At 67.0% G+C, this 55,838-nt stretch carries 53 protein-coding genes and 3 pseudogenes (2 of these 56 cut by a window edge); 20 read left to right on the forward strand and 36 right to left on the reverse strand.

Translation table 11 applies throughout. The annotated features are described in order from the left end of the window. Positions 1-930 carry the 5' portion of a VOC family protein gene (locus HWX39_RS23625; protein WP_175970225.1) on the reverse strand. It extends 141 nt beyond the left edge of the window, so 930 of the gene's 1,071 nt are visible here — the first part of the coding sequence; it begins with the start codon at positions 928-930; the stop codon falls past the left edge of the window. Positions 931-942: 12 nt separating this feature from the next. Continuing rightward, positions 943-1,263: a hypothetical protein gene (locus tag HWX39_RS23630; protein ID WP_244135079.1), complete on the reverse strand. Its 321-nt coding sequence runs from the start codon at positions 1,261-1,263 to the stop codon at positions 943-945. 137 nt (positions 1,264-1,400) lie between these two features. Here HWX39_RS23630 and HWX39_RS23635 point away from each other — a divergent pair, with 137 nt between their 5' ends. Beyond that, positions 1,401-2,150 (forward strand): TetR/AcrR family transcriptional regulator, encoded by a 750-nt coding sequence (locus tag HWX39_RS23635; RefSeq protein WP_175970226.1) that lies wholly within the window; start codon positions 1,401-1,403, stop codon positions 2,148-2,150. Positions 2,151-2,208: 58 nt separating this feature from the next. On the opposite strand, the pseudogene HWX39_RS23640 reads toward HWX39_RS23635, so the two are convergent. From HWX39_RS23640 to HWX39_RS23655, 4 genes and pseudogenes are all read right to left on the reverse strand, one after another. Continuing rightward, positions 2,209-2,514 (reverse strand): annotated as a pseudogene (locus tag HWX39_RS23640) (ABC-type transport auxiliary lipoprotein family protein); the annotation flags it as partial. A 366-nt stretch (positions 2,515-2,880) separates the two neighbouring features. Further along, positions 2,881-4,347: an efflux transporter outer membrane subunit gene (locus HWX39_RS23645; RefSeq protein ID WP_175970228.1), complete on the reverse strand. Its 1,467-nt coding sequence runs from the start codon at positions 4,345-4,347 to the stop codon at positions 2,881-2,883. Next, positions 4,347-7,517: an efflux RND transporter permease subunit gene (locus HWX39_RS23650; RefSeq protein WP_175970229.1), complete on the reverse strand. Its 3,171-nt coding sequence runs from the start codon at positions 7,515-7,517 to the stop codon at positions 4,347-4,349. Before HWX39_RS23650 ends, HWX39_RS23645 begins: the two co-directional genes overlap by 1 nt. Next, positions 7,514-8,677, reverse strand: coding sequence for an efflux RND transporter periplasmic adaptor subunit (locus tag HWX39_RS23655; RefSeq protein WP_175970230.1), 1,164 nt, complete (start codon positions 8,675-8,677; stop codon positions 7,514-7,516). Before HWX39_RS23655 ends, HWX39_RS23650 begins: the two co-directional genes overlap by 4 nt. A gap of 489 nt (positions 8,678-9,166) precedes the next feature. On the opposite strand from HWX39_RS23655, the gene HWX39_RS23660 reads away from it, so the two are divergent. Both HWX39_RS23660 and HWX39_RS23665 read left to right on the forward strand, forming a co-directional pair. Then, positions 9,167-9,892, forward strand: coding sequence for a TetR/AcrR family transcriptional regulator (locus HWX39_RS23660; protein ID WP_175970231.1), 726 nt, complete (start codon positions 9,167-9,169; stop codon positions 9,890-9,892). A 119-nt stretch (positions 9,893-10,011) separates the two neighbouring features. Continuing rightward, positions 10,012-10,463, forward strand: a pseudogene (locus tag HWX39_RS23665) (transposase); the annotation flags it as partial. 12 nt (positions 10,464-10,475) lie between these two features. On the opposite strand, the gene HWX39_RS23670 reads toward HWX39_RS23665, so the two are convergent. Both HWX39_RS23670 and HWX39_RS23675 read right to left on the reverse strand, forming a co-directional pair. Further along, positions 10,476-11,177 carry a hypothetical protein gene (locus tag HWX39_RS23670; RefSeq protein ID WP_175970232.1) on the reverse strand — a complete coding sequence of 234 codons (702 nt, stop codon included), beginning with the start codon at positions 11,175-11,177 and terminating at the stop codon, positions 10,476-10,478. Continuing rightward, positions 11,165-11,854, reverse strand: a complete 690-nt coding sequence (locus HWX39_RS23675) for a hypothetical protein (protein ID WP_175970233.1) — start codon at positions 11,852-11,854, stop codon at positions 11,165-11,167. The genes HWX39_RS23670 and HWX39_RS23675 overlap by 13 nt, the downstream gene beginning before the upstream one ends. 265 nt (positions 11,855-12,119) lie before the next feature. Here HWX39_RS23675 and HWX39_RS23680 point away from each other — a divergent pair, with 265 nt between their 5' ends. Continuing rightward, positions 12,120-12,704 (forward strand): fasciclin domain-containing protein, encoded by a 585-nt coding sequence (locus HWX39_RS23680; RefSeq protein ID WP_175970400.1) that lies wholly within the window; start codon positions 12,120-12,122, stop codon positions 12,702-12,704. A gap of 204 nt (positions 12,705-12,908) precedes the next feature. Here the strand turns inward: HWX39_RS23680 and HWX39_RS23685 are convergent, their stop codons facing one another. Both HWX39_RS23685 and HWX39_RS23690 read right to left on the reverse strand, forming a co-directional pair. After that, complete coding sequence (locus HWX39_RS23685; RefSeq protein WP_175970401.1) at positions 12,909-14,429, reverse strand: deoxyribodipyrimidine photo-lyase; 1,521 nt, start codon at positions 14,427-14,429, stop codon at positions 12,909-12,911. 91 nt (positions 14,430-14,520) lie between these two features. Next, a complete protein-coding gene (locus HWX39_RS23690) occupies positions 14,521-15,105 on the reverse strand; it encodes a DUF2878 domain-containing protein (protein WP_244135080.1) in 585 nt (194 codons plus the stop codon). A gap of 666 nt (positions 15,106-15,771) precedes the next feature. On the opposite strand from HWX39_RS23690, the gene HWX39_RS23695 reads away from it, so the two are divergent. After that, complete coding sequence (locus HWX39_RS23695) at positions 15,772-16,731, forward strand: alpha/beta hydrolase (RefSeq protein ID WP_175970235.1); 960 nt, start codon at positions 15,772-15,774, stop codon at positions 16,729-16,731. Between the two features lie 224 nt (positions 16,732-16,955). On the opposite strand, the gene HWX39_RS23700 is transcribed toward HWX39_RS23695, so the two are convergent. After that, positions 16,956-17,927, reverse strand: a complete 972-nt coding sequence (locus HWX39_RS23700; protein ID WP_175970236.1) for a MerR family transcriptional regulator — start codon at positions 17,925-17,927, stop codon at positions 16,956-16,958. 460 nt (positions 17,928-18,387) lie between these two features. On the opposite strand from HWX39_RS23700, the gene HWX39_RS23705 reads away from it, so the two are divergent. Then, positions 18,388-19,917, forward strand: coding sequence for a cryptochrome/photolyase family protein (locus HWX39_RS23705; protein ID WP_175970402.1), 1,530 nt, complete (start codon positions 18,388-18,390; stop codon positions 19,915-19,917). Positions 19,918-19,942: 25 nt separating this feature from the next. On the opposite strand, the gene HWX39_RS23710 is transcribed toward HWX39_RS23705, so the two are convergent. Continuing rightward, positions 19,943-20,155, reverse strand: a complete 213-nt coding sequence (locus tag HWX39_RS23710; protein WP_244135082.1) for a hypothetical protein — start codon at positions 20,153-20,155, stop codon at positions 19,943-19,945. A gap of 46 nt (positions 20,156-20,201) precedes the next feature. On the opposite strand from HWX39_RS23710, the pseudogene HWX39_RS23715 reads away from it, so the two are divergent. Continuing rightward, positions 20,202-20,339, forward strand: a pseudogene (locus HWX39_RS23715) (succinate dehydrogenase, cytochrome b556 subunit); the annotation flags it as partial. 221 nt (positions 20,340-20,560) lie between these two features. Here the strand turns inward: HWX39_RS23715 and HWX39_RS23720 are convergent. The 13 genes from HWX39_RS23720 to HWX39_RS23780 form a co-directional block, all read right to left on the reverse strand. After that, a complete protein-coding gene (locus HWX39_RS23720; RefSeq protein ID WP_175970237.1) occupies positions 20,561-21,265 on the reverse strand; it encodes a sigma-70 family RNA polymerase sigma factor in 705 nt (234 codons plus the stop codon). Positions 21,266-21,381: 116 nt separating this feature from the next. Continuing rightward, positions 21,382-22,113, reverse strand: a complete 732-nt coding sequence (locus HWX39_RS23725) for a GTP cyclohydrolase I (protein WP_175970238.1) — start codon at positions 22,111-22,113, stop codon at positions 21,382-21,384. Positions 22,114-22,248: 135 nt separating this feature from the next. Next, positions 22,249-23,196 carry a hypothetical protein gene (locus HWX39_RS23730; protein ID WP_244135083.1) on the reverse strand — a complete coding sequence of 316 codons (948 nt, stop codon included), beginning with the start codon at positions 23,194-23,196 and terminating at the stop codon, positions 22,249-22,251. Between the two features lie 441 nt (positions 23,197-23,637). Beyond that, the gene (locus HWX39_RS23735; RefSeq protein WP_175970239.1) at positions 23,638-23,808 is read right to left on the reverse strand and encodes a DUF2256 domain-containing protein; all 171 of its coding nucleotides are present in this window, start codon (positions 23,806-23,808) and stop codon (positions 23,638-23,640) included. A gap of 99 nt (positions 23,809-23,907) precedes the next feature. Continuing rightward, a complete protein-coding gene (locus HWX39_RS23740) occupies positions 23,908-24,435 on the reverse strand; it encodes a chalcone isomerase family protein (protein ID WP_175970240.1) in 528 nt (175 codons plus the stop codon). Position 24,436: 1 nt separating this feature from the next. Then, positions 24,437-25,654: a cyclopropane-fatty-acyl-phospholipid synthase family protein gene (locus HWX39_RS23745; RefSeq protein WP_175970241.1), complete on the reverse strand. Its 1,218-nt coding sequence runs from the start codon at positions 25,652-25,654 to the stop codon at positions 24,437-24,439. Continuing rightward, complete coding sequence (locus HWX39_RS23750; protein WP_175970242.1) at positions 25,651-26,505, reverse strand: DUF1365 domain-containing protein; 855 nt, start codon at positions 26,503-26,505, stop codon at positions 25,651-25,653. Before HWX39_RS23750 ends, HWX39_RS23745 begins: the two co-directional genes overlap by 4 nt. Next, positions 26,502-27,806 (reverse strand): FAD-dependent oxidoreductase, encoded by a 1,305-nt coding sequence (locus HWX39_RS23755; RefSeq protein ID WP_175970243.1) that lies wholly within the window; start codon positions 27,804-27,806, stop codon positions 26,502-26,504. Before HWX39_RS23755 ends, HWX39_RS23750 begins: the two co-directional genes overlap by 4 nt. Before the next feature lie 92 nt (positions 27,807-27,898). Further along, complete coding sequence (locus HWX39_RS23760; RefSeq protein WP_175970244.1) at positions 27,899-28,519, reverse strand: lipocalin family protein; 621 nt, start codon at positions 28,517-28,519, stop codon at positions 27,899-27,901. Next, positions 28,516-29,616 carry a cyclopropane-fatty-acyl-phospholipid synthase family protein gene (locus HWX39_RS23765; RefSeq protein ID WP_175970245.1) on the reverse strand — a complete coding sequence of 367 codons (1,101 nt, stop codon included), beginning with the start codon at positions 29,614-29,616 and terminating at the stop codon, positions 28,516-28,518. Before HWX39_RS23765 ends, HWX39_RS23760 begins: the two co-directional genes overlap by 4 nt. Further along, a complete protein-coding gene (locus HWX39_RS23770) occupies positions 29,613-30,446 on the reverse strand; it encodes a DUF1295 domain-containing protein (RefSeq protein WP_175970246.1) in 834 nt (277 codons plus the stop codon). The genes HWX39_RS23765 and HWX39_RS23770 overlap by 4 nt, the downstream gene beginning before the upstream one ends. Before the next feature lie 151 nt (positions 30,447-30,597). Continuing rightward, positions 30,598-31,329, reverse strand: a complete 732-nt coding sequence (locus tag HWX39_RS23775) for an anti-sigma factor (RefSeq protein ID WP_175970247.1) — start codon at positions 31,327-31,329, stop codon at positions 30,598-30,600. After that, positions 31,326-31,937 carry a sigma-70 family RNA polymerase sigma factor gene (locus HWX39_RS23780; protein ID WP_175970404.1) on the reverse strand — a complete coding sequence of 204 codons (612 nt, stop codon included), beginning with the start codon at positions 31,935-31,937 and terminating at the stop codon, positions 31,326-31,328. The genes HWX39_RS23775 and HWX39_RS23780 overlap by 4 nt, the downstream gene beginning before the upstream one ends. A 224-nt stretch (positions 31,938-32,161) precedes the next feature. On the opposite strand from HWX39_RS23780, the gene HWX39_RS23785 reads away from it, so the two are divergent. Beyond that, complete coding sequence (locus HWX39_RS23785; protein ID WP_175970248.1) at positions 32,162-32,731, forward strand: lipocalin family protein; 570 nt, start codon at positions 32,162-32,164, stop codon at positions 32,729-32,731. Between the two features lie 291 nt (positions 32,732-33,022). On the opposite strand, the gene HWX39_RS23790 is transcribed toward HWX39_RS23785, so the two are convergent. The 5 genes from HWX39_RS23790 to HWX39_RS23810 form a co-directional block, all read right to left on the reverse strand. Further along, positions 33,023-33,682, reverse strand: coding sequence for a carbonic anhydrase (locus tag HWX39_RS23790; protein WP_175970249.1), 660 nt, complete (start codon positions 33,680-33,682; stop codon positions 33,023-33,025). A 326-nt stretch (positions 33,683-34,008) separates the two neighbouring features. After that, on the reverse strand, positions 34,009-34,434 hold the full coding sequence (locus HWX39_RS23795) for a hypothetical protein (RefSeq protein WP_175970250.1): 426 nt from the start codon (positions 34,432-34,434) through the stop codon (positions 34,009-34,011). A 12-nt stretch (positions 34,435-34,446) separates the two neighbouring features. Beyond that, on the reverse strand, positions 34,447-34,701 hold the full coding sequence (locus HWX39_RS23800; protein ID WP_175970251.1) for a hypothetical protein: 255 nt from the start codon (positions 34,699-34,701) through the stop codon (positions 34,447-34,449). A 109-nt stretch (positions 34,702-34,810) separates the two neighbouring features. Beyond that, positions 34,811-36,433 carry a chaperonin GroEL gene (gene groL, locus HWX39_RS23805; RefSeq protein WP_175970252.1) on the reverse strand — a complete coding sequence of 541 codons (1,623 nt, stop codon included), beginning with the start codon at positions 36,431-36,433 and terminating at the stop codon, positions 34,811-34,813. A gap of 77 nt (positions 36,434-36,510) precedes the next feature. Continuing rightward, complete coding sequence (locus tag HWX39_RS23810; RefSeq protein WP_175970253.1) at positions 36,511-36,828, reverse strand: co-chaperone GroES; 318 nt, start codon at positions 36,826-36,828, stop codon at positions 36,511-36,513. Between the two features lie 510 nt (positions 36,829-37,338). On the opposite strand from HWX39_RS23810, the gene HWX39_RS23815 reads away from it, so the two are divergent. The 3 genes from HWX39_RS23815 to HWX39_RS23825 all read left to right on the forward strand — a co-directional run bounded on the left by HWX39_RS23815 (position 37,339) and on the right by HWX39_RS23825 (position 38,667). Then, positions 37,339-37,779 carry an Hsp20/alpha crystallin family protein gene (locus HWX39_RS23815; protein WP_113194430.1) on the forward strand — a complete coding sequence of 147 codons (441 nt, stop codon included), beginning with the start codon at positions 37,339-37,341 and terminating at the stop codon, positions 37,777-37,779. Positions 37,780-37,814: 35 nt separating this feature from the next. Then, positions 37,815-38,228: an Hsp20/alpha crystallin family protein gene (locus tag HWX39_RS23820; protein WP_175951843.1), complete on the forward strand. Its 414-nt coding sequence runs from the start codon at positions 37,815-37,817 to the stop codon at positions 38,226-38,228. Positions 38,229-38,406: 178 nt separating this feature from the next. Then, positions 38,407-38,667, forward strand: coding sequence for a hypothetical protein (locus HWX39_RS23825; protein ID WP_175970254.1), 261 nt, complete (start codon positions 38,407-38,409; stop codon positions 38,665-38,667). A 92-nt stretch (positions 38,668-38,759) separates the two neighbouring features. Here the strand turns inward: HWX39_RS23825 and HWX39_RS23830 are convergent, their stop codons facing one another. Together HWX39_RS23830 and HWX39_RS23835 are read right to left on the reverse strand one after the other, a co-directional pair. Continuing rightward, positions 38,760-39,848 carry an aldose epimerase family protein gene (locus HWX39_RS23830; RefSeq protein ID WP_175970255.1) on the reverse strand — a complete coding sequence of 363 codons (1,089 nt, stop codon included), beginning with the start codon at positions 39,846-39,848 and terminating at the stop codon, positions 38,760-38,762. Positions 39,849-39,874: 26 nt separating this feature from the next. Beyond that, positions 39,875-41,068 carry a DNA-binding transcriptional regulator gene (locus HWX39_RS23835; RefSeq protein WP_175970256.1) on the reverse strand — a complete coding sequence of 398 codons (1,194 nt, stop codon included), beginning with the start codon at positions 41,066-41,068 and terminating at the stop codon, positions 39,875-39,877. Between the two features lie 267 nt (positions 41,069-41,335). On the opposite strand from HWX39_RS23835, the gene xylA reads away from it, so the two are divergent. The 6 genes from xylA to HWX39_RS23865 all read left to right on the forward strand — a co-directional run bounded on the left by xylA (position 41,336) and on the right by HWX39_RS23865 (position 48,475). Further along, a complete protein-coding gene (xylA, locus tag HWX39_RS23840; protein ID WP_175970257.1) occupies positions 41,336-42,658 on the forward strand; it encodes a xylose isomerase in 1,323 nt (440 codons plus the stop codon). A gap of 4 nt (positions 42,659-42,662) precedes the next feature. Then, entirely contained in the window at positions 42,663-44,141 is a 1,479-nt protein-coding gene (xylB, locus tag HWX39_RS23845) for a xylulokinase (RefSeq protein WP_175970258.1), read from the forward strand. 123 nt (positions 44,142-44,264) lie between these two features. After that, positions 44,265-45,293: a D-xylose ABC transporter substrate-binding protein gene (xylF, locus tag HWX39_RS23850; protein WP_175970259.1), complete on the forward strand. Its 1,029-nt coding sequence runs from the start codon at positions 44,265-44,267 to the stop codon at positions 45,291-45,293. Positions 45,294-45,353: 60 nt separating this feature from the next. Then, entirely contained in the window at positions 45,354-46,913 is a 1,560-nt protein-coding gene (gene xylG / locus HWX39_RS23855; protein ID WP_175970260.1) for a D-xylose ABC transporter ATP-binding protein, read from the forward strand. Continuing rightward, positions 46,910-48,121 (forward strand): sugar ABC transporter permease, encoded by a 1,212-nt coding sequence (locus HWX39_RS23860; protein WP_175970261.1) that lies wholly within the window; start codon positions 46,910-46,912, stop codon positions 48,119-48,121. Before xylG ends, HWX39_RS23860 begins: the two co-directional genes overlap by 4 nt. Before the next feature lie 36 nt (positions 48,122-48,157). Beyond that, positions 48,158-48,475: a hypothetical protein gene (locus HWX39_RS23865; protein ID WP_175970262.1), complete on the forward strand. Its 318-nt coding sequence runs from the start codon at positions 48,158-48,160 to the stop codon at positions 48,473-48,475. Positions 48,476-48,711: 236 nt separating this feature from the next. Here the strand turns inward: HWX39_RS23865 and HWX39_RS23870 are convergent, their stop codons facing one another. The 4 genes from HWX39_RS23870 to HWX39_RS23885 form a co-directional block, all read right to left on the reverse strand. After that, the gene (locus HWX39_RS23870; RefSeq protein WP_175970263.1) at positions 48,712-50,670 is read right to left on the reverse strand and encodes a phosphatase PAP2 family protein; all 1,959 of its coding nucleotides are present in this window, start codon (positions 50,668-50,670) and stop codon (positions 48,712-48,714) included. A 186-nt stretch (positions 50,671-50,856) separates the two neighbouring features. After that, positions 50,857-52,443: a methyl-accepting chemotaxis protein gene (locus tag HWX39_RS23875; protein ID WP_175970264.1), complete on the reverse strand. Its 1,587-nt coding sequence runs from the start codon at positions 52,441-52,443 to the stop codon at positions 50,857-50,859. 138 nt (positions 52,444-52,581) lie between these two features. Further along, entirely contained in the window at positions 52,582-54,102 is a 1,521-nt protein-coding gene (locus HWX39_RS23880; RefSeq protein ID WP_175970265.1) for a GGDEF domain-containing protein, read from the reverse strand. A gap of 201 nt (positions 54,103-54,303) precedes the next feature. Continuing rightward, complete coding sequence (locus HWX39_RS23885) at positions 54,304-54,816, reverse strand: hypothetical protein (protein WP_175970266.1); 513 nt, start codon at positions 54,814-54,816, stop codon at positions 54,304-54,306. Here HWX39_RS23885 and HWX39_RS23890 point away from each other — a divergent pair. The 3 genes from HWX39_RS23890 to HWX39_RS23900 form a co-directional block, all read left to right on the forward strand. Then, positions 54,797-55,228, forward strand: coding sequence for an STM2901 family protein (locus HWX39_RS23890; protein WP_175970267.1), 432 nt, complete (start codon positions 54,797-54,799; stop codon positions 55,226-55,228). The genes HWX39_RS23885 and HWX39_RS23890 overlap by 20 nt on opposite strands. Before the next feature lie 3 nt (positions 55,229-55,231). Then, positions 55,232-55,597 carry a DUF1493 family protein gene (locus HWX39_RS23895; RefSeq protein WP_175970268.1) on the forward strand — a complete coding sequence of 122 codons (366 nt, stop codon included), beginning with the start codon at positions 55,232-55,234 and terminating at the stop codon, positions 55,595-55,597. Between the two features lie 235 nt (positions 55,598-55,832). Then, a protein-coding gene (locus HWX39_RS23900; protein WP_175970269.1) for an MFS transporter crosses the window boundary here: on the forward strand, positions 55,833-55,838 show its beginning. It continues 1,290 nt past the right edge of the window; 6 of the gene's 1,296 nt are visible here — the first part of the coding sequence; the start codon lies at positions 55,833-55,835; its stop codon lies beyond the right edge, outside the window.

Raw genomic sequence — 55,838 nt, forward strand, 5'->3', positions numbered from 1 at the left:
CGCCATCGCTTCGCGGCTGACCGCGTGCACGCCCGTCGGCTCGTCGGCCGTGAACAGGTCGCCGTCGCAATAGTGTTCGTGCTTGTCGCCCCACGGGTCCTGCCAGTAGTCGAAGATCTGGCTGCCGAGAATGTGCCGGCCGATGCCCCACGCATGGGTCCACCCGCTGTCGCGAAGCATGCGCTGGCCCATGCCGACGGCATCGGCGTCGACCAGTTCGTACGCGCTATGGCTATAAGTCGGCACGAATCCCTGGGCGAGCGCGAGCGTATGGTGATCGGCCGGCCTGTCGCCCAGATCGAGCCGCAGGAATGCGACCGCAGGGGAGCCGTCCGGCAGCACCTGGACATCGCTCGGGATGAACCCGAAATGCTGCGTGTACCACGCGCAGGTTTCCTGGTAGTCGGCGAGCTCGAGCACGACGTGCCCGAGCCGGATGACCTCGGGTGCGCTCGCCGGCGGCCGCTGCGTCTCGTTGATCCGCACGGGCGCGTCGACCGAGTTGAACCGGAGCGCGGCGCGATGCGGCAGCAAGCCGGCCGATGTCTGGCCCGCGATCGCGTCGACCCGAAAGCCGGACGGATCGGTGAGGCGCACCCGGTGGCCGCCACCGGGCCAGTCCGATGCCTCGACTTTCGACGCGCCCGGGATGCTGGCGAGGGCTTCCAGATCGGCCCGGCTGTCGACCCGCAATCCGAAGCCGACGAAGCGGGCCTGCCGCGCGTGGCGAACCACATAACAGAAGGGTGCGGCGCCCGTGCCGCGCAGCAACAACTGCGTGTCGTCCCGCAGCACGGTTCGCAGACCGAAGTCGTTGAGAAAGTGCTCGGCCTCGTCGAGGTCCGGACGATCGAAGATCAGATAGGCGAGCGCCGATGCCTTCGTTGTGGGGCGAGGGTGTCGCGCCGGCTGTGGGGTAGTCAGTTTCATCGCGGATGACGGTCAGGCAGGTCGAATGGCAATCACGAAGGCAGGCGCCGTCGCATCGAGGGGCTTCGCGCGCGACCGCCGACATGCAATCGCACCGTCGCGCGGCACGACTCGCTGGCCCATGAATATCGCGCGGTCGATCGGCGATTTCGCATGGGGGCGGCGCGCTTCGTCGTGAGTACCGCGACTGGCCGGCAAATGACCCGTTGCGGCGCCGGCCGGCCCGGATCCCGGGATCGGTACGCCGAGCGCCGAACGCAATCCGCGCTCGGGCGACAAGGGCAGGTTGCCGTGAATGGGCGCGCTGGCGCCCGTGTGCAGATGTGTCTCCACCGTTTCTCCATTCGTCTTTCGATGGGTTCTAGAGGCCTCGTATCGCTGCCTTTAGTGACATTAAAGTCATAGATGATGACTTTGTCAATGTAGACATTTGAATCTATACTTGGGCACGAACAAGAATCGGAAACGTCATGCCGAACACACCGAATCGCCGGACCCCAAAGCGCTCCGCGCCGGAAGCGCCCGCGCCCGCAGCCGCCGAAGAGCGCGAGCCGCGCGGCGCGCGCCGCAAGCGGGAGACCCGCGCCCGCCTGCTGGACGCCGCGCTCAGGCTGATGGCCGAGAAGGGGATGGAAGGGGTCGCCATCAACGAAATTACCGAGGCCGCCGACGTCGGCTTCGGCTCGTTCTACAACCACTTCGAATCGAAGGAGGCGATCTACGCCACCCTCGTGGAATCGGTATTCGAGGAATTCGCGGATTCGCTCGATCGTCTGGCCAGCGGCTTGTCCGACCCGGCGGAAATCATCTCCGTGTCGGTGCGGCATACGCTGATGCGTGCACGGCGCGAGCCGGTATGGGGGCACTTCCTGATCCGCGAGGGTTTTTCGGCACGGGTCCTGACGTTCGGCCTCGGCCAGCGCCTGCTGCGGGACATCGAGCGCGGTATCGCCGAGAAACGCTTCGTGGTCGCCGATCCGTTCATCGGCTTCCTGTCGGTCGGCGGTACGGTGCTGACCGCCATTGCCGCCGAGCTCAACTTCGTCGCGCCGGGCGCGCCGGCCGCCGGTGTGCTGAAGGAACTGGGCTTCAGCGGGGAGCATTTTCCGGAACGCACGGCGGCAACGCTGCTGCATACGCTGGGACTCAAGCGCGCGGAAGCCGAGAAGATCGCGAGCCGGCCGCTGCCGGTCGTGGAGGCGGCCGAGACGGCACAGTGACGCAACGGGGGTGACGCAGGCGCTGGCCAGGTCACCCCGAGCGCTCGTGCGGCACGTGTCAGCTGACTGGATCGATGAGCCTCGCGTGCACCGTCCGGCCCGCGCCTGTCGAAGCGGGACAGCGCACGGTCGATGCGGGCGTCATGTCGGGCGCAGCCCACGCGGACATCGCGCGAAAAGCCGGCTTCGCCGCTACCGTGCGAATACCGACGTCGATCTTCGAAGCGATTTCTTCCAGCGCCCGACGGTGGCCATCGACGAGCGCATCGTTACCGTCGGAGAAGTTTTCCCGGATCACCCAGTGGCAAGTCAGCGTTTGCTGGCCGTGTGCGTGGCGCACGCTCCATATCGCATCAATCGGGACGTGCGAACCTGGTCATGACTTGAATCACTGAATCTCGATGGCAATGCGATATACGGGAAGGTCGTCGTCGCGCGGGCCGTGATGCTCACCGATCTGCAGCCTTCGGCATGGCGCATCGGGTCATGCGCGGGCGCGGCACCTCGGGCAGTGCGCCGCCAGCGCGCGGCGCGGTGGACGCTGAAACAGCGGGCGCATTCGTGGCAGGCGACCAGGTTCCAGGGTTTCATCGGGAATCCATCATGCGGGCCAAGGGAGGGCCCGGCGCTGCCGTGGTACTCACGGTACGCCGTGCGTCAGGTGTCGCGCCCGGGCCCGCGCGCGGGCGGCAAGGCGCGCACCGGCCCGATCCGTCGATCAATGCATCCGTTACTGCCGGGCCGCGACCGCCGTGCCGGTGTCGGGCGGCAACTCGCCCATCGCCTGCAGGAGCGCCGCCGTATCGGTCATCCGGCGGCTCGCGGCACGCACCGCATCGAGCTCCGCGTTCAGGTATTGCTGCTCGCTCGCCTGTTGCGCGGACAGCGGAACGGCGCCCAGCGTGCGGCGCTGCACCGTTTCGTCGAAAGCCGTGCCTGCCGCGCGCGCCGCGATTTCGTTCGCGGCCTGTGCCTGGGCGTCGTTTTCCAGCGCCGCGAGCGAATCCGCGACATCGCCGAACGCGGACAGCACCGCCGACTTGTACTGAAGCACGGCCGCGTCGTACGAATCGAGCGCCGCGCGCCGATGGGCCAGCAGCGCGCCGCCGTGGAAAATCGGCTGCGACAGGCCGGCGCCGACCGCCCACAGCCCGCCCGCACCCGACAACAGGGCCGGCCAGCTGAAGCCGCCGCGCCCCATCGTCGCGGTGAGCGACAGGCTCGGGAACAACTGGGCGGTCGCCTCGCCGACGTCCGCCGAGGCGGCCTTCACGGCCGCTTCGGCCGCGCGGATGTCGGGGCGCGCCTTCAACAGGTCGGACGGCACGACGACGGGCACGTGCGCCGGCAGCGACAGGCTGGCGAACGCGGGGATCGGCGGCGGCGTGTCGGGCGTGCGGCCCAGCAGGATCGCGAGCGCGTGTACGGCGGTCGCGCGTTGCTGGCGCAGCGGCGGCAGCGTCGCAGCGAGCGACGCCGCACCCTGCGTCGACGCCAGCGCCTGCACGTGCGACACCGCGCCGAGCGCGTAGCGTTGCTGGTTGTCGCGTGCGGACGCTTCGGCGACGGCGACCAGGCGCTCGGTCAGCAAGATCTGGCGGTCGAGCGCCGCGGCGCCGATGGCGGTGCCGACGATGTTGGCCGCCAGCGCGCGCCGCGCCGCTTCGAGTTCGCAACCGCGCACGTCGACGCGCGCGGCGCTGGCCGCGTTCGCATACCGCGTCGCGCCGAACAGGTCGAAGGTGTAATGCGCTTGCAGTTGTCCGACGAATACGTTGTAGCGCAGGCTTTGCGTGCCCGCGCCGGAAATGTCCGGCGTGCGCGTGCGGGCGACCTGCGCGTTCGCGTCGATCGACGGCAGCGTCGACGCGCCGACCTGCGCGCGCAGCTCCTGCTGCGCGGCGGCGAGCGTCTTTTCGGTCGCGGCCAGCGTCGGGTTCGCGCGCAAGCCTTCGTCGACCAGCGCGTCGAGCGCGCTGGAGCGATACAGCCGCCACCATTGCGGGACGGGCGCGGCGCCGACGTCGAATTGCTGGGCGACGCCAGCCGCCTCGGCGGTCTGCGACGCCTGAGGCGTCGCGCCGTAGTGCGCCGGCGACGGCATCGCGGGCGGCGTGCTGCTCGGGGCCATCGCACAGCCGCTCAGGCCCAATGCCGCGCTCGCGGCGAGCACCGATGGGATACGAGAGAGTTTCATCAGCATGTCTCCGAGGACGCGACGTCCATTGCGCGCGACTCGCGTTCGTCGCCGTGCACCTTGAAGCAGGTCGCATAGAGGGCCGGCAGGAAGAAGACGGTCAGCACCGTCGCGATCGTGATGCCGCCCATCAGCGCGGTGGCCATCGGGCCGAAGAAGCCGGAACGCAGCAGCGGAATCAGCGCGAGCACGGCGGCCGCGGCGGTCAGCATGATCGGCCGGAAGCGGCGCACCGTCGCGCCGACGATCGCCGTGAAGCGAGGCTGGCCGGCCGCGATGTCCTGGTCGATCTGGTCGACCAGGATCACGGAGTTGCGCATGATGATCCCGAACATCGCGATCACGCCGAGCAGCGCGACGAAGCCGAACGGCTTGCCGAACAGCAGCAGCGCGGCGACCACGCCGATCAGGCCGAGCGGCGCCGTCAGCACGACGATGAAGGTGCGCGAGAAACGCTTGAGCTGGATCATCAGCAGCGTCAGCACCGCGATGATCATGAGCGGCATCTGCGCGTTGATCGACGTCTGGCCCTTCATGCTTTCCTCGGCCGCGCCGCCGATCTCGACCCGGTAACCGGCCGGCAGCGTCGCGCGCACCGTCGCGAGCGCGCTGTCGATGTCGCGCGTCACGCCGATGCTCGGCGCTTCGCCGCGCACGTCGGCCTGCACCGTGACGGTCGGCTGGCGGTCGCGTTCCCAGATCACGCCGTATTCGAGCGTGTCGCGCACGTGGCCGATCGCGCCGAGCGGCACCGGGCCGTGCGGCGTCGGGATCGCGAGACCGGCGAGCCTCGACGGGTCGACGCGTTCGCTTTTCGGCGCGCGCAGGTCGACGTCGATCAGCTTGTCGCGCTCGCGATATTGCGTGACCGTGTAGCCGGACAGCGTCATCGCGAGGAAGCCCGACACGTCCTCCGACGTCACGCCGAGCTGGCGGGCCTTGAGCTGGTCGATCTCGAACGACACCGACCGTTCGGCCGGCTCGTCCCAGTCGAACTGCACGTTGCGCGTGCGGGCATCGGCGCGCACCTTGTCCGCCACTTTTTCGGCGATGCCGCGCACGGTCGCGATGTCGTCGCCGCTGACGCGGAACTTGATCGGGAAACCGACGGGCGGCCCGTTTTCGAGCCGCGCGACGCGCGTGCGCACGGTCGGGAAGCGGCTTGCGAGCGTCGACTCGAGCCAGTGCGACAGCCGGTCGCGCGTCTCGACGTCCTTGGCCGTGATCACGAACTGCGCGAAGTTCGGCTGCTGAAGCTGCTGGTCGAGCGGCAGATAGAAGCGCGGCGCACCGGTGCCGACGAAGTCGACGACATGATCGATTTCAGGCCGACCGTCGAGCACCTTCTCGAGCCGCTTCGCCTCGCGCAGCGTCGCGTCGAACGACGCGCCTTCCGGCAAGCGCATGTCGACCAGCAGTTCGGGCCGCTCCGAATTCGGGAAAAACTGCTGCGGCACGCGCGTGAATGCCGCCATCGCGATCGCGAACAGCACCGCCGTCACGCCGAGCACCACCCAGCGGCGCTCGATGCAGGCCGAGATCCACCCGGACAGCCGCCGGTAAAATCCCGTCTCGTACACCTCCTGTCCATGTGCATGACCGTCGTGATGCTGCCGCTCGGGCAGCATGTGGTAGCCGAGCAGCGGCACCAGCACGACGGCGGCGAACCACGACACGATCAGCGAGATCGCCGACACCTCGAAAATCGACCGCGTGTATTCGCCGGTGCTCGATTTCGCGAGCGCGATCGGCAGGAAGCCCGATACCGTGACGAGCGTGCCGGTCAACATCGGGAACGCCGTGCTCGTGTACGCGAATGCCGCGGCGCGCGCCCGGCTCCAGCCTTGCTCGAGCTTCACCGCCATCATTTCGACGGCGATGATCGCATCGTCCACCAGCAGCCCGAGCGCGAGCACCAGCGTGCCGAGCGACACCTTGTCCAGGCCGATGCCGAACGCGTGCATGCACAGCGCGGTCACGGCGAGCACGATCGGGATCGTGATGACGACGACCATGCCGGTGCGCAGGCCGAGCGAGACGAGGCTGACGACGAGCACGATCGCGACGGCTTCGCCGACCGCTTCGACGAAGTCGTCCACCGAGTGCTTGACGGCATGCGGCATGCTCGACACCGCGCTGAGCTTCAGACCGGCCGGCAGGCCGCCCTGAAGTTCGGCCGCCTTCGCGTCGAGCGCCTTGCCGAGGTCGATCACGTCGCCGCCTTTTTGCATCGTGACGCCGATGCCGAGCACGGCGTGACCGTTTGCACGCATCTGCGTGACGGGCGGATCGTCGTAGCCGCGCGTGACCTTCGCGACGTCGCCGAGCCGGAACGTCCGGCCGTTCACCGTGATCAGCATGTCGGCGAGCGCCTGCGTGTCCTTGAATGCGCCGCTCGGCCGCACGAACACGCGATCGTCCGCCGTCGTGATCGTGCCGACCGGTGCGACGGCGTTTTGCGCGTCGATCGCCTGTGCGAGCTGCTGCGGCGAGATGGCCAGCCGCGTCAGCTGCGCATTCGAGATCTCGACGAACACGTGCTGGGCGGGATCGCCGAAGTAGTCGACCTTCGCGACGCCCGGCACGCGCAACAGCGCCGTGCGCAACTTGTCCGCGTAGTCGTGCAGTTGCGCGGGCGAGTAGCCGTCGCCTTCCAGCGCATAGAGGTTGGTATAGACGTCGCCGAATTCGTCGTTGAAGAACGGGCCGACGGTACCCTTCGGCAGCGTCGCGCGGATGTCGCCGACCTTCTTGCGCACCTGGTACCAGGTCTCCGGCACCTGGTCGACCGGCGCCGAATCCTTCATTGCGAAGAAGATCATCGACTCGCCGGGGCGCGAATAGCTCTTGATGTTGTCGACGTACGGCGCGGCCTGGAGCTGGCGGCCGATCCGGTCGGTGACCTGTTCCTGCACTTCGCGCGCCGTGGCGCCCGGCCAGTAAGTCTGGATCACCATGGTGCGGAACGTGAACGGCGGATCCTCCGATTGCGCGAGGCGCGTATAGCCGATCACGCCGAAGATCGTCGCGAGGCCGATCAGGAAGATCACCAGTTGCTGATGCTTCAGCGCCCACGCGGAGAGGTTGAAACGGTCGTCGTCGCGCGACGCGGCGCCGGCGTGCGCGCCGTGCCCGCCGTCGTCCTGGGGCCGGTGTTCTGGGGCATTCATGACGCGAAATCCTCCGCATGCAGCGGCGGCACGACGCGCACGTGCAGGCCGGCGCTGACCGTATGGACGCCTTGCATCACGACGCGTTCGTCGTCCGCGAGGCCCGACGTGACGGTGATCGTGCGTTCGTCATAGCGTCCGACCGACACCGGGCGCAGTTCGAGCGTGTCGCTACCCTTGCGGACCACCCAGACGGCCGGCGCGTCGCCGCGATGAAAGAGCGCCGTGGCCGGCAGCGTGATCGCATGATTCGCGGCGTCGGCAGCGCCGTCGAACGTCACGCTGGCGGTCATGCCGGAGCGGACGTCCGGGCCCGGCGCGAGCAGCGTCAGCTTCACGCGCCAGGTGCGGCTCTGCGGATCGGCGGCTGCCGCGACTTCGCGCACGCGCGCGTCGAACACCTTGCCGGGGAGTGCCGTCAGGCTGACGTGCGCGGTGCGGCCGACCGCGAGATCGCGCAGGTCGCGCTCCGCGACGTCGCAGGCGATATCAAGGTCGCCGCTCCAGTCCAGATGAAACACCGCCTGGCCGGGCTGCACGTTCTGCCCGGTATCGGCATCCTCCGACGTGATGACGCCGTCGTGATCCGCGACCAGCGTCGCGTAGCGCAGCTGATCGCTCGCGAGCGCCATTTGCGCGAGTGAGGAATCGCGTTGCGCGACCGCCGATGCATACGCATCCTGCGTCGTTTCGAGCTGGGCGGGCGCGATCAGGTTCGCCTGAGCCTGCGCGCGGTCGCGATCCAGTTGCTGTTTCGCATAGGCGACGCGGTGCTCGGCGGCATCGAGCTGCGCACGCGCATTCAGCAACGTGTTGTGCAGATCGGCCGGATCGAGCATCGCGAGGGCCTGGCCCGCCTTGACGGTGTCGCCGATCCGCACGCGCCGCTCGACGATCTTGCCGCCGACGCGGAACGACAGCGGCGTCGAATAACGTGCCTGAACCTGCGCGGGCAGCACGCGCTGCTCGGCGCCGTCGTCCGCATGCACCGCCAGCGCGACCACCGGTTGCAGCTCGGGTGCGGGAGCCTCGTGCGAGTGGCAGGCCGTCAGAAGAATCGCACAGCAGGCGAATGCGATCGGCGCGCGCCGGGCCGGCGGCGCGAAGCGTGTCAGAAACGGGCGCGGTGAAGTCCGCGCGTCAAGACCGGGTGATTTCACGATGTTTCCAAGACAAGTGAGGGGCCAACTGAAAAAGGTTCGGCGACCACGACAGGTCGCCCGGTTGCACAGGCGCGCTCCGGCTTCGCCGTCGCGGACGTTTCTGCTGATAAATCAGGACTCCAGTGTTTGTGTTGCAAATCGTCCGGGTTGCCGGCATGCCGATGCCCATGCACGGCGAAGGCGGTGGACCTGCGGACGGATCGGCCGCTTAGCCGGGCGGCGACGGAACCGGGCGACGCCGCACATCGCCGTTGCGCGATGTGCGCGCGCGGCGCACGACGGAATGACGAACCAGCGGCGACGGCGTGCACAGGTCATCGACGCGCTGGCGTTGCCCGCTACCGCGCGTCGGAGACCGTGTCGGCCCGGGACCCCGGTGCCGACTTTTTCGAGATTAAACTCATAACTGATAATATTGTCAAGTATGAGTGAGTCATCTAAAATTGGGGCATGCAGAAAAGTCATTCGGATAAGGGAGACGCGCTCATGAACCGAACGGTCGGGCCTCATCGCCCGAAAGTCTCCACCGGGGAAGCGGAGCGGCGCCAACCGCGCGGCGTTCGCCGCAAGCAGGCGACGCACCTGCGTCTGCTGCAGGCAGCGTTCAGGCTGATGGCGGAGAAAGGGAGGGATAACGTGGCGATCAGCGAGATCACCGATGCCGCGGATGTAGGGTTCGGTTCGTTCTACTACCACTTCGAATCCAAGGACGGCATCTTCGCCGCGCTGACGGAGTGGGTGTTCGACGATTTCGCGGACGAGCTCGAGCGTCTCGCGGGCGGCTTGTCGGATCCCGCGGAGGTCGTTTCCGTATGCGTGCGGCATACGCTCATGCGCGCGCGCCGCGAGCGCCTCTGGGGCTGCTTCCTGGTGCGCGAGGCGTTCTCGGTGCGTGCGCTCGACCGCGGGCTGGGTCAGCGGTTGCTACGGGACAGCGAGCGCGGTATCGCGGCACGCCGCTTCGTCGTGACCGATCCGTTCATGAGCGCCCTGACGATGATGGGTACGGTCCTGGCGGCGATCACGGCGGAACTTCACGCGGCCGGTACGGCCCCGGGTAGTCGAAGGGGGCTGGCTGTCGAGAAGGGGGCGCTCTCGGAACGAGCCGCAGCGAGTGTGTTGCAGACGCTCGGCCTGACGCGTGCCGAGGCGGAGGATGTCGCGAATCGACCGCTACCGCCGGGCGACTTCACGGTGCTGAACGGCAACTGACTACGGCCTCGCCAATAGAAGCGGTTTCAAAAAGCCCCCGTGGGGCTGTCAACTTTCGCGGCACGCTCTTAGCCTTCGCATCGGAATCACCGAGGCCGAGGAGATGGGCAAACCGATCATCGACGACGAACCGGGCGCGACCCGGTTCCAGGCATCACATCGTTGCCGACGCCAACGGCACGCCGCTCGCCGCGGTCCTGGCCGGCGCGAATGTCGACGACGTCACGCAATCGCCGCCTTTGATCGGCGCGATGCCGTCGATTCGCGGATTGCGCGGCCACGCATTGTGCGGGCCGCGCGTGGCCCACGCCGAGCGCGGTTACGACTCGGAGCGATATCGGCGAGCGTTGCGCAAGCGCGGTTTCGAGCCGGTGATCGCCGGAAGCCGCACCGAACCCGGCAGCGGCCTCGGCAAACATCGCGGGGTCGTTGAACGCACGCATGCCAGCCGCATTACTTCCGCCGCCACCGTGTTCGTTTCGAGCGCCGTGCCGAGATTCACGGCGCGTTCCTCAAACCCGGTTGTTGCCTGATCGGCTGGCATACGCATCGGCGCGCCGAGCAGCCTTTTCGAAACCCTTCCTCATCCTTCTTGCTTGACGGCGGTAGACATGTACTGCTCGCGGACTGCCAGTCCCCCGTATGGCAAGTGGGATGCGGTCACTGTCGCAACGTAATCCGAATAGGCGTAGCTCACCCGTGCAACCGCCACGGGTTTGCCGATAAGCGATTCCAGCGTCGTATCTCCAGACACGGATGTTGGCGCGCCGAGCACATCGTGCAGACTCCGGACGGCGATCTGCCAGCTCCTTCGCGTTTCATCGGCGGACATGTCGCGACGGTACAAATTGATGGCCATCAGCGTGTGATCCGGCGCGAAACTGAACCATATCTCGCTCACGGGTGGGCCATTCGAGCCGAGCACTTCCGCAGGCACGCCTCGACAGCGCAGGTAGCGTAAGCCTCGGGACAATTCGACGCACTGCGCCTTGTACCGCGACATTCTTTCCGACACGTCCGCTTCCGTACTGCGATCAAGCTGCAGGCCGAACGCGGGTCGTTGGGGGGCCGCTGATACACCCTTCGCCAGCAGAATGGCCTTGTTTCGAATCGACAGCACCGTTCGGGAATCGACGGAATCGACCGGACACTTCACGCCAAGCTCGGTGAGGAGCCGTCGCCCTTGTGAAGTGTGCAACCAGCCGATCCCGGCAACGCTCACGGAGATCGCCACGGCGAGCCACGCGATCACGTGGGTGCTTCGCACCGCCGTCAGCCCGTGCATGATGTTGCAACCGTCGGCGGAAGATACACCGGGCCGCCGGGTGTGGCGCTGATGATGGTGCTGCGCAGGTTGAAGAGGGTGGGTACCGCACTGAACTGGAATTTTGTGCCGACCGGGATGCCGGCCGAGTTTTTCTCGGTGAGCGCGTACGTTCCATTGGTCGTCGACGTCAGTGCTGCGAAGTCCGCGGCCGGGAGTTTGCTTTGCAGCGTCGCGACGAGGTCCACCATGAACTGGTCGAACACGCAGCCTGGAACGCCGACGTCGTTATGGGCAGTTGTCATGTCTTGACACATCTCCGGTTGGGAGTCGATGTCTCCGGCGACCTTGACCGGGCCAGGGTAGGTGTACGGACCGCCGAGCAGCGATTCAAACTGCAGCGTGAGACATGCTTCAAGCCGTGCGGGGGTGTCATGGGCTGCACTGCTGTGGCTGGCATTACCGGTTACGGCCGCAAAATAGGGCGCTTCGACCGGGTCCGCCAACAGGCCGGCGACCGCGGCATTGACCACGCCGGCCACCACGCCGGGGGCAGCCGAATCACCTCCGAGCGCGGCCCAGATGGCCTGATTCTCCGGATGTTGCGCGGTCACGGGAGCAATGTCGTCTCCGCCTCCGCAAGCGCTGAGCGCGAGCGGCGCCGCTGCCACAACGACGATACCAATGAAACGCTTCATGAGTTGTCTCCTCTGGATGCCATCGCGACGCCATTTCCCGAGGTGGGACGCCAATCACCTTGGCTGGATGACATACGCAGATACGGTGGCAGAGCGGGAACGGATGCAGTGACGTTCGCGGATGGACGTGGTTTTCGATTCCGTTGCCCGCTCCTGGATCGCGGACCTGTCCGCGATGAAGTGTTCAACCGTGCATCCGCCGTGCGGTTCGACTCGTATCTCCGGGTGCTTCCAGCCAACAGCGGAAATCTTCCGGAGAACGAACATGAAATCTTTCAGCCAGGCAAAACTGGGTGGCGTGGCGCTCGCCCTCGCATTCGCAACGTGCAATTACGCGCCGGCCGCCGAGGCAGGATCCATGTCGATGGAGCAGACGGTCGAGGTGGGCGGCGCTGCGATGTACCCGTCCAAGAACATCGTCGAAAACGCGATGAATTCTCACGATCACACGACACTGGTCGCAGCGGTCAAGGCAGGGGGGCTGGTCGACACATTGTCGAGCAACGGGCCATTCACGGTATTTGCACCGACCAACGAAGCGTTCGCCGCGTTGCCGGCCGGCACGGTGCAGACCTTATTGAAGCCGGAGAACAAGGCTGTGCTCGTCAAGGTGCTGACGTATCACGTCGTATCCGGACGACTCACGGCGCTCGACCTCGCCAAGGCGGTCGACCAAGGTGGCGGCAAGGCGACGCTGAAGACGGTCGAAGGCGATTCCCTGATCGTCAGCCGTGGCGCGAACGGGCTGGCCGTCACCGACGACAAGGGCAATGTCGCGCATGTCACGATCGGCGATGTCATGCAGTCCAATGGCGTGATTCACGTGGTCGACTCCGTGCTGATGCCCTGATACTTCAGCCAGTACCTGGCAGAAGGCGTGATGTGCGGCAGCAGGCCGCGCGTGCTTGCACATCACGTCGCCCCGTGTGTCGTCGGGGCGCCCCCGTCGCACGGTCGAGCCCGAATGTTCCAAGCGACGATTCGTGATTCGATCCCGGCGATCGACGCCGCGTTTTGCAGAAGCTGCCCGTACCTTCGCGATAGCGACCGGGCGTCACTTCCTTTCGCTCTGCATATTCAGGATCTCTACCGAGCTGAGCGCTCGCGCGCGTGCAAGCTGGTGATCCACAATCGGAAAGGGATAACTTGCGCCGAGTGTGATGGATGCTTGTTGCAGCTCGTCAGTGGAAGCGGTCCATGGGCTGTGGACGGTTTCGGCGGGAAGTGCGTATAGTTCGGGCACCCACCGCCGCGTGTATGTGCCTCTCGGATCGAACTTTTTCCCCTGCAAAACAGGATTGAAGATTCGAAAATACGGGGCTGCGTCGGCGCCGCTTCCCGAAACCCATTGCCACCCGGCGGGATTGCTCGCCTCGTCCGCGTCAACCAGCGTATCCCAGAACCATGCTTCGCCCTCGCGCCAATCGATCAGCAAGTGCTTGGTGAGAAACGACGCTGTCACCATGCGCACGCGGTTGTGCATCCAACCGGTGTGCCAAAGCTCGCGCATGCCGGCGTCCACCAGCGGGTATCCCGTTTTCCCCATTTGCCACATGCGAAGCGCCTTTGCGTCGGTACGCCACGGCATGGCGTCAAACTGGCGCCGAAAATTGAACTGATGAAGGGGTTTGCAGTGATAGAGCAGGTAATACGAGAATTCTCTCCAGCCGAGTTCGCTAAAGAACTTGTTCAACGACTCGTTTTTAGCATCGTCAATGCGAACAATTCGCCTGCTTCGCATGGTGTCTACCGCTGATAACGTTGCGTACCACACTTGCCGGGCCGAGATATTTCCAAAGCGAAGATACGGAGAAAGCCGGCTCGTCGCTTGACTGGCCGGAAAATCTCGGGCGCCGGCATAATCGGAAAACGAGTTTTCAATGAAGGCCTCGAGTTGACGCCCGGCCGCTTCCTCGCCGCATCGCCAGGTCGCACGCAGACCCTCCGCCCAGTCCGGCGTCGAAGGCTGCAGTGCAAGCTCGGGAAGCGTACAGACGTGTGCGCTGACGCATTCGGAGACGGGAAAGAACGTGACCCGAGAGGGCGCCGGTAGTGGACACGGCGGAAAAAAATTGTCGCGGCGAGCGGCTCTCCAATACGCGCTGAATACCTGGAACGGCAAGCCTTCGCGCGTGGTGACTGTCCAAGGTTCCCGCAAGAGATGGCCATTGAAGGTTGACACGTCGATGCCGCGGCCGATCAGGTCTTGCTTGATCGACGCATCCGTTTCCATTTGCGCTTTCGCGTAGCGGCGATTCCAGAAAACCATCGCCGCCCGGGTCTCGATGGCGAGGCGCCTGATGGCTTCGTGTTCGTTGCCGCGAAGCACGATCAGCGAGCCACCGAGAGCGGAAAGCGACTCATCGAGTTTGCGCAGGGACTCGTGCAGCCACCACCGTTGCGCGCCCCCCATCGGACGCCCGAGCTTCGGGGCAGGGTCGTATACGTAGACGCAAACAACAGGATGGCCGGTACTGACCGCATGAGAAAGTGAGGGATTGTCGCCGAGCCGTTGGTCATCCCGAAACCATACGATGACGGGGCGGGATTGATACGGCAGTTCGGAGCTTGTCATGTGCGTTGCCTGAGAAGGTGCGTTGGCAATTTGAACGGGATCGGAGATGAAGCTGGCCTGTGACGCTCCCGGCTCTATCGAGCCGATGTCACTATCCGGCGCGGGCGTCATTCGTGCCGTCTTCGCCGATTGGCGGCGGAGATCGGGGTGTTACGCCATCCCAATGGCGCGCAATCGCAAGTGCGGCCGGCAAGACGAACGCCCAGCCGGTTGCGACAACGACGAGCGCAGCAGCCGGATCTTTGAAATGAACGGCCCCCAGTGCCGCACCTGCGCGAAAGGACGCCGGGCCTGCGAATGCGCCGACGAGCGCCGAGATGAGCGGTCGCTCCCGGAGCCAGCGCAGCAAGGTATTGAGTTGAATCGCGAACAGCGCCCACAACCCCGCAAGCCAGTAAGGCGCCGTGCCTTTGAGCAACACGCCGTTCGGGTACACGAGCAGGCCGGAATGGGCAACGGCGCTGTCCAATAACCATCCGGACACCGTGACCGTGATGACGATCCGCGCCTCGGATGAGGGTCGACGCGCGAAGAGAAGATGGCCGAGCGTCGCGATCAGCGCGTAGGCGACGCCCCACGCGGCGTGATGCGATGCGGCAGTCATCACGCATACCAGCCAGCCAATTTGGGTGGTCGCGAGATATACGCACACGCGAGCGGCGCCCGACTTTTGCATGCTCGACGTCAGCTGATTCGGAGCGCTTCTCATGATCGTTCGCACGGGATCGGTAACGGCATGGTCGCGATGCCGCGTGCCTCGGCGGCGCACGTGGGTGCGCCGAGCAAGGCGATACGTCGCCGTCGACAACGAGCGAAATCGGTCCTGCCGCCACGTCGACGTTGCATCTCGGGGAAAGGGGCAGGTACAACATTCATGGCAGACGGCTCTCACTATCGTCGACGAGCGTGCAGGGAGCGATCGTCGGCATTCCGCATCGATTCAACTATCTATTTCACATACGACGCTGCACTGCGGACGGATGCACTTGCGAAGGGAAGATCTGGATGCCGTTAAGGGGGCGCCGGGTGGCCGGTAGCGCTGTGGATTGCACGGCGGCTTACGATGTCACCGCTGCAACGCGTTTGGACAGCGCGCCTCATGCCGCGCAGGGTCGGGGTTCGAACCCGGCCGACGGGTCAACCGGCCGGCATCCGGGCAGTGCGTTCGAACGTGGCGCCGGACAGCCTGAGCGTGCCGGCGCCCGACCGACGAACATCCGCTCATGGCTCGAAGAGAGGGGGCGCGGCTGCCGTGCGATGCATGCATCCGCTTCCGCGCAAGTTCCGTAAACCCCATACGAGGCGGCGGATGCGGCCGGAATCGTCAGGTATGGAGAGCTCCATGAACATGAAAGCCGGACTGGTCGTCCTGTCGGTGCTGCTCGCGGCCGGTCTCCTCTCCGCGTGCAGCCCGGTGCGGCTCCTGAATGCGCTCGCGCCGAGCTACACGTTCAGTCTGTTCGCAGGTATCCCGTACGGATCCGGCGAGCGCCAGGTGCTCGACGTCTACTTGCCCACGCGTGTCCTGCACCATTGGCCGGCCGATGCGAGTGCGGGCGCCCCGGTGGTCGTGTTCTTCTACGGCGGAAGCTGGCAGTCCGGCGAGCGCAAGGATTATCTGTTCGTGGGAGAGGCGCTGGCGTCGCGGGGGTTTGTTGCCGTCTTGCCCGACTACAGGACGTACCCGGCGACCACCTTTCCCGGTTTCGTCGACGATGCAGCGCAGGCGGTGGCGTGGGCACGCGAGCACGCAGCCGCGTTCGGCGGCGATCCGCGTCGCCTGTTTCTGATGGGGCACTCCGCGGGCGCACAGATTGCCGCCTTGCTTGCGACCGACGGCCGCTATCTGGCCGCACAGGGGGTGCAGAAGAGCGATATCGCCGGCGTGATGGGGCTGGCCGGGGCTTATGATTTCCTGCCGCTGCGTGATGCCACGCTCGAAAGGATATTCCCGCAGGAAGCGCGTGCCGCGAGCCAGCCGATTCGATTCATTCAGGGTACCGAGCCGCCGATGTGGCTGGCCATCGCGGAGAAGGACACGGTGGTCGAGCCCGGCAACACGTACCGCTTCGCGCGCGCGTTGCAAGCCATGGGCGATAGCGTCGTGGTCATGCGTTACAGGAACGTGAGTCACGCGTCGCTCGTCGGCGTTCTGGGCGCGCCGTTGAGAGGGGTGGCGTCAGTGCTAGACGACCTCTCCGCGTTCGTGGATCGTGTCGCGAACGCGTCGAATGCCGGAACCACGCGCAGGCAGCCGACATCGCCTGCCGCCGTGGCTCGTTCTTCGGATTGGGTTCAGTGAGCGGGGCAAGCCCTGCGTGCACGCGAAAGTGTGCCGGTCGGAGGCGACGGCTCGTCGTGCGGTCGGACAGGCCCGCGGCGTGTCCACTCAACGACGAACGAGTCGCAACAGGGGGATATTCGTTGCCAGCGCATTGCGTGCGACGAAGCGCATGACGCGTGTACCGCGCAGCATCTCCGCCTGTCGTCACGGGCAGGTTGGAACAGCCGGCGGCGCTTGCCGCGCTACAGCGCCTTCAGCTCCGGCGTCGTTCCGCCCAATCCCTCTTCGCGAAGAATGACGGCGAGCGCCGTCTCGAGCAATTCGGCTGCGCGGTTCGCCGCGTCTCCAAGGTGGCGATGCAGCAGCGCATCGGCCGGCGATCGCGACACGCATTCGTCGCTGTATCGCTCGAACGCACCGAGCTGCATGATCAATTCGGAGAGATGACGCGGACATTCGCATTTGACGGTGGTGGACAGGCCGCTGAGCGACGCGAGCGTCGCTTCGTCGAAGCGTCGCCGCGTGCGCAGCCAAAGCCCGCGATCCGCGTCATTCGACTGGCGCGACTTGACGACGGCTTGCGCCAGTCTCGAAATGATGGATATCGGATTGGTCTGGCCTTCCGTCGACCGGAACAGCTCGAACCCCGACAGACGCGCCAGCTCGACCGCCTCTGCCGTGCCGAACGCGTACACGACGGCCACGGCGTGCGCGTTGAGCTTTTGCGCCACGTCAGCGAGCTGCGACACGACATCCTCATGGAGCGACGTGGTCGTCGCGATGAGGGCGTCGGCTGACGTACCCGCATGCGCGCCCGCGTCGTCAATCGAGTCGATTCGTGCGGCGACCTGGATGCCCATTCGCTCTATCGCGGATTCCGGAATCGAAAGCGCGCCGATGACCGCGAGGCGCACACTTGACTCGGGAAACGCCGGGTCACGCGTGTTCGTCAACGACAACGCCTCGAGTTCCTCGCGGCCCAGGCTGGCGATCGAGCCGATCGCGTGGCCCTGATTGACGAGCGTTTTCAGCAAACGAATTCGCTGTACGTCGTCGTCCGAGTACAGCCGTTGTCCGGACGGCGTTTTGGGCGGAGCAACCACGCCATAGCGCCTTTCCCAGATCCTCAGCGTGGCTGCCGGCATGCGCGCCAGGCGCGCGGCCTCGCCGCTGCGATAGCGATGAGGCGTATCGCGATCCTTGCGAGGGGGCATCGTTGCTCTCCTAAAGTCGACGTACTGTTGTCTCAGGATTGTACGCAGTTTGCCTGAAATATGAAGCAGGAAAGTGATTCAACATGCGGATTTTCGTCCGGAAAGGTGGTTCGCGAAGCGCGAGCCGGCTAGAATGCTTCGGCGCGGTACCGCCCGGTGTCGCGGGGTCGGTCAGGACGCGCGCGGTGCCGGGCGTCGGGAGGGGCAAGGTGTTTCGTTCGACGCGTGATGACGCGGGCGTTTCCAGGCAGCGCCGTCGCCGTTGGCGTCGTGCCTCACCTGGGGGCGCGGTCGGCCGGGAGGGCAGTTGGCTGCGTTGTCATGCTGGCCGCCGGCGCAGCCGACAGACGGGTGAGCGTGGTCGTGGTGCGGCGACCGATTCGAATGCGGGGTGTGCCGCGAAGTGGCGATGCAGGTGTCTCGACAACCCGGGCGGCGATCATCAACCGCGAAACGTCCCATGAAGACTTTAAGGCTTGTGCTCGGCGACCAGCTGGACCCGAATCATCATTGGTTTTCCGATGTCCGGGCCGAAACGACCTACGTGCTGATGGAAGTTCGGCAGGAGACCGACTACACGCTCCATCACGCTCAGAAGCTGATTGCCATCTTTGCGGCGATGCGTCGCTTCGCGAAGCTGTTGCGCGATGCGGGCCATCGCGTGCACTACATCGAGATCGACGACCCGCTCAATCGTCAGGCCATTCCCGCCAACCTGGACAGTGCCGCCGAGCTTCACGGCGCAGCGTGCATCGAGTATCTGCTGCCGGACGAATGGCGTGTCGACCAGCAGCTGAGCGCTTATGCGGCCGCGGCGAGCGTGCCGGTTCGCGCGGTCGATACCGGTCATTTCCACACGACGCGCGATGAGGTCGGGCGTGTGCTCGGAACGGGCCGATCATGGATCATGGATCGCTTCTATCGAGCCATGCGCGTGCGGCATCGCGTATTGCTCGACGGGGAAGGGCGGCCGGCAGGCGGGCAGTGGAACTACGATGCCGAAAACCGCCAGGCGTGGCCCGGCTCGCCCGCGGAACCGGCCGACTGGCGTCCGCATCACGATCATCGCGCGCTGTGGCATCAGATCGTTGCGGCGGGCGTGCGCAGCTTCGGGGAGCCGTCGGCCGGCGACTTCCGCTGGCCCGTCGATCGAGCCGAAGCGCTCGCCTGCCTCGATGCCTTCATCCGGCACGCACTGCCGTTTTTCGGGCAGTTCCAGGACGCGATGCACGGGAGTGCGCGGCGCCTGTTCCACTCGATGCTGTCGTTCGCGCTCAATGTGAAAATGCTGAATCCGCGCGAAGTCGTCGCGCGGGCCGAGCACGCGTATCGCAGCGGCGCGGCGCCGCTTGCCGCGGTCGAAGGGTTCATCCGGCAGATACTGGGCTGGCGCGAGTTCGTGCGAGGCGTGTACTGGGCACGCATGCCGGGCTATGAAACAAGCAATGCGTTCGGTCATCGCCGCCCGTTGCCGCATTGGTTCTGGGATGGCCGCACGCGAATGGCCTGCCTGTCGCATGCGCTGCGGCAGTCGCTCGAAGACGCGCATGCGCACCATATCCTGCGGCTGATGGTGATCGGCAACTTTGCGCTGCTGGCCGGGCTGGATCCGCACGAGGTGCATGAGTGGTACCTCGGCGTCTATATCGATGCGTTCGAATGGGTCGAGATGCCGAACACGCTCGGCATGAGTCAATACGCCGACGGCGGCGCAATGGCGACCAAGCCCTACGTTTCCAGCGCCGCGTACATCCATCGGATGAGCAATTACTGCAAGGGCTGCGCGTACGACCGCCATGCCCGAACCGATGCGCGCGCATGCCCGTTCAACGCGCTGTACTGGGACTTTTTCGACCGGCACCGGGACGCGCTGCAACACAACAATCGGCTCGGGATGGTCTATCGGCAGCTCGCGCGCTTCGATGACGAGGCGCTCGAAGCGATTCGCATGCAGGCGGACAGCGTGGTGCGGAATATCGAATCGCTGTAGGCCGTTCCGTGATCGGCGCCGCCGGTCAGTGCGTGATCAGGGTGTCGGCCACCGCGCCGCCGAGGCCGGTGCCGCTGAGCCACGCGCCTTCGATCTTGCCGCCGCCCAGCCAGTCGCCGCACAGTCCGATGCGCGGGCCTGCCCGCCACGCAAAGCGGCCGGGAGCCGCGACAGACGACGGCGCCGGCTCGGCATAACGCCAGCGATGGGCGGTTGCCGTGTCGGCGGTGGCGCCCACGATGTCTCGAAAGGCGTCCAGCAGCGTGCGCGTGATCTGCTCGGGCGGTGCGCTGCTGTTCTTGTACCTGCTGTTCCTTTTCGACCGGAGCCTCACGTCCGAGCTGGGCGTCGCAGTCTTCAAGGCTTTCCTTTCCAGCATCGTCGTCAAGCTGATCGTCCTCGCATTGTCGTGGGCCTTCGTCCACCTTTTTGTGCGCCGGCAAGTTGCCGTTCGATTGACGATCGTTCGTTATCCGCACGTTCCGGAAAGGGGCGGCATGTCTCGGATGCTCAAGGGATCGGCGCACTCGCGCGCAATACCCGGCCCCGCCGCTGCAAATGCCGATTCAACGGCCGCGCGGATCACAGCCGTCGCCCGGTCCGACCCGCGCGGCGCGATCGAACCGCGAAGCGATTTGCGCGCTCATTGCTCGAGATAGATCTTGAGTCGCATCAGGCTGCGGCGGATCCAGCTCTTCATCGTGCCGAGCGGCACCTGCATGCGTTCGGCCAGATCCGCATACGACGCGCCGCTATGAAACGCTTCCCGCAGCACATACGCCTGCCGTTCGCCCAGGTGCGCGAGCCCGCGCTCCAGACGCAGGCGCTCCTGGCTCGCCTGCGCGCCGAGATCGGGCGTCGGGTTTTCGTCGGGGATCGACAGCGCCAGTTCGTCGTCGAGCGGAAGCTCGCGGTGCTGCCTGATCCGGTCGATGGTCCGATTGCGTGCGAGCGTCATCAGCCATGTCATCGCCGTGCCGCGTCGGGCGTCGAATGCATCGGCGCGACGCCACGCCGTCGTGAACACGTCCTGAAGCAGGTCCTCCGCTTCGTGGCGGTCGCGGATCATCCGGACGATCGCGCCGTACAGCCGCGCCGCCGTCAATCGATACAGCTGCGCGAACGCGGGCTCGTCGCCGGCGGCGACGCGAGACAGCAAGTGGTCGAGTTCCGCATGCGCGTCGGATGCTTCGTCGGGCTGAACGACCGCATCGGCGGTGAGTTCGGTTCTGTCGCCCGCGCGCGGCCTCCCGCGCGACGCGCCCCGGCGTGGCTGTCTGCCTGAATGCAGCGTCGTCGATCGACCCTGGCCGGAAGACGGGCGGAGTGAATCGTGCGAACAGTTCATCGGGAACTCCGTATGGCTTTGCGCTTCGCGCTGTTGCGCGCCCGCGGCGACGAGCGGGCGCGGCTCATGGCCGGGCACGGCGCCGGCGCATTCGTCGCGAATGCCTGTCGCGCGCGTTATGCATGCTTTCCGGACAACAACGCGAGAAACTCTCGGCGAAGCGATGGGTCCGCGAGAAATTTCCCGCGCATCACGCTGTTGGTCATTTTTGCCTGGTCGTCCTTGGTGCCGCGCCAATGCATGCAGAAGTGCTCGGCCTCGAGCACGACGGCGAGCCCATCGGGCGAGATGCGCGATTCGAGGAGGTCGGCAATCTGCTTGACCGCTTCTTCCTGGATCTGCGGGCGCGTCATGACCCAGTTCACCAGCCTTCCGTACTTCGACAGGCCGATCAGGTTCGACGTGGCGCTGGGCAGCACGCCGATCCAGATGCGGCCCATGATCGGGCAAAGATGATGCGAGCAGGCGCTGCGCACGCGCAGCGGCCCGACGATCAGCAACTCGTCCAGCCGCTCGACGTTCGGGAATTCGGTGACGGACGGCGCCGCGTCGTAGCGGCCCGCGAACACTTCCCGGATGAACATCTTCGCGACGCGCCGTGCGGTTTCCCGGGTGTTGTGGTCGTTGTCGACATCGATCACGAGCGAGCGCAGCACGGCTTCCATTCCCTGCGCAACTTCGTTCTGCAACGCATCCAGTTCGCCGTCGCGCAGGTGCGCGGCGATGTTGTCGTTTGCATGGAAGCGCGCGCCCGCGTTCTCGAGCCGACGACGAATGATGTGCGACAGAGGAATGCCCTCGTCGATCGCGGTCAAGGTGTGCTCGGGAGCGTCGATCAGATTTCCCATTTCGGTTCGTTTCTCGAGGTTAGGGGGTGAGGCGATGGATCACGACTGAGGCGATGCGATGCGTTGCCTGTGTTCCTTGGCTAGGAGTCGGGCGAACGCCGCCGCGATTTCGACGGCGCGTCGATCGGGTGACGTTCACCTGCGCGCGCGCGGGCGTGCGTGGCGGCCCGGCAGCGTCGCAGGAGACCCGGCCCTGATCGCGCACGACGGACCCGTCGGCGTTGCCGGAGCCCAGCCGCCGACGTCCCGGCGGAACCGCAATATCGGGTCGTTCGCCGTCGGCTTCGCTGCGAGCGTGACGGCGGCCGATTGTTGCAACTTGGCCAGGACGAATGCCTGGTCGATGCGGCCGCCGACCGAGCGAAACAGGTGGAACCCGGCAAGGCGAACCAGCGAGAGGGCCTGCACGCTGCCGTACTCGTAGATGAGCGCGGCCGCGCGGACACGGCGCGCCAGTGCCAGCGACACGAACTGAATCGCCAGGTCCATCTGCAGCGACGTGACCTCGGCGATCAGCGCGTCGACCGCCGGGCCTGGCTGCCGCAGCGCCCGCGACACCGATTCGACGCGCTCGCTGACGTGCAGGCCGGCGCGTTCGATCGTTTCGTCGGATGCGGTCAGGCCGCCCGTGACGAGCAACGTCGGACACGGGCGAGCCGCGACGGTGTTCGATCGCCATTCGTGCAGTGCGCCGTTCAGGGCGGCGCTTGCACACCGGTCGGTCACCTGCGGCGAACGATGCGGGCAGCGTTGACCGCGCTGCTGCGCGGCGACCCGCAAGCGCGACGCAATCGGCCGGTCGGGCGCCGCACCGGCGTGGTGTGACGGGCTGCGCGCCGGGGCGACGGACACGCGCGCCATCAATGAAGCCGGACACGCCGGAAACCGGCGCGGCTTGATGTCGTGATTGCGTGTTGGCACGGGGCCTCCCTCGGTCGATTCATGCGTCACAGCTGGATTGTATGCAAATTTTCCGGAAAGTGAAGCGGAAAAGTGATTCATGGAATAATTTGTACCGGAAGTTTGTGCGTCAAGTGTCGCGACGGCACCGGAAAATCGCGTTTCCAGCACGTGAGTGCTCATTCCTGCAAAGGGGTTGCGTGTTTTGAATGCATATGAAACGACTTTTGAGGTCAATGGGCTGGCGGCCAAGCTATGTCAAGGTGGGCCGGGAAGTGCGCCGGAAGAAGCGCGATTTCGATGCATGTATCGAGCGTGTCGCACATTTGCGTGTCGATGTGGCGGAATCCGGCCCGTGGCCGTTCGCGCCAGCGAACATGACCGGGCTTTCACGCCAGCGTCGTGACGCTGAGACGGGGTGGAGTGAACCGCCTGGAGGCAACCGGGCATGCTGCGATCCAGACGGCCGCGGGGAAGGGGGAGGGCCGCCCTGACGAGCGCGCCTGCGCGCACCGGTGCCGATCGATCCCGGTGAACCGAAACAGGGGCGAGCATGCCGTCCCGGCCCGATCGAAGCGCTATCCGGGCCCGCGCGCTGCTCGCGACCGGCTCATCGATGCGAAGTCAACGACGTGCAGCGTTTGCCTTCATGCGGGAGGGCTGCCGCCGATTCCGACGGCAACGCGCCGAGCAATATCGGACTTCGTCCCAAGCGGCCTTCCATTTCTTTCTCCAGCTGAAAGGCAAGCCGCAGGTCTCGCAGGTCTTCTCAGGCAAGTGCATCTTGTTGGCCATCGCGTATCACGCGTCGAGAAGGATCGCTGGCGAACGGTCCGGTCGAACGGCGCTGCCGGCCTCGATACATTGGACCAGTCGCCATCGCTCGCCGTCGAATCAGCGCGCGTCGTCGCCCAGCAACTGGCGGCGCAGCGATTTTGCCCGCGTGCGCGGGTCGAGCCAGATCGCGAAGAATGCGCGCGCGAACGCCGGGTCGGTCACGTCGGCCGTGAGGCGGCCGTTGGTGTAGAAGCGTGCGCCGCGCTCGGGGAAATACACGCCGCAAAGCACGTCGCCGCGCGAGACGTCGGTGAACGCCCGTTCGATATCGCGGCGCCATGCATCGAGCGTCGCAGCCGGCAACGGCGCGGGGGCGAGGCGCTCGATCTCGTCCATGCCCGTCGCGACGAGCCGCTCGCCTTTCACGTCGTGACGGTAGGCCAGCGACAACGCAAACGGCGTGTCGAACGCGCCGGGGGGCCGGGGCGCCCACAGCTGGGCGTCGTACAGGCAGATGCCCAGGATGCAGAATCGGCCGGATCCGATCAGTCGCGCCGATCCGATATCGTCGACGCAGCTCGCGCCGGCGAACAGCGGCGCAGCCAGCGCCGCGGCCGCGGCGAGCATCGCAAGCCGGCGCCTCATGTCAGCCGCCCGACGACACGATGAAATGCATCACGTCGGTCCGCCGCTCGGCGAATCCCGCTTCGCAATAGGCGAGATAGAGGCGCCAGGTGCGAATGAACGTCTCGTCGAACCGTTGCGCGCGCACCGAGTCGATGCGTGCCTCGAACGTGGCCCGCCACGTGCGCAGCGTGCGCGCGTAGTCGTCGCCAAACGCGAGCACCGGTTCGGCGGCCAGGCCGGCCCGCCGCGCGGCATCGACGAAGCGCTCCGGGCTCGGCAGCATCCCGCCGGGAAAGATGAACTCGCGAATGAAGTCGCTTGACGTGCGGTACGCGTCGAACAGCGACTCGATGATCGTGATCGATTGAACCAGCGCGCGAGCCCCGGGCTTCAGGCGCTGCCTGAGCGTGTCGAAGTACACCGGCCAGTATGTTTCGCCCACGGCCTCGAACATCTCGATCGACACGATCGCGTCGTATTGGCCGTCGACGTCGCGATAGTCGCGCAATTCGAGCGTGACGCGATCGGACAGCCCGTCGCGCGCAACGCGCTCGCGAGCCAGCGCGTATTGCGCCTGCGAGAGGGTGACGCCATGCACGCGGATGCCTTGCCGTGCGGCATGCAACGCGAACCCGCCCCAGCCGCAGCCGATCTCGAGCACGCGCATGCCGGCGCGCAGGCCGAGCGAATCGACGATGCGCTGATACTTTGCCGTTTGCGCGTCGGCGAGCGAACGCTGCGCGTCGCCGTCGAAGCATGCGCTCGAATACGTCCACGTGTCGTCGAGCCACAACCCGTAAAAGTCGTTGCCGAGATCGTAGTGCGCGTGGATGTTGCGGCGGCTGCCGGCCCGCGTATTCATCCTCAGCCGGTGACGCAGCGCGTACCAGACGCGTGCCAGGCGGCCGCCGGTAACCGTCTTCGCGATCACCGGCTGGTTGCGGATCGCGAGGCGCAGCAGCGCGACGAGCTCGGGCGTGTCGATCCAGCCGGCGCGATACGCTTCCGCGAAGCCGATGTCGCCCGCGCGCAGGATCGCACGGCACGCCCGCCAGTCGCGGACCTGCAGCGTCGCGGCCGGCTGGCAGTGCGGATCGCCGAACACATGCTGCGCGCCTTCGGGCGTCACGAGCGTCAGGTGACCGTCGTGGATTTGCCGTAGCAACGCGATGAACCACCGGGCCGAGAGCGGCATCGCCGGTTGCGATGCGGGAGACAGCAGGCGCAGCAAGGTCATGGACGAGCCTCGTGATCGGACATCGCCGAGCGGCCGCGTGGCGACGCGCCCGGCGAACGGGACAATGGCGAATCGGCAGCGGCAGCTCGGCCGGGGGGCGTCTTGCCGTGGAACGGCACGCGCGCGAGCCACAGCCGCAGCGCTTGCCAATGAATGCGAATGACGACGTTGACCGCGTTCAGCGGCTGCCGGGCCAGCGCGCGCCACGCGCGTGCCGCTGTCAGCGGCGCGGACCGCATGCCGATGGCCGTGCGCAGCAGCAGGCCTTCGTCGTCGCGATAGTCGATCGCCACGCTCAGATGATCGCCGCGCTGACGCACGCGAAACGCGTATTCCCCGACGATGTCGCAAAACGGCGAGATATGAAACGTCTTGCGGCAGACGAGCACGGTGTCGGCGTCGATCGGCGCATGGCGCATCGCGCTCAGCAGGTAGCCGTGGTGCGCACCGAACGTGTTGCGCACCTCGGCGTACAGCGCGCGCAGCCGGCCCGCGCGGTCGTAGCAGTACCAGAAGCTCACCGGGTTGAACGCGTAGCCGAAGATGCGCGGGATCGTTTGCAGCCAGATCGGGCCGTCGGCGGGAATGCCGGCGTGCGCGAGGACATCGCGCATCCACGGGCCGAGCGCGCGGCCGTCGCGCGGGCCGTAGTCGCGGCAAGCGAGCGCGAGCGGGGCCCGGCGATCGATGCCGAACCAGCCGGCGTCGATCTCGTCCAGCCGCTCGACGTCGCAGCACACCTGGAATAGCGGGTACGCGAACGCATGGCGCACCGGCCGCAGCCGTTCGTGCATCACGGTGCCGACGAGCAGCCGGGCGGCCGTGCCGTCGCGGGCGAAGGGCGCGTTCATGGGCGAGCCCAGGCCGGCGCGACGCCGAAGCTGCTGGCGACGCGCAACGCCGATTTCAGTCCATCCTCATGGAACCCGTAGCCCGTCCACGCGCCCGCAAACCACGTATTGCGCCGCCCTTGCAGCATCGGCAGGCGATGCTGCGCATCCACGGCCGCGAGGTCGAGCAGCGGGTGCTCGTAATCGTAGCGGCCGAGCTGGGTGTCGGGCGCGGGCGCGTCGACCGGATTCAACGTGACGACGACCGGCGAGCGGAACGGCAGCGGCTGCAACTGGTTGAGCAGGTAGCTCACGCACACGGGCGATTCGCCGCCGTTGCGCCTCGGCCGCCCGCCCAGGTAGTTCCACGCCGACCACACGCGCCGCCGACGCGGCAGCAACGCCGTATCGGTATGAAGCACCGCGACGTTGTGCTGGTAGCGCACGGCGCCGAGCACGTCGCGCTCGGCGTTGCTGGCATCCGCGAGCAGCCGCAGGCTGGTCGGCGCATGGCACGCGAGCACGACCGCGTCGAAGCGCTCTTGACCGGCCGTGTCGGTCGCCACCGTCACGCCCGCGTCGTCGCGCCGTATCGCGCGGACCGGCGTATTCACGCGCACGTCGTCGAGCGTCGCGGCGATGCGCTCGACGTACTGCCGCGCGCCGCCCGCGACGGTGCGCCAGGTCGGCCGGTTGTTGACCTGCAACAACGCGTGATTCAGGCAGAAGCGCAGGAACGTCGCCGCCGGAAACCGCAGGATGTCGTTGGCCGCGCTCGACCAGATCGCGGCCGCCATCGGCAGCAGGTAGTGATGCTGGAACGATGCGCCGTAGCCGCCGGCCGTGAGCAGTTCCCCGACCGAAAGACGCTCCCGGCTCGCCGATTCGAGGTGATCTTGCGCGGACGCGTTGAAGCGCAGGATGTCGCGCAACATCCCGAGGAAGGTCGGCGAGAACAGGTTGCGGCGTTGCGCGAACACTGTGTTCAGGTTGCTGCCGGCCCATTCGAGCCGGCCGCCGTCGACCGACACCGAAAACGACATGTCGGTCGAATGGGCGGCCACGCCCAGTTCGTCGAACAATGCGATCAGGTTCGGATAGGTCCGGTCGTTGAACACGAGGAAGCCCGTGTCGACGGGGTGGCGTGCGCCGTCGAGCTCGACGTCGACCGTGTGCGTGTGGCCGCCGAGATAGTCGGCGGCCTCGAACAGCGTCACGCGGTGACGGCGGGCCAGCAAGTACGCACTGGCCAGGCCCGCGATGCCGGCGCCGACGACGGCGATCCGCCGGCCGGGCAGCGACATGGAAAGTTCCGGGTGCATCGCGAAGGGTCTCCGTCAATCACAAGAGCAGGTTCGGGAATCACATGTGCTCATATACGACGCACCGCGCGCGGCGGATGCAGGTGCGGCCGTCATTCGCGATCGCCGGGCGACGCGAAGCCCGGCTTGCCGATCTGGTCCGGTGTTTGCGGCACCCGCCTGAAGCGCGACGTGTCGTAACCCATCGCATCGAGCCGGGCGAGCAGCGAGCGATAGGTGGCCTCGTCCATCGTCGGCTCGCGCGAGAAGATCCAGCCGAGCGTCTTGCCCGGGTAGCCGAGGATCGTGTACCGGTAGTCGGGGTCGACGTAGAGCGTCAGTTGCGTGACATACACCGGCCAGAACAGCCGCACGCGCCATTCGCCCCCGCCGCTGCCGGGCTTGACGGAGTCGACGAACCGATAGTGCTGCTCGGGCTGGTCGAAGCCGCCCTTGCGGCCGGCGAAGGCGTCGTCGATCCGGCCGTCGTCGCGCAGGCGCCATTCGGCCCGGCTGCCGACGAAGTTGCGTTCCGCGAAATACGGGATATTGGCGATCACGTACCAGCGGCCCATGTAGCGCGGCAAGTCGACGGGGACGGTCGACAGCGGAACGGCGGCGCGCGGATTCGGGTTCGGCGGGCTGCCCGAGCACCCGGCGGCCCCGATCGCGAGCGCCGTCACGACCGTGACGGCGACGCGGCGGACGACCCGGTACGGGATCGCGGCCCTCATGCGAGACCCCGGCGCTTGTCGAACAGATAGTGGGCGACGCCCCATTCCTGCCCGTCGGCATGGCCGAACAGCTCGGCGACCGCCATGTAGAACATCCGCCAGCGCTGGAACCAGATGCGGGCGTCGGCGCCGTAGACCGTCTCGAAGATCGGCATGATCCGGTGACGCGCCGCGTCGAGCGACGCGAGCCACTGATTGGCCGTGCGGGCGTAGTGAGTGCCGTCGAGCCACCATTGGCGGGTGACGCGCAGGTCGTCCTGGAACCGCAGCAGCAGGTCGGCCGACGGCATCGTCCCGCCCGTGAAGAAATGGCGCGACATCCAGTCGGTGTCGTCGCGCACCGCGAAGTGATAGGCGAGCAGCTTGTGCGCGAAGATGTGCACGAAGAGCTTGCCGTCGTCGTGCATCCAGCGCGCGATTTTCGCGAGCAGTTGCCCGTAGTTCTTCATGTGCTCGAACATCTCGATCGAGAGCACGCGGTCGAAACCGGCGTCCGCGGGATCGAAGTCGAACTCCACCACGTTGCCGGTCACGATGCGCAGGTTCGTCAGCCCGCGCTGCGCCGCGCGTTGCTCGATGAAGTGGCGTTGACCGTGCGAATTCGACAGGCCGACGATCTGCGCCGCCGGATACCGCTCGGCGAGCCAGAGCGACAGCGAACCCCAGCCGCACCCGAGGTCGAGCATGCGCTGGCCGTCCGCCAGCCTGGCGCGCTGCGCGTACAGCGCCAGCATGGCCTCCTCTGCCTGCGACAGCGTTTCGTCGCCGCGCGGGTAATAGCCGCACGAGTATTTGAGCCGCGGGCCGAGATGGGCCTCGAAGAAGCTGCCGGGCACCTCGTAATGCTGCGTGTTCGCCGCGAGCGTCTCGATGGCGATCGGGCTCGCGCCCAGCTCGCGCACCACCGTGTCGTGGGCCGCCGCGCGCTGTTCGGCGTCATACGCGTGTTCGGCGCGCAGGCGTTGCCGCATGAGCGAGCGCATGCCGGCCCGGATCAGCCGGTCCGGCAGCCAGCCGCGCTCGCAGCAGCGAATCAGCCAGGAGTCGTTGGGTGCCGCCACCGAGGCCGGCGACGGTTGCGAGGTGGTAGCGGTCATGATCGCGTGCTCCGGTCTTCAGGGTGATCGGATCGAGTGGGGGAAGGGCTGGGCGTCGGCCTCGGCGGCCACGGAACGATGGCGCTGGTCGTGCGCAGGTACTCGCGGTAGCCCGGCCGGGTTTGCACCAGACGCGCTTCGAGCAGCGGCAAGCCGGATACCTTGAGCAGCAGCCATGCCATCAGGAAGGGCGGTATCAGCGTCAGCCAGCCCCACGGCATGCCGATCGCCAGGGCCGTGTAGGCGAGCCAGTGCACGCACTCGAAAAAATAGTTGGGGTGCCGCGAATAGCGCCACCAGCCGGCGCGACAGACCTGGCCGGCGTGGCCGGGATCCGCGAGAAACCGCTTGAGTTGCCGGTCGGCGGCGGTCTCTCCGGCGACGGCGGCGATCCAGATCGCGACTGCCGCCGCAATCGCGAACCGGGACGGGGCTGCCGTGCTGTATGCGGGGATGAAGAACGCGAGCGAAAGCAGCATCGAGATCAGCGCTTGCAACTGGAACAGCCAGAACATGTTGCGCGGCGCGGCGTCGCCCCACTGCAGGCGGAACTGTCGATAGCGCGGGTCCTCCGGCTGCCCGCGATTGCGCCGCCACAGGTGCCGCGCGAGTCGCAGCCCCCAGATGCCGCCGCCGGCGGCGACGAGCGCACGGTTCAATTCCGGGCCGGTAGCCAGCACGGCGACGAACACGGCGACGCCGCCGAGCGTCGCGGCCCAGACCGGATCGATCATCCCGGCGTTCCGGGAACGCAACTGGGCAATCCACACGGCCGTGAAGGACACGATCAGTCCGACGAAGGCGAGGAGGGCAACGACGACGGCGGGCATACGGGCTCCGGGGACGCGATATCCCCTTATACGGAGCCGGCGACCGACCGGATGCAACCGGATGCGGCGAAATGCGGCGTGATCCCGTCGAGAGAGCCAGCAACGGGCGGCACGCCGCCGCGTTTCGTGCGTGGAGCGCGCGTTGCGCGCGTCAAGCGGTGTGCATCGCGCCGGTGGCGAGCACTGGCCCGGTGGGTTGGCCGCTCGGCGAGCCGCCGCGAGGCTCGAGCGATACGGCGAGCACCGCGCGCGCATCGAGTCGCGCGACGATCGCTTGCGGCAGCGTCATCGACGCCGGTGCGTTCGACGCGAATACGCCGAGCGAGATCGGCTTCGCGTTCGGCGGAATCAGCCAGAGCTCCGTCGAGCGATCCGCGGCGATCGGTGGCGTGTTCGCGGGCACCACGACCATCCGGGCACGCCGCAAGTCGACCGTCGCGGTCCACCGTGCGACGCCATCCGCTTGTGCGAGCGTGGCCGCCATGTAGCGGCTGTCCTCGGCAGCGGGGCGCGGCGGCGCTTCGTCCACCCGGATCACGTTGACCGTGAGCAGCCCCAGCGCCGCCGCGCTCGCGCCGATGCCGACCCAGCGCCACAGTCGCAGGCTGTTCCACCATCCGGCGGATGGCGCAGCGCTGCTTGCGCGCGGCGGGATGAAGCCCAACTGGTGCTGGATCCTCGTCCAGGTTCGCGCGGGCGGGTCGACGGGCGTGATGTCGTCCGCGAGCGCGGCGAGGCGGCGCTGCCAGCGCTCGAGCGTGGCTTGCAACGCCGGGTCGCGAGCGGCGGACTGCTCCAGCTCGCGGCGCGCGTCAGCGTCGAGCACGCCGAGCGCGTATTCTGCGCAGCGCAATTCGGGATTGTGATCGGCCGGCGTATTCATTGCTCCAGGCACACCTTCAGCTGCATCAGGCTGCGCCGGATCCAGCTCTTCATGGTTCCGAGCGGCACACGCAGTCGCGCTGCCAGCTCACTGTAGGTCGCGCCGCTGAAGAAGGCCTCGCGCACCGCGCGGCCCTGCTGCGGATCGAGTTGCGCGAGGCAGTGCTCGAGGCGCAGGCGCTCCTGCGAGGCCTCCGCCAGCGCGGCGGGCGTCGGATCTTCGGCGGGAAGCGCCAGCGCCTGTTCGTCGTCGAGTTGCGCGTCGCGATGCTGCCGCAAGCGGTCGATCGTCTTGTTGCGCGCCAGCGTGATCAGCCACGTCATCGCGCCGCCGCGTGCCGGGTCGAACGCGTCGATGCGTCGCCATGCGGTCGTGTAGACCTCCTGGAGGAGATCCTCGGCTTCCCCGTGATCGTGAAGCATGCGCACGATTGTCCCGAACACCCGCGACGCGGTCAGCCGGTACAACTCCGCGAAAGCAGCCTGATCGCCGGCTGCCGCCTGAAGCATCACCCGATTCAGATGTTCGCGGCGCGCGACATCCGCTTCGGCATCGCGCGAAGGGGCCGACTGATCGAAGCCGCTGGCACCGCTTGGCGTGTCGCTCATGCGAAGTGGATGGCGCGGATCGCCATGATGTGGATGTCGAGCGAAATATAGCACTCTCGGATGCATCTGATTGAGCGATCGACGGCGCGCCCGCTGTGAAATCTTCAACCAGATACGAGCGACTCGTCCGCGCGGATGCAGGCAGCCGCAACGTGCGGCGCATGCGGCAGACCCCCGTCGGTTGAGTGCACAATGACCGGGTTTTGTGTCTGGAGAGCTATTCGATGAAGCGAAGTATCGTTGGCCGACCGCTGTGGGCGGCGGGCGTGATCGCGGCGGGCGCCGCACTGGTGCTGGCGGGATGTGCAGGCCTCGCCGGCGGGCCCAGCGGGAATGCACACGTTCCGCAACCCGCGAAATCCGTCGATCTCGATCGCTACGTCGGCAGATGGTACGAATTCGCGCGGTATGAAAACCGCTTCGAGCGCGGATGCGACGGCGTGACGGCCGAGTATGCGAAGCGGGAAGACGGTCTCATCGACGTGCGCAATACTTGCCGCGAAGGCGGGCCGGACGGCCGCGCGCGCACCGCCGACGGGCGCGCGAAGATCGTGGCCGACAGCGGCAACGCAAAGCTGAAAGTGTCGTTCTTCGGGCCGTTCTTCTTCGGCGATTACTGGGTGCTCGATCGCGCCGACGACTACTCATGGTCGATCGTCGGTGAACCGTCGGGTCGGTTCCTGTGGATCCTGACGCGCGACGCGAAGCCCTCCGCCGAACAGGCCGCGGCGCTTGTCGAACGGGTTCGGGCGCTCGGTTACGACACGGCGATGTTGCGGCGCACTGCGCATTAGGGCGACCGCACGCAACGCGCGTGCACGGCGCCATTGGGCCGGGAGTGACGCCGAGCCCCGCGTAGGCGCGCAACCGTGGCCGATGGCGACGGCGAAAGGCGGGATGACGCCGATGGAGCCGGCGTGATGGTGTCGATGCCCGTCAACGTGGTGCGGCGTCCGCATGGACGCCGCGAGACTCGCGCGTGGGGTGGGGCGATACGAAGCGGCGCGCGCGTTGCCGCGCTCGCTCCGTTCGGCGGATCGTCGTGCACGCCCGATGCCGGGCATCGGGCGCGAACGGTCGGTAGGCTAGATCTGGGCGCGGTCGCGCGAATTCACGGCGACCACCGCGGGCGATTCGGCCAGCGGGACGAATCGTCGGGTGGTGCCGTCCAGCGCGTCGATGCCGCCCGTCTCGATGTCGTAGACCCAGCCGTGCAGGTTCAGGCGTCCTTGCTCCAGGGCAAGCGCGACTGACGGGTGGGTGCGCAGGTTCGCCAGCTGCGCGATCACGTTTTCGCGCACGAGCCCGTCGAGTTTCGCGCGCGGCGTGTCGTATTCATGCGCGGCGTTGATGACGCGCGCGGAATCGGCGTGACGCAGCCAGTTCGCGACGGCCGGCAGATGATCGAGGCAGGTGCAGCGCGAAATCGCGCCCATCGCGCCGCAATCGGAGTGGCCGCAGATCACGATATCCCGAACGCCGAGAACGGCGACCGCGTATTCCACGGTGGCGGACACGCCGCCCGGTTCCGGGCCGTACGACGGCACGATATTGCCCGCATTGCGGATCACGAACAGTTCGCCCGGCTCGCGCTGCGTGAGCAGCTCAGGGACGACACGGCTGTCGGAGCACGTGACGAACAGCGCCTTGGGGTTTTGTGACGTGGCGAGTTGCTTGAAAAGCGCCTCACGTTGCGGGTAGATGTCGCGTTGAAAACGCAAAAAACCATCGATGATATCTCGCATGCTCGCTCCAGAACTTCAGACGTATGATCAGCGCAGCAGTAGCAGGTACGCCTGCGCGGCGAGCATCATAATGCAGATATCCGCCGTGCGCAGGAATGGCGAGCGGCATCGCCCGGGACCCGCCCCAGGATGCCGCGACGAATGTCGATTCGTTTTTTGCATAAGTATCGCTAACCATTTCGGAGAATGGGGGGCTGCATTTCCATGCCGTTTTCCGGTGAGGGCGATCCTGGACGTATCGGATCCAGCGGAATGTCCCCAATAACTATCCCCGTCGAATCAGGTGGCTGCTGTCTGGCTGGTCAGTCAGGGATGCCGAGAACGATTCAGGTGCGACCCGTGGCGTCGGCCTTCCGGCCCGGCACGATCTCGCAGAAGAATTCCTGGTGACGCGCACCGAGCCGGCGGGCCGCCTCGTAGCGATGAAAGTGACTGGCGAGCCAGAACCTGCAGCCGTCGAAGAACACTTTCATGGCCGGCCGTGCCGCGCGCATCGAATTCGAGCGGATGGACGCGATGGCGTCGTCCAGCGCATCGATGTCGAACGAAGTGTCGAGCAGCATCGCCTCATCGACCGAAAGCTGTAAAAACTTGAGGTAATCGATTCCGAGCACGCCGACCGGCAGCCGGGTCGGAGCGGGAACCGGCGAACGAAAATTGCCGGGCATGGTGACAGGGGATTGCGCAGCGCGGTGAGCCGTTTCGAGGTCGCGTCGACGCAGGCGCCGCCGCCGCCGGGCGACGAACGCCACGGCGATGCAGCGTCAATCGTTTGCCATGAGATGACTGATGATCAGCGCCGGATCCGCGATGTCCAGGATCAGCCGACGGAAGATGCGCTTTCGCATATGGTCTTCGTCGAGCATCCAGGGCTCGCCCTTTTTGCCGAGGTACTGGGCGAGCGCATCCTTGTTGGCGGCGCCGCCAGGAAGCTCGAGGCGGGCGGCCAGCAACCCTGCCAGGACATCGTCGATTTCGATGTCAAGCGGTTTCGAATCAATGTGAAGCACGAGTTTCATGTCGATTCCGGGCAAAAAGCGGCGCCGCGGCCCGCATCGCGCGTGCGGCGCCCAACGCGTTGCGCCGGCCGCGACTGTTCAGCCGGCGCAGACACGAACCGCTACCGGGTCAATACTCGAGCGCCGGTGTCGCGTGCGGGGCCGGCTTCTCGTCCTTGGGTGCGTCGGCAACCGATGCATCGGTCGTGAGGATCAGGCCGGCGATCGACGCGGCATTTTGCAATGCCGTGCGCGTCACCTTGGTGGGATCGACGACACCGGCCTCGACGAGGTCGACGAACTCGCCGGTGGCCGCGTTGTAGCCGAAGTTGCCCGTGCCTGCCAGTACCTTCGCGATGACGACCGACGGCTCGTCCCCGGCATTCGACGCGATGACGCGCAGCGGCGCTTCGAGCGCGCGCAGCACGATGTGGATCCCCGCGTCCTGGTCGCTGTTGGCGCCTGTCAGGCCCGTGACCGTCGAGCGCGCGCGCAGAAGCGCCACGCCGCCGCCGGGCACGATCCCTTCCTCGACCGCCGCGCGCGTGGCGTGCAGCGCGTCGTCCACGCGGTCCTTCTTCTCCTTCATCTCGACTTCGGTCGCCGCTCCGACCTTGATGACGGCCACGCCGCCCGCGAGCTTCGCGACGCGTTCCTGGAGCTTCTCGCGATCGTAGTCGCTGGTGGCTTCCTCGATCTGCGTGCGGATCGACTTCACGCGCGCATCGATGCGCTGCTCGTCGCCGGCGCCGTCGATGATGATCGTGTCGTCCTTGCGCACCTCGACGCGCTTTGCCTGCCCCAGATCCTCGAGGGTTGCCTTTTGCAGCTGCTTGCCGGTCTCTTCCGAGATGACGGTTGCGCCGGTCAGGATCGCGATATCCTCCAGCATCGCCTTGCGACGGTCGCCGAACCCGGGCGCCTTGACGGCCGCGACTTTCAGGATGCCTCGCATCGCGTTCACCACGAGCGTGGCCAGGGCTTCGCCTTCGATATCTTCCGCCACGATCAGCAGGGGCTTGCCTGCCTTCGAGGTCGCCTCGAGGATGGGCAGCAGATCCCGGACGTTCGAGATCTTCTTGTCGTGCAGCAGGATCAGCGCGTCGTCCAGGTAGGCCGCCTGCTTGTCGGGATCGTTGATGAAGTAGGGGCTGATGTAGCCGCGGTCGAACTGCATCCCCTCGACGACATCCAGCTCGTTGTCGAGGGATTTGCCGTCCTCGACCGTGATGACCCCTTCCTTGCCGACCTTCTCCATTGCGTCGGCGATTATCTTGCCGATCGCCTCGTCGGCGTTCGCCGAGATCGAGCCGACCTGCGCGATCTCCCGGCTCGTGGAAATCGGCTTCGACAGGTCGCGAAGCGCGTCGAGCACGGCGGCCACCGCCTTGTCGATGCCGCGCTTCAGGTCCATCGGGTTCACGCCGGCGGCGACGTGCTTCATGCCTTCCTGCACGATCGCCTGCGCGAGCACGGTGGCCGTGGTGGTGCCGTCGCCGGCCACATCCGCGGTCTTCGATGCGACCTGCTTGACGATCTGCGCCCCCATGTTTTCGAAGCGCTCCTTCAGCTCGATTTCCTTCGCGACCGACACGCCGTCCTTCGTGATGACGGGCGCGCCGAAGCCGCGCTCGATCAGCACGTTGCGGCCCTTCGGCCCGAGCGTGACCTTCACGGCGTCGGCGAGCACGTTCACGCCCTTGACGATGCGGCCGCGGGCACTGTCGTGGAATTTGACGTCTTTTGCACTCATGTTTGGACTCCGGATCATAGTCGTTGACTCGACGCGTCGCGAACCACCGGTCAGGTGTTCGCGACCGGTTCAGGTTTTCAGGCGGCCTTGCGGGCGGTGCCGGCGTCGGCCTCGAGGACACCCATGACGTCCTCCTCGCGCATGACGAGGAGTTCCTCGCCATCGACCTTGACGGTCTGGCCCGCGTATTTGCCGAAGAGCACCTGATCACCGACTTTCAACTGGAGCGCACGCAGCGTTCCATCCTGGAGCAGCCGGCCGCCGCCGACCGCGATGACTTCGCCTTGTTCGGGCTTTTCCGCGGCCGAGTCGGGAATCACGATGCCCGACGCCGTCGTCCGCTGCGTCTCGATTCGCTTGACGATAACCCGGTCGTAGAGGGGGCGAATCTGCATTCTCATCTCCTGAGCGATTGAACGTTCACGAAAAAGGGAATCCGGCTGCCGGCCGTCGCGACTCGTGCGTCGCCGCCGGGCAGCCGCGCCACTGTCTGGCGGGAACCGAAATAGAGGCGCCAGCCGCACGCTTCAAGAGGGCGCCCAAACGCCTGTTTGTAACAATTTGTTTCAGCCGGGCATCGGGGGGCGACGGCTCTTTCCGAGGCGACGAGGCGTGCGGCGTATTGCCTGCGCAGCGGCCGTGACCGTGCCGGGAAGGCGGCATGCGCACACGCTCGGCCGGTTCCCGAAGCCTGTCGGCGAGGCCCGTGAAGCGTCGCGGGACGGGATGTTGGACAGCCTCTTGAAATTTCCGCTTCTTGCGCTATGTTACGGATCGCCAAGGCAGTCGCGCTAAGCGCTGCGTGTTTCGATTTGTTTGTCTGCGGGGTTTCCCACGGGCAGGCGAACTGGAGCGCGTGGTTCCGTTCGCCTCTCGTGAAGGGCCCCCGATTCAAGGAGCCAGTCATGAGCGATCTTCTCTTCGGCACCGATCTGCTGGGCGAATTCGACCGCCTGCAACGGCAGATGGCCAGCCTCTTCGCGGGGTATCCCGCCAGCCTGCGCGCCACGCGCAGCGAAACCTTCCCTGCGGTGAACATCGGCAGCACCGACGACAGCATCGAGATCGTCGCATTCGCGCCGGGGCTCGATCCGGCCGCGATCGACGTCTCGATCGACAAGGGGCTGCTGACGATCAGCGGCGAGCGCAAGCCGCCCGAGTCGAATGAGGACGCCGAAACGCGCGTCTATGCGCGGGAGCGTTTCATGGGCGCGTTCCGGCGGGTCATCGAGTTGCCGCAGCACGCCGATCCGGACAAGGTCGATGCGCGCTATGTGAACGGTTGCCTGACCATCAGCGTCGGGCGCTCCGAGGCTTCGAAGCCGCGCGCCATTGCCGTCCAGTGACGGTTGATCCAGATACCTAACGAACGGAGGACATCATGAACGACAGCAACGAACTGACGACGCGCGGGGCCGGCACCGACGTTGCCGGCCCGGCCGGCGAGGCGCCGGCGAAGCCGCTCACCCGTGTCGCGCCCGCCGTCGACGTCTTCGAGGACAACCGCGGCATCACGCTGTACGCGGACTTGCCGGGCGTGCCCCGCGAAAAGCTCGACGTGCAGGTGCGGGACGGCAACCTGACCGTCGAGGCCGAAGCCGTCATCCCGACGCCGGCCGGACTGCGGCTGCAGCACGGTGAAGTGCGTCATCCGCGCTTCTGGCGGGCGTTCACCATCAGCCCGGACTTCGACGTCTCGCGCATCGATGCGCAACTTCGCGACGGGGTGCTCAAGCTGACCATTCCGCGCCGCGAGGAGGCGAAACCGCGACGCATCCAGGTGAGCGTCGGATAGGCCGGCGCACCGGCACCGCACGGACCGGCGCAGCACCGCGCACCGGGCTGCGCCGGCGGGCACGGCCGACCGCCGGTGGTCGGCCGTGCGATGCCGCGGGCGGGGGCAGGCCTGCACCCCGCGGTTGGCTTTCGCGCCCCGCCGCGACTCGCGATTCCCTCGTTGACAGGAAATGGACATGCTCAGCCCACACGAATTTGCGACCCTGATGCTGGTCCGCGAGGCGCCGGACCAGATCGACCTGCACCGAACCGAGCTCGACGCGCTGCTCGAGCGCCAGCTGGTCATGCTGGAGCATGGCGCCGCGGGCAGGCGCCATGCTTACCTGACGCACAAGGGGCGCCGGTTTCTCGACGCGCTTCACCCGGGCAGCACGCCGGGGCCCGCGCATGCCGGCATCGTCGGGCCGCCGGTTTCCGGCATGCATCCCGACGCATGACGATGCCGGCCTGACGCGCGCCGAGCCGGCGTGGCAACCGGCCGAAGCCGGCGCGGACGCGGACGGGGTGCCGGCGACGCTGCCCGCGCACACTATGCATGAACGGCTACGCGATACCGGGTGGTCTGTCGATAGACGGCGCCCGGATAAAGGATCACGTCGTCGCGCAGGCCCGCCATGTTGACCTGATCCGGAAAGCCGCCCGCCTCCACGCACAGCGCCGCGTGTCGCGCGCAAAGCGTGCCGCCGCTCACGCGCACGCCATCGAGATAGTTTCCGGTATAGAGCTGCAGGCCGCGCTGGTCGGTCGACACGATCAGTTCGCGGCCGCTTTCCGGATCGTAGATGCGCGCGACGGGCCGGACCTCGTGCGCGCCGCCGCCCAGTACGAAGCAGTGGTCGAAGCCGCGCGCGCGAGCCAGTTGCGCATGCGGCCAGTCGAGGCGCGCACCGATCGGCGCGCTTTGACGGAAATCGAACGCGGTGCCCGTCACGTCGGCCGTGCCGGTCGGGATCAGCGCGTCGTCCACCTCGAGGAACGCGTCGGCGTCGATGTGCAGCAAATGGCCGCGCACATCGCTGCCCGGGCGCCCGCTCAGGTTGAAGTAGCTGTGATTCGTCAGGTTCAGCGGCGTCGGTGCATCGGTCCGCCCCACATAGTCGATCGTCAGCGTGCCGTCGTCGTCGAGCGTGTAGCGGACCTGCACGCTCACGTTGCCGGGGAATCCCGCATCGCCTTCCGGCGAATCGAGCCGCAACGTCAGCCCGCCGCAGTCGTCGATCACGTCCCAGCGCGCACGATGAAAGCCGTTCGCACCGCCGTGCAGCAGGTTGCCGTTCTCGTTGCGGTCGAGCAGGTAGTCGACACCGTCGAGCTCGAAGCGCGCACCGGCGATCCGGTTCGCCCATCGGCCGATCGTCGCGCCGAGGTAGGCGCCGGATTCGAGGTACTCGGCCGGCGTGTCGTGTGCGAGCACGATGTCGGCGAGACGCCCCGTGCGGTCGGGGGCGAGCCACGACACGACGGTCGCGCCGAGATCGCTGACGCCGACGCGCATCCCGTGCGCGTTGCGCAGCGTGTAGCGTCGCACGGGTTCGCCGTCGGGCAACGTGCCCCACGGCTCGGACTGCACGCGGGCCACGCCGGGCGTCAGGTGTGAAGAAGCGGTATCGATATGCATGGGTGGAGTCAGAGTGGCGGCGGGCGTCAGCATGGGGCGGCCGCGCGTTCCTGGAATTCGCGCGGCGTGCAGCCCAGCTCGCGCCTGAACACTGCGTACATGTACTGAAGCGACGTGAACCCGCAACGGATCGCCACTTCCGCGCTCGACGCCTGCCGGCCGGCGAGCAGCGCCTGCGCGGCCTCGAGCTTGTGACGCAGGATCTCCTGGTGCACGGTGCGCTGCAGTTCGCGCCGAAAATGCTCTTCGAGCAGCGAGCGCGATACGCCGACATAGTCGGCGACCTGTTCGGTCTTGATCCCCTGGCACGCGTACTGGCGAATGAAATGCCGTGCACGCATCACGTGCGGGCTCGCCAGCGGCTGGTGGCGGGTCGACTCGAGCACGTTGATGCCGACCGGCGGCACGAGAATGCGCTGCCCCGGAAAGCGCGCGCCGCGCAGCATCCGGTGCAGCAGGTGCGCGGCGGTACGGCCCATTTCCTCGGTGCCCTGGATCACCGACGACAACGGAATGCGCGTCAGCGTGCGCGTGAGCGGATCGTTGTCGATGCCGATGATCGCGACCTGTTCCGGCACCGCGATGCCCGCGATCAGGCACGCTTGCAGCAGGTGCCGCGCGCGCGCATCGGTGACCGCGATCACGCCGACGGGTTTCGGCAGCGCATGCAGCCAGCCGATCAGCTGCTCGATGGCGTGATTCCAGCCCGAGGCGCTCGTCGACAGCCCGCGGTAGATCGGGGCGTCCAGCCCGTCGGCGCGCGCGAGCCGGTCGAACGCGAGCTCGCGCTGTTGCGCCCAGCGGTTCTCCTGCGCGACCGGCAGGCTGTACATCGCGAAATGCGCGAGCCCCGCGCCGATCAGGTGCGTGTAGGCGAGCGACACGAGCTTCGGGTTGTCGGTCGCGATATAGGGGACATCGTCCGGATACTGCGCGAGATCCTCGTACGACGAGCCGACCGCGACGATCGGCAGCGGCGAGCCGGCGAGTGCGTCGGCGACGGCGGGATCGTCGAAGTCCGCGATGATGCCGTCGCCGTCGAAGCGCTCGATGCCGGTGAGCCGGCAGCGGAAGTCGTCTTCGAGAAACAGGTCCCACACGACGCGCGTCGTGTGCAGGTACTGGCCGATGCCGCTGATGATCTCGCGGTCGTAGACCTTGTTCGCGTTGAACAGCAGCGCGATGCGATGCGGTGTCTGGGCGGAAGGGGCGCGTGTCATCTCGATCTCGGGGGCGCGCGTCGGGGCGACGCCGCGCCGTTGTCTCCGGGGCGCGCCCGGGGCGGCGGCGCGCGATGGTCTGGTGTTCGGCGATTGTAGGACGGAACGTGCGCCGCACGCAGCGGCTGGCAAGAAACATTAAGCGTGCTGCGCAATTTCGCAATTGCCGGCCGGCAGGCGCACAGGCACGATCCAGCCAACCGAATTCGGCCGCGTGCGTCGCCGCGACGCGCGTTGCGCTGCAACAAGACCATGCACGGAGACGCCATGTCGCATTTCGAACACATTCCCGCGATTCGCTACGAAGGCCCGCAGTCGGACAATCCGCTGGCCTATCGCCATTACGACCCCGAGAAGCGCGTGCTGGGCAAGACGCTCGCCGAGCATCTGCGGATCGCGGTGTGCTACTGGCACACGTTCGTATGGCCGGGGAACGACATGTTCGGGCAAGGCACGTTCCGGCGGCCGTGGCAGCAGCCGGGCGACGCGCTCGAGCGGGCGCGGCAGAAGGCGGACGCGGCGTTCGAATTCTTCACGAAGCTCGGCACGCCGTTCTATACGTTCCATGACACCGACGTCGCACCGGAAGGCGACAGCCTGCGGGAATATGCGGCCAATTTCGCGCGGATGGCCGACTATCTCGGCGAGCGTCAGGAGGCAAGCGGCGTGCGGCTGCTGTGGGGCACCGCGAACCTGTTCTCGCACCCGCGCTTCGCGGCCGGCGCCGCGACGAACCCGAACCCGGACGTGTTCGCGTGGGCCGCGACCCAGGTGTGCCACGCGCTCGACGCGACCCACCGGCTCGGCGGCGAGAACTATGTGCTGTGGGGCGGGCGGGAAGGGTACGAGACGCTGCTCAATACCGACCTGAAGCGCGAACGCGAGCAGTTTGCCCGCTTCCTGTCGATGGTCGTCGAGCACAAGCACCGGATCGGCTTCAAGGGCGCGCTGCTGATCGAGCCGAAGCCGCAGGAGCCGACCAAGCACCAGTACGACTACGATGTCGCGACAGTGCACGGCTTCCTCGTGCAGTACGGATTGCAGAACGAGATTCGCGTGAACATCGAGGCGAACCACGCCACGCTTGCCGGGCATTCGTTCCATCACGAGATCGCGAATGCGTTCGCGCTCGGCGTGTTCGGCAGCGTCGACGCGAACCGGGGCGATCCGCAGAACGGCTGGGATACCGACCAGTTCCCGAACAGCGTCGAGGAGCTGACGCTCGCGTTCTACGAAATCCTGCGCCACGGCGGCTTCACGACCGGCGGGATGAACTTCGATGCGAAGGTGCGGCGCCAGAGTGTCGATCCGGAAGACCTGTTCCACGGCCATGTCGGCGCGATCGACGTGCTTGCGCTCGCGCTCGAACGCGCGGCCGTGCTGGTCGAGAACGACCGGCTCGAGGCGCTGCGCCGGCAGCGCTACGCGCAGTGGGACGACGCGTTCGGCCGCAAGATCCTGTCGGGCGGCTATACGCTCGAGTCGCTCGCGGCCGATGCGCTGGCGCGCGGCGTGGCCCCGCGGCACGCGAGCGGCGCGCAGGAACGGCTCGAGAACATCGTGAACCAGGCGATCTACGGGCTGCGCTGACGCCATGTTCATCGGACTCGATCTCGGCACGTCGGGCGTGAAGGCGGTGCTGCTCGACCGCGACGGCGCGGTGCGCGCGAGCGCGAGCCGCCCGCTCGCGGTGAACCGGCCGCGGCCGCGCTGGTCCGAGCAGGCGCCGCTCGACTGGTGGGACGCCGCCTGCGGCGCGCTCGCCGCGCTCGTCGCGGATGCGCGCGCCGCGGGCATCGATTCGCGCGACATCGCCGCGCTCGGATTGACCGGCCAGATGCACGGCGCGACGCTGCTCGATGCGCATGGCGCCGTGCTGCGCCCCGCGATCCTGTGGAATGACGGCCGCGCGGACGCCGAGTGCGCGGAACTCGAACGGCTCGCGCCCGCACTGCGCGCGGTGGCCGGCAACGTCGCGATGCCGGGCTTTACCGCGCCGAAGCTGCTGTGGGTACGTCGTCACGAACCCGGCGTGTTCGCACGCATCGCCCAGGTGCTGCTGCCGAAGGACTATCTGCGCTACCGGTTGACCGGCGCATTCGCGACCGATCCGTCGGATGCCGCCGGCACGCTGTGGCTCGACGTCGCGAAGCGCGACTACGACGACACGCTGCTTGCCGCATGCGGGCTGTCGCGCGCACAGATGCCGGCCGTGTTCGAAGGCAATCGTGTCACCGGCACCCTGCTGCCGGCCGTCGCGCGCGCGCTTGGGCTGCGCGAGATCCCGGTGGTGGCCGGCGGTGGCGACAACGCGGCCGGCGCGGTGGGGGTCGGCATCGTGCGGCCCGGCGATGCGCTGCTGTCGCTCGGCACGTCGGGTGTCTATTTCGCGGTGTCCGACGGGTTTCGCGCGAATCCCGAATCGGCCGTGCACAGCTTCTGTCATGCGCTGCCGGATACCTGGCACCTGATGTCCGTGATGCTGAACGCGGCAGGCTGCGTCGACTTCACCGCGCAACTGGCCGGTTACGACGGCGTGGCGGCGCTGCTCGACGATGCGCAGGCGAATGCTCGTGCGACCCGGCCGTGGTTCCTGCCTTACCTGAGCGGCGAGCGTACGCCGCACAACGACGTGAATGCGAAGGGCGTGTTCTATGGGCTCGTGCCCGACACGCAGCGGGCGGATCTCGCGAACGCGACGCTCGAAGGCGTCGGATTCGCGCTGCTCGACGGAATCGACGCGTTGCATGCGGCGGGGCTCGCGCCCGACAGCATCACGGTGATCGGCGGCGGCTCGCGCAGCGCGTACTGGACGCAGATGCTCGCCGATCTCGGCGGCCGCGCGCTGACCTTGCGCGCGGGCGGCGAGGTGGGACCCGCGCTGGGCGCCGCGCGCCTTGCGCATCTCGCGCTCGAACCGGATGCGCCGCGCGGCGACGTGTGTCCGCAGCCGCCGGTCGTCGCGGTGCGCGAACCGGACAGGGCGCGCCACGCGTGGTATCGCGACGTGCGGCGGCCGACGTTTCGCGCGTTGTATCGCGCGCTCGAACCGGTGTTTGCCACAGGCGCTTGACGTGCGGATCGCCGACGCGATTCCCGTCGCGCGATGCCGTGTTGTGCAGTGACGCGATGCGGGCGGCGCAGTTCCGCTGCCGCCCGGCGTTCGTGAGGTTGTCCGATAACAAGGAGTGGAGACATGAGATCCGTGACGCGTCGTACCGTATTGAGTTCGCTTGCCGGCGCCGCTGCGCTGGCGATCCTCGCGCTGGGCACGCCGCTCGCGCACGCGAGCAAGGACAAGCCGGAAATCGGCTTCTGCATCGACGACCTGCGCGTCGAGCGCTGGTCGCGCGATCGCGACTATTTCGTCGCGGCCGCGACGAAGCTCGGCGCGAAGGTGTCGGTGCAGTCGGCCGACGCGAGCGAGGAGCGGCAGATTTCCCAGATCGAGAACCTGATTTCGCGCGGCGTCGACGTGATCGTGATCGTGCCGTTCAATTCGAAGACGCTCGGCAACGTCGTCGCCGAAGCGAAGAAGGCCGGCATCAAGGTCGTGTCGTACGACCGGCTGATCCTCGACGCGGACGTCGACGCGTACATCTCGTTCGACAACGAGAAGGTCGGCGAGCTGCAGGCGCAGGGCGTGTTCGATGCGAAGCCGAAGGGCAACTACTTCCTGCTCGGCGGCGCGCCGACCGACAACAACGCGAAGATGCTGCGCGAAGGCCAGCTGAAGGTGCTGAAGCCCGCGATCGATCGTGGCGACATCAAGGTCGTCGGCCAGCAATGGGTGCCCGAATGGAGCGCGTCGACCGCGCTGCGGATCGTCGAGGATGCGCTGACCGCGAACAACAACCGGATCGATGCGATCGTCGCGTCGAATGACGGCACGGCCGGCGGCGCGATCCAGGCGCTCGCCGCGCAGCATCTGGCCGGCAAGGTGCCGGTGTCCGGGCAGGACGCGGATCTCGCGGCGGTCAAGCGCGTGATCGCGGGCACGCAGACGATGACTGTCTACAAGCCGCTCAAGCTGATCGCGAGCGAAGCGGCCAGGCTGGCGGTCGATCTCGCGAAGGGTGCGAAGCCTGCGTTCAATGCGCAATACGACAACGGCAGGAAGAAGGTCGATACGGTGCTGCTGCAGCCGACGCTGCTGACCAGGCGCAACGTCGACGTCGTCGTGAAGGACGGCTTCTATACCCAGGCGCAACTGGCGAGCCAGTAACGGCGCGACGCGCGGGCCATCCACCGGTGCGCCCGCGCGCATCCTGCGAGGCATGAACGAATGACGGAACCCTTGCTGACGATGCGCGGCATCGTCAAGGCGTTCGACGGCGTGAAAGCGCTCGACGGCATCGACCTCACCGTGCGGCCCGGCGAATGCGTCGGACTGTGCGGCGAGAACGGCGCGGGCAAATCGACGCTGATGAAGGTGCTGTCGGGCGTCTATCCGCACGGCACGTGGGACGGCGAAATCCGCTGGGAAGGCGCACCGCTCGCAGCATCCGGCGTGCGCGACACGGAGCGGGCGGGCATCGCGATCATCCACCAGGAGTTGATGCTCGTCCCCGAACTGTCGGTTGCCGAGAACATCTTCCTCGGCAACGAGATCACGCTGCCGGGCGGGCGCATGCACTTCGCGGCGATGGTCCGGCAGGCCGAGTCGCTGCTGCGCGAGTTGCGGATCGACACGATCAACGTCGCGCAGCCGGTGATGAACTACGGCGGCGGCCACCAGCAGCTGATCGAGATCGCGAAGGCGCTGAACAAGCATGCGAAGCTGCTGATCCTCGACGAACCGTCGTCGTCGCTGAGCGCCGCCGAGACGCGGATCCTGCTCGACATCGTGCGTGACCTGAAGCGGCGCGGCGTCGCGTGCGTGTACATCTCGCACAAGCTCGACGAGGTCGCGGCCGTGTGCGACACGGTCACCGTGATCCGCGACGGCCGTCACGTCGCGACCGAGCCGATGCGCGCGCTGACGACCGACTGCATCATCGCGATGATGGTTGGCCGCGAGATCCGCGACCTGTATCCGCGTGAGCCGCACGAGATCGGCGATGTCGTGCTGGAAGCGCGGAACGTGATCTGTCACGACGTGACGAACACGCGCCGCAAGCGCGTCGACGACGTGTCGTTCAGCGTGCGGCGCGGCGAGATCCTCGGCGTCGCCGGGCTCGTCGGCGCGGGCCGCACCGAGCTGATGCAGGCGATCTTCGGCGCGTATCCGGGCGCGTGCACGGCGACCGTGCGGATGAACGGCCGGGTGCTGTCGATCCGTTCGCCGGCCGACGCGATCCGCGCCGGGATCGCGATGGTGCCCGAGGACCGCAAGCGCCATGGCATCGTGCCGCAACTCGGCGTGGGCCACAACATCACGCTGGCGGTGCTGCAGCGCTTCGCGGCGCGCGGGCGCATCGACGCGGCCGCCGAACTCGATGCGATCCGCACCGAGATGCAGCGGCTGTCGGTACGTGCCGCGCATCCGTTCCTGCCGATCGCGAGCCTGTCCGGCGGCAACCAGCAGAAGGCGGTGCTTGCCAGGATGCTGCTGGCCGAGCCGCAGGTGCTGATCCTCGACGAACCGACGCGCGGCGTCGACGTGGGCGCGAAGGCGGAGATCTACCGGCTGATCTTCGCGCTGGCAAAGCGCGGCGTCGCGCTGGTCGTCGTGTCGTCGGAGCTGCCCGAGGTGCTCGGGCTGGCCGATCGCGTGCTGGTGATCGGCGAAGGCGAGCTGCGCGGCGATTTCATCAACCAGGGCCTCACGCAGGAACAGATTCTCGGCGCCGCGCTGAAACCCGCGCGGCGGCCGACCGACCCCACCGCAGCGAGTGCGACATGAATTCCGACCTTTCTTCCTCGACTCCCGCGACGCCGGATGCACAAGCGCGTCGACCCGCCGGCCGCGCAGCGGGGCTTCCGTTGCGCCAGGTCTTCGTGCGCTACAAGGTGCTCGCGCTGCTGTTCGCGGTGGTCGCGATCTGGGTGTTCTTCTCGGTGTTGACGGACGGCGCGTTCGTCACGCCGCGCAACGTATCGAACCTGTTGCGGCAGATGTCGATCACCGGGATGCTCGCGTGCGGGATGGTGTTCGTCATCATCGCGGGCGAGATCGACCTGTCGGTCGGCTCGCTGCTCGGGCTGCTCGGCGGCGTCGCCGCGATCCTCGACGTCAATCGCCACTGGCCGGTCGCGGTGACGGTGCCGGTCGTGCTCGCGCTCGGCGTGCTGATCGGGCTCTTCAACGGCTGGTGGTCGACCTATCGGCGCGTGCCGTCGTTCATCGTCGGGCTGGGCGGGATGCTCGCATTTCGCGGAATCCTGCTCGGCGTGACGGGCGGCTCGACGATCGCACCGGTGTCGGACGGCTTCGTGTTCATCGGGCAGGGCTATCTGCCGCGCATGGCCGGCGACGGCCTCGCGGTTCTGCTGTTCGTGCTCGTGACGCTGCTGGTGGTGCGGCAGCGCGGCACGCGGCGGCGCTACCGGCTCGCGGTCGCGCCGCCGTGGCAGGACGGCGTGAAGATCGCGGGTGCGGGCGCGGTGCTGTTTGCGTTCGTCGCGACGCTCGACCGCTATGGCGGCATTCCGGTGCCGGTGCTGTTGCTGCTCGCGTTGCTCGGCGTGTTCTCATGGATCGCGACGCAAACTGTATTCGGCCGGCGCGTTTATGCGGTCGGCTCGAACCTCGAGGCGACGCGCTTGTCCGGCGTCGATACCGATCGCGTGAAGCTCGCGATATTCGCGCTGATGGGCTTGATGTGCGCGTTTGCCGGCCTCGTGAACACGGCGCGGCTGGCGGCGGGTTCACCGTCCGCCGGCACGATGGGCGAGCTCGATGCGATCGCGGCGTGCTTCATCGGCGGCACGTCGATGCGCGGCGGATCGGGCACGGTCTACGGCGCGTTGATCGGCGCGCTCGTGATGGCGAGCCTCGACAACGGCATGTCGATGCTCGACGTCGACGCGTACTGGCAGATGATCGTCAAGGGCGCGGTGCTGGTGCTGGCCGTGTGGATCGACGTGGTATCGCGATCGAACCGGCGCTGACGAACCTGTCGGCCGCGAGACGACGAGAAGACGACCATGGAAAGAAACACGATGCGCGTGCCGGACGCTTTCACGCCGGCGCAGGCAACGCACGGGGAACCGCATGCCGGTTCCGTGCTGGGCCTCGGTGATCCACGCGACCGGCGGGTCATCGCGGATGCGCTGCGGGCGCTGCTGCGCGAGCGTTCCGAAGCGCTTGCATTCGCGATGCGTGTCGCCGACGAGTGCGGTCGCGGCCGGCCCGATGCGGCCGATTTCGCGCTGAGCGACATCATTCGGCTCGCGCGTGCCGTCGAGCGGATCGAGCGGGAAGGGGCGTCGACGCACGATGGCGTACCCGCCAGGGCGCGCTGAAAGTCGACGCTTGCGACCCGCGAGCCGGGCGGTGCACGGGGCCGGCAGCGGACTTCGCATGCCGTGCATTCAACCGCGCGACTTGGCCCGTTTGAGCGCTCGGGCGACGAATCCCGCGCATCCCCGGCGAAACCGCACGGTTTCTTGCGCCGCCGCGCGAGCGACCCGGCCCGGCCCCGAGGTCGCTGCCGAAGCCGCCCGTCGGCGCCGCCGCACCGATCGATGGCCGATGCCGGCTACGCCGCCGACAGCGTGATCGACACGCCCGTCGCGGTATAAACGGGCGTTGCCTTGAACCCGTCGACCGTCACCGTCGAGAACTTCGCGGCAGCCGCCGCGCCGTCGATCAGCGCGATGGTGTCACCGGCCTTCGGCGCGTAGCCGTTCACGAACTTCACGTGCAGCGTGCCGCCCGCGACGGTGAGCGGGCCGCCCACGCGCAGGCGTCCGCCGCCGTTGCCGTCGATGTCGAGTTCGAGCGTCGTGCCGTCGAGCTGCGTGTAGCGGGTCGCGATCGTCACCGGCGCGCCGGCCGCGATCCTCACGCTGCCGCCCGAGCCGACGTACACGTCGCCTGCTCCGAACGCCGTCGTCGACGCGGCCGCCAGCGTGCCGCCGCTGACCTGCGTGCCGCCCGTGTAGCGGTTGTTGCCCGCCAGCGTCAGCGTACCGCTGCCTTGCAGCGTCAGCTTGCCGGCGCCTGCGATGTCGTTGCGCCACAGGTCGGCCGCATTGAGCCCGCCCTGCGACGCATCCATCGACACGATCACGTTGCCGTTGAACGCGCCGTAGCCGTCGGCTGCCGCGAACAGGTTCAGGCGCCCCCAGCCTTCCGCGTCGTCCATGACCGGATAGCCGGACGGCAACTCGGTGGTCTTCAGCACGACGCGCCGCTGGTCGGCGTTCAGGTACGGGAAGCGCGTCTGCAGCAGGATCTCGGCGCCCTTCGGCACGACCGGCGGCGCGTCCGTCGATTCGATCGCGCCGAAACCGAACGTCAGGCGGCGCAGGAAGGCGGCCTTGTTCGTCGCGTAGTCGGCGAACCGGTCGGTTGCCGCCGTGCCGGTGTGCGCGAATGCGGAGAACGTCGTGGCGGTCGTCCCCGTCAGTTGCTGCAGCGTCTGGTGGGCTTGCGTGAAGGCGGCCTGCGCGTCGCCGGCGTACGCGGTCAGGTTCGCCGCGCTGACGGCCAGCGCGAGCATGCGGCCGCCGATCACGTCGAGCGGCGAGTGCATGCCGGCGAGGATCCGGTTCTCGCCGAGTTCGAGGCCGCGGCTGACCATTTCCTGGAAACGTTCCGGCACGAGCCACGCCATCGTCGTCGCGTCACGCATCGCTTCCGCCTCGTGGCCGCTGATGAAGCCGCCGTCGGTCGCGGGCGTCGTGCTTTCCGCCGGAACGAGCGTCGGCGCGACCACCACGCTCGTGCTCCAGCGGTACGGGCGCGCATATTTGAAGAAGCGCTTGGCGGGTTCGGTCGACGCGTTGTTGCCCATTTCGTTGAGCAGGTCGACGACTTTCCCGAAGCTCGCGTTCGTGCTGCTGCCCACGCCGACGTTGTTGCCCGAGTCGTTGTAGAGCACCGACGTCGCGTCCGCCGGAATGCTGGTGATGCTGGTCGTCTGCTGGGCCGCGGTGCGCCACGCCGCCGTGAGCGGGCCCATGCCGTCGGTCACGCTGAAGCCCTTGCCGCGCCGGTCGTCGTAGTACGCGGCATCGGCCTGCTGCTGCGTGCGGGCGGTCGTCGCGTTGATCACGTACTGCACGTTGGCGGACAGCACAGTGTCGTTCAGGATCGTGCCGCACGGTGCGCCGCTGCCGGGCAGCCCGGAGCAGGTGGACGGCGAGATGGCCGGAAACGCGCCGTTCGCCGGCGCGCTCACGCCCGCGTCGACCAGCATCGTCGACGGCTGCCAGAGATCGAGAAAACGGCTCACCACGCGCACCGCGGCGTTGGTCGACAGCGTCGCATAGCGCGCATCGCTACGCTGGTTGGTCGCGATGTTGTCGACGAACGCGGGCACGCTCGGCACCGGGGCGTTGTCGACGAAGCCGGGGTCGGCGGGCGGCGCGGGAACGGCTGCGGCCATCGTGCCGGTCGACACGACATCGTCGCCGCCGCCGCAGGCGGCCAGGACGATCGCACTCGACAACGCTGCAACGTGCAGCGGGAAACGGCTTCGTGATGCAAACATGCAAGACTCCATCCTGATGATTGAAGATGGCGAATTGTGGTGTTGGATCGTTACGTGGCCGTTACGAATTTGTTTCGCATCGAATGTAATGCGCGCGAATTCCCACTATCTGGTTAATTCCCGGTGCTGAACATGTCGGGTGCCGGATTCGATGCACCCATTGAGGGCACGCGCGCGGGCGGAGAGCTATGCGCCGGACGCTCGCGTGTCCAGCCGGAACAGCGATACCGCCTCGGCAAGCCGGCCGCCCTGTTCTTCGAGCGACTGCGATGCGGCGGCTGCCTGTTCGACGAGTGCCGCGTTCTGGTGGGTGACTTCGTCCATTTGTGTAATCGCCAGATTCACCTGTTCGATGCCGCGGCTCTGCTCGTTCGACGCGGCAGCGATCTCGCCCATGATGTCGGTCACGCGCGCGATCGCATGCGTGACCTGGTTCATCGTCTCGCCTGCGTTGTTCGCGATATGCGAGCCGTCCTGGATTTTCCGGACCGATTGCGAGATCAGCTCGCGAATGTCCTTCGCGGCGCCCGATGAGCGCTGTGCAAGGCTTCGGACTTCGCTGGCCACCACGGCAAAGCCGCGGCCCTGTTCGCCGGCGCGGGCGGCCTCCACGGCCGCGTTGAGCGCGAGGATGTTGGTCTGGAACGCGATCCCTTCGATGATCCCGGTGATCTCGGCGATCCGGGTGGAACTGGCGCTGATGTCCGTCATCGTGTCGACCATCAGGCCGACTGCCGTGCTGCCGCGCTGGGCGACCTCCGATGCGTTGGTGGCCAACCCGCTCGCCTGCTGCGCATTGTCGGCGTTCAGGCGCACCGTGGACGTCAGCTGCTCCATGCTCGATGCGGTTTCCTGCAGCGAGGCGGCTTGCTGTTCCGTGCGGGAGGAGAGGTCCTGATTGCCGGACGCGATTTCGCCGGCGCCTGTCGCGACATTGCCGGATGCGGTACGGACTTCCGAGATCAGGCGGGTCAGGTTCGCCCGCATGTCCCGCATGGAAGCCAGTACGCTGCCGACCGGCGCGGCACCGGCCGATGATTCGGTACCGAGATCGCCGGCGGCGATACGGCGCGCGATGTCGCTGAGCGTGGCAGGCTCCGTGCCGAGCGAGCGCAGCAGGCCGCGCGTGATGACGACGCCCGAGATCGCGGCCGCGGCTGCCGCTGCGATACACATGACGATCAGCATCAGTCGTCGCGATGCATAGCGGTCGCCCGATTCCGTCACGCGTTGCGCGCCCTGCGTGCGGGCGTACGTCGCATAGGCGTCGGTGGCGGCGACAAGCCTGGCCAGCAGCGGCCGACACTGTTCGTTGATCATCGTGATGGCCTGATCGCGGCGATTGTTCGCCGCCGCGTCGACGATGGCACGCGCCACGGGGCCGTACTGCGCCTCGACCGCGCCGATTTGCCGGACCAGGTCGCGGGACTCGTCGGATGCGCCGCTCCCCTCGCGGACCGCATTCGTCAGTTCGCCGAGCAGCGCGCCGACCTCGCGGTCGGCCTGCAGCGCCGCTTCCTTCTCGATGTCCGCGTCGCGCGGCGCGGTCGCAAGCACCTGGTTGCGGGCGGCGATCGCGCGCCGGTCGACCGCGACGCGGACCTTGTCCGCCAGGGTGGCGCGGGCGTTGGTGCCATTGACGAAAGTTTCGAATGCCGCGTTCGCGTTGCCGAGCGATACGATGCCGAGCATGGAGACGAGCAGAACCAAGCAGGTCAGGAGGCAGAAAGCCAGGGTCAGCTTCGTGCGAACCGTTAATCGTCGATCATTCATAGGTGAGGTCCGGTTTTATTGACATCGAATAGTTTTCCTGATTATCAGAACGGCGTATGAACAATTGAGGACTGGCGTATGACACTATCGTTTGAGGGTCGTCAACCGCCGAAGGAAGCAGACCCGATCCGTGGCCGGTCAAGCCAGGCGAGCGAGTTGCTCCGGTTCCGCGCAACACACCCGATTCCTGCCTTCGCGCTTCGCGCGATACAGTGCCATGTCGGCCTGACGCGACAGCGCATGCACGGACGTGGGGCGCGCGCGATGGCCGGTCGCGCAGCCGATGCTGACAGTGAAGGCTGGAACAGGTTGCGCAAACCCGTCGAGCCGGTTGCGTTCGACTTCCTGGCGAATCGCCTCCGCGACCCGCGCGGCGCCGTGTTCGTCCGTATCCGGCAATACCGCGACGAACTCCTCGCCGCCATACCGGGCGGCGAGATCGCCGCGCCGGCGCGTATGCGTGCGGATGCAGTCAGCGAGAAAGCGCAGCGCCGTATCGCCTTCCGCATGCCCATACCGGTCGTTGTACTGCTTGAAGTGGTCGGCGTCGATGAACAGGATCGACAGGCTGCCGTTGCTGCCCCGCTGCAGCCGTTCCCATTCGTCGGCCAGCGCGATATCGAGCGCGCGGCGGTTGCACAGGCCGGTCAGCGGATCGGTCCGCGTGAGATCCGTGAGCAGCGTCTGTTTGCGCAGGTTGCCCTGCAGCGCAAACGCAAGCAGCCATACCACCGTGCAAAACAGCGCACTGATCACGGTCGCCAATACGCCGGCCGTCCACGACAGGCGCGTAATGCCCGCCAGCACGTCGCGCTCGGCCGGCGCGACGACGGCGATCAGCGGCGTGCCCGGCACCCGCTGGTAGGTATACAGCCGCACGATGCCGTCGATGCTCGAGCGCGCGGGATAGAAGCCCGATTCACTGTTCACCATCCGCTCGAATGCTTTCGAGCGCCGCAGGTTGTTCATCTGGTTGTCGTTCAACGACGGATTTCTCGACAGGATCGTGCCGTCCGCGCGCAGGATCGCGCTGACCCCGTTCGGCCCGACATCGAGGCGGGACAGCAGCTGATCGAAATAGGCGAGGTCGATGGCGACCACCGCGATCCCGTTGAACGTGTGGTCGGGCCGCTCGATGCGCCGCGACAGCGCGATGGATTCCTTGCCGGCGCGCGAGCGCGCGCGATAGACCTCGGACACGTAGAGGCCGACGTTGTCCGCATCGCGATGGACCTTGAAGTAGTCGCGATCGCTGAAATCCCAACGGTGGGTCGTGCCGCAGCATCCGTCGATCAACTGGCCGCGCCTGTCGGTCACGCCCATGCCGGTGACATATTGGGCCGCGGTGCGCTCGAACAGCAGGTCGTGTCGCAGCCCGGCATCCATGCGCCGCACCGCGGGATTGCCGAGATCGGATGCCAGTGCGACCAGTGCGTTGTTCGACGTTTCGACGGTGCGTGCGATCTGGCTCACCAGCACGGCTGCCACGTTGCGCGACGTTTCATGCGCGTGCTCGACGGCTTCGTTTCGCCCGGCCCACAGTGTCGCCACGCTGATCCCGAGTGCGGCAAGCGACATCAGCGTGCCCGCCGCCCCGACGGCAAGCGGGTGACGTCCGGCCCAGTCGGCAATTTTCTCGATCGAGGTGAATGCGGGCATGCTCGCGCTCGTAAGGGAAGCCGGCTGCAATGACGCCGGCCCGGTCCAAATCCCGGTTAACGGCACGGTTAACTGAAAATCAAGGCCCGTATGGCGGCCGGCCGCGTGCGTCCGATCGCGTTTCGGAGCGCAAACGTGTGCGACCGAACCCCGGGGCGATCGAGCAAGGCCATCCGGCGGCCCGACGGGTGTGGCGGCCGCTCACGCATGGCTACCCCCCGACAGCACGCCCCTGGCACGAGCAGGCTGCCAGCGCGGGCCGCCTGCTCGTGACGGCACTCCAGCGGGATACGACGAGCGGTAACCCGGCTGTTGCGGATAGGGCCTGAGATAAATCCAAGGGGATCGATGCGATAAAACCGCGATTCCGCCGGCTGCGGCGTTGCTTTCCCGTTCGGCGAGTACGCGCAGACGACTGCCACCCTGCGCACCTGCGCCAGCAAGATCATGGTCGGCATTGACGATCATCCGAACATTCGGCGGGCGTTCGACGGATTCGACATGGAAGAGGTCAGCCATGTCGTACATGGCTGGTAAAGGTGGCCGCGATACCGCACGCGGCGAGCGGACCGCGTAGAGCAGGGACCGCGCAGCAGCACCGGCCAGGCCGTTCCAGGCGATGCGGTAAAGTGTCGCCTTCGCAGGGGGTACCCGCTGGGAGAGCAGCGCCCTTGCTGGATCAGGAGAAAAATGAATGAATGAAAACAGGTACACCTACGGCACCTGGCAGGATTTGCGACCCGTCGATGTTTTTGCGTTGGTCGCGTTCGACGAGACACGCAAGCAACTCGGCCTGGACAATCTCGCCGCTGCGTCGGCGATGCTTCTCGGTCAGGCTGACGTCCCAGTCCCCGGCAACTTCGCCGGCGCTACGCCGGGCACGTCCGGCGCCTCCCATGCCGCTCGGAAGTTGTTCCCTCAAACGTTGCCGTTTCGCCTGCCGACGATCACGGGTGGCGGGTTGTCGGGTATTCGGATCGCCTTCACTCGCCGCCTCGGTGCGTGGGTCGGTCGGGCGATCCCCGTGGTGGGCGAGGTATTCCTGGCGCTCGACGCCTACCTGATCACGCACAACACCGTGTCGACCTACAATCGAATCGTGAAGCCCGAGGACCGGGTGCTCTGAGCCATGAACGACGATACCTGGGAACGCCTGGAAGCCTTCACACGCGAGGAACTCGGGCGGCCGGTGTTCGGCAGCAGGCTGAGCTTGCAACCGGAATCGCGGCTCGAGCAGGATCTCGGCATCACGGGCCTCGATGGGGTGGAGTTCATCGACCGGTGGGCAGCGACATTCGGCGTTGACGCCCGAGGATTCCCGTACCGGCGCTATTTTGGCCCCGAAGGCCAGGCACTGCTGTCGTCACTCATCGGGCTGTTCGTGAAGCGCCTCCGGCACCCGGAGCGACGGCCGCTGACCTTGGGGATGCTGGCCGAGGCAACGCGACGCGGGAAGTGGGACACGGACGCGATCGAGGCGGCTGCGGGGCAGTGATCGTCAGTGATCGTAGATGGCAGGGCCGGTCGATGTACTGACCGGCCCTTTTTAATTGGCTGTCGTCCGGAACCCTGTCCCGCCACGTGCGCCGCCGACCCGCCGATTGATAACCATTCAACATCAATCCTTCCAAAAATTGCACTTATCGTTTGCCTGACGCCAGGGGAACATGGCGGAAAACGACAATCGTCCGCCCCTCCCGCGTATTTCTGGATTTTCAGGAGACACCCCGATGCAC

Source organism: Burkholderia sp. BCC0322 (assembly GCF_902833045.1).
Classification (GTDB): Bacteria; Pseudomonadota; Gammaproteobacteria; order Burkholderiales; family Burkholderiaceae; genus Burkholderia.

Coding starts and splice junctions, on each gene's coding strand:
- HWX39_RS23635 (WP_175970226.1), top strand. CDS start 1,401: ATGCCGAACACACCGAATCGCCGGACCCCAAAGCGCTCCGCGCCGGAA.
- HWX39_RS23645 (WP_175970228.1), bottom strand. CDS start 4,347: ATGAAACTCTCTCGTATCCCATCGGTGCTCGCCGCGAGCGCGGCATTG.
- HWX39_RS23650 (WP_175970229.1), bottom strand. CDS start 7,517: ATGAATGCCCCAGAACACCGGCCCCAGGACGACGGCGGGCACGGCGCG.
- HWX39_RS23660 (WP_175970231.1), top strand. CDS start 9,167: ATGAACCGAACGGTCGGGCCTCATCGCCCGAAAGTCTCCACCGGGGAA.
- HWX39_RS23670 (WP_175970232.1), bottom strand. CDS start 11,177: ATGCACGGGCTGACGGCGGTGCGAAGCACCCACGTGATCGCGTGGCTC.
- HWX39_RS23675 (WP_175970233.1), bottom strand. CDS start 11,854: ATGAAGCGTTTCATTGGTATCGTCGTTGTGGCAGCGGCGCCGCTCGCG.
- HWX39_RS23680 (WP_175970400.1), top strand. CDS start 12,120: ATGAAATCTTTCAGCCAGGCAAAACTGGGTGGCGTGGCGCTCGCCCTC.
- HWX39_RS23685 (WP_175970401.1), bottom strand. CDS start 14,429: ATGACAAGCTCCGAACTGCCGTATCAATCCCGCCCCGTCATCGTATGG.
- HWX39_RS23690 (WP_244135080.1), bottom strand. CDS start 15,105: ATGCAAAAGTCGGGCGCCGCTCGCGTGTGCGTATATCTCGCGACCACC.
- HWX39_RS23695 (WP_175970235.1), top strand. CDS start 15,772: ATGAACATGAAAGCCGGACTGGTCGTCCTGTCGGTGCTGCTCGCGGCC.
- HWX39_RS23700 (WP_175970236.1), bottom strand. CDS start 17,927: ATGCCCCCTCGCAAGGATCGCGATACGCCTCATCGCTATCGCAGCGGC.
- HWX39_RS23705 (WP_175970402.1), top strand. CDS start 18,388: ATGAAGACTTTAAGGCTTGTGCTCGGCGACCAGCTGGACCCGAATCAT.
- HWX39_RS23720 (WP_175970237.1), bottom strand. CDS start 21,265: ATGAACTGTTCGCACGATTCACTCCGCCCGTCTTCCGGCCAGGGTCGA.
- HWX39_RS23725 (WP_175970238.1), bottom strand. CDS start 22,113: ATGGGAAATCTGATCGACGCTCCCGAGCACACCTTGACCGCGATCGAC.
- HWX39_RS23730 (WP_244135083.1), bottom strand. CDS start 23,196: ATGAGCACTCACGTGCTGGAAACGCGATTTTCCGGTGCCGTCGCGACA.
- HWX39_RS23735 (WP_175970239.1), bottom strand. CDS start 23,808: ATGGCCAACAAGATGCACTTGCCTGAGAAGACCTGCGAGACCTGCGGC.
- HWX39_RS23740 (WP_175970240.1), bottom strand. CDS start 24,435: ATGAGGCGCCGGCTTGCGATGCTCGCCGCGGCCGCGGCGCTGGCTGCG.
- HWX39_RS23745 (WP_175970241.1), bottom strand. CDS start 25,654: ATGACCTTGCTGCGCCTGCTGTCTCCCGCATCGCAACCGGCGATGCCG.
- HWX39_RS23750 (WP_175970242.1), bottom strand. CDS start 26,505: ATGAACGCGCCCTTCGCCCGCGACGGCACGGCCGCCCGGCTGCTCGTC.
- HWX39_RS23755 (WP_175970243.1), bottom strand. CDS start 27,806: ATGCACCCGGAACTTTCCATGTCGCTGCCCGGCCGGCGGATCGCCGTC.
- HWX39_RS23760 (WP_175970244.1), bottom strand. CDS start 28,519: ATGAGGGCCGCGATCCCGTACCGGGTCGTCCGCCGCGTCGCCGTCACG.
- HWX39_RS23765 (WP_175970245.1), bottom strand. CDS start 29,616: ATGACCGCTACCACCTCGCAACCGTCGCCGGCCTCGGTGGCGGCACCC.
- HWX39_RS23770 (WP_175970246.1), bottom strand. CDS start 30,446: ATGCCCGCCGTCGTCGTTGCCCTCCTCGCCTTCGTCGGACTGATCGTG.
- HWX39_RS23775 (WP_175970247.1), bottom strand. CDS start 31,329: ATGAATACGCCGGCCGATCACAATCCCGAATTGCGCTGCGCAGAATAC.
- HWX39_RS23780 (WP_175970404.1), bottom strand. CDS start 31,937: ATGAGCGACACGCCAAGCGGTGCCAGCGGCTTCGATCAGTCGGCCCCT.
- HWX39_RS23785 (WP_175970248.1), top strand. CDS start 32,162: ATGAAGCGAAGTATCGTTGGCCGACCGCTGTGGGCGGCGGGCGTGATC.
- HWX39_RS23790 (WP_175970249.1), bottom strand. CDS start 33,682: ATGCGAGATATCATCGATGGTTTTTTGCGTTTTCAACGCGACATCTAC.
- HWX39_RS23800 (WP_175970251.1), bottom strand. CDS start 34,701: ATGAAACTCGTGCTTCACATTGATTCGAAACCGCTTGACATCGAAATC.
- groL (WP_175970252.1), bottom strand. CDS start 36,433: ATGAGTGCAAAAGACGTCAAATTCCACGACAGTGCCCGCGGCCGCATC.
- HWX39_RS23810 (WP_175970253.1), bottom strand. CDS start 36,828: ATGCAGATTCGCCCCCTCTACGACCGGGTTATCGTCAAGCGAATCGAG.
- HWX39_RS23815 (WP_113194430.1), top strand. CDS start 37,339: ATGAGCGATCTTCTCTTCGGCACCGATCTGCTGGGCGAATTCGACCGC.
- HWX39_RS23820 (WP_175951843.1), top strand. CDS start 37,815: ATGAACGACAGCAACGAACTGACGACGCGCGGGGCCGGCACCGACGTT.
- HWX39_RS23825 (WP_175970254.1), top strand. CDS start 38,407: ATGCTCAGCCCACACGAATTTGCGACCCTGATGCTGGTCCGCGAGGCG.
- HWX39_RS23830 (WP_175970255.1), bottom strand. CDS start 39,848: ATGCATATCGATACCGCTTCTTCACACCTGACGCCCGGCGTGGCCCGC.
- HWX39_RS23835 (WP_175970256.1), bottom strand. CDS start 41,068: ATGACACGCGCCCCTTCCGCCCAGACACCGCATCGCATCGCGCTGCTG.
- xylA (WP_175970257.1), top strand. CDS start 41,336: ATGTCGCATTTCGAACACATTCCCGCGATTCGCTACGAAGGCCCGCAG.
- xylB (WP_175970258.1), top strand. CDS start 42,663: ATGTTCATCGGACTCGATCTCGGCACGTCGGGCGTGAAGGCGGTGCTG.
- xylF (WP_175970259.1), top strand. CDS start 44,265: ATGAGATCCGTGACGCGTCGTACCGTATTGAGTTCGCTTGCCGGCGCC.
- xylG (WP_175970260.1), top strand. CDS start 45,354: ATGACGGAACCCTTGCTGACGATGCGCGGCATCGTCAAGGCGTTCGAC.
- HWX39_RS23860 (WP_175970261.1), top strand. CDS start 46,910: ATGAATTCCGACCTTTCTTCCTCGACTCCCGCGACGCCGGATGCACAA.
- HWX39_RS23865 (WP_175970262.1), top strand. CDS start 48,158: ATGGAAAGAAACACGATGCGCGTGCCGGACGCTTTCACGCCGGCGCAG.
- HWX39_RS23870 (WP_175970263.1), bottom strand. CDS start 50,670: ATGTTTGCATCACGAAGCCGTTTCCCGCTGCACGTTGCAGCGTTGTCG.
- HWX39_RS23875 (WP_175970264.1), bottom strand. CDS start 52,443: ATGAATGATCGACGATTAACGGTTCGCACGAAGCTGACCCTGGCTTTC.
- HWX39_RS23880 (WP_175970265.1), bottom strand. CDS start 54,102: ATGCCCGCATTCACCTCGATCGAGAAAATTGCCGACTGGGCCGGACGT.
- HWX39_RS23890 (WP_175970267.1), top strand. CDS start 54,797: ATGAATGAAAACAGGTACACCTACGGCACCTGGCAGGATTTGCGACCC.
- HWX39_RS23895 (WP_175970268.1), top strand. CDS start 55,232: ATGAACGACGATACCTGGGAACGCCTGGAAGCCTTCACACGCGAGGAA.